Origin of the sequence: Pseudomonas sp. HMSC067G02 (genome assembly GCF_001813485.1) — a bacterium.
Lineage (GTDB): Bacteria > Pseudomonadota > Gammaproteobacteria > Pseudomonadales > Pseudomonadaceae > Pseudomonas > Pseudomonas aeruginosa.
Window position 1 is genome coordinate 1 of the sequence record NZ_KV812637.1, and the last position, 57,671, is coordinate 57,671.

The 57,671-nt window shown below is 65.8% G+C and carries 44 protein-coding genes and 2 pseudogenes (1 of these 46 running past the window's edge); 17 read left to right on the forward strand and 29 right to left on the reverse strand.

All coding sequences use genetic code 11. The annotated features are described in order from the left end of the window. Window positions 1-156 precede the first annotated feature (156 nt). The 18 genes from HMPREF2914_RS06700 to HMPREF2914_RS06785 all read right to left on the reverse strand — a co-directional run bounded on the left by HMPREF2914_RS06700 (window position 157) and on the right by HMPREF2914_RS06785 (window position 20,424). A complete protein-coding gene (locus tag HMPREF2914_RS06700; RefSeq protein WP_023091920.1) occupies window positions 157-684 on the reverse strand; it encodes an HIT family protein in 528 nt (175 codons plus the stop codon). Between the two features lie 42 nt (window positions 685-726). Next, window positions 727-2,367, reverse strand: a complete 1,641-nt coding sequence (locus HMPREF2914_RS06705) for an alpha/beta hydrolase (RefSeq protein ID WP_009315573.1) — start codon at window positions 2,365-2,367, stop codon at window positions 727-729. Further along, complete coding sequence (locus tag HMPREF2914_RS06710; RefSeq protein WP_010794069.1) at window positions 2,364-3,575, reverse strand: MFS transporter; 1,212 nt, start codon at window positions 3,573-3,575, stop codon at window positions 2,364-2,366. The genes HMPREF2914_RS06705 and HMPREF2914_RS06710 overlap by 4 nt, the downstream gene beginning before the upstream one ends. A 1-nt stretch (window position 3,576) precedes the next feature. Continuing rightward, the gene (locus HMPREF2914_RS06715; protein ID WP_003088166.1) at window positions 3,577-3,765 is read right to left on the reverse strand and encodes a hypothetical protein; all 189 of its coding nucleotides are present in this window, start codon (window positions 3,763-3,765) and stop codon (window positions 3,577-3,579) included. After that, window positions 3,762-4,913 carry a PepSY-associated TM helix domain-containing protein gene (locus HMPREF2914_RS06720; protein ID WP_003132702.1) on the reverse strand — a complete coding sequence of 384 codons (1,152 nt, stop codon included), beginning with the start codon at window positions 4,911-4,913 and terminating at the stop codon, window positions 3,762-3,764. Before HMPREF2914_RS06720 ends, HMPREF2914_RS06715 begins: the two co-directional genes overlap by 4 nt. Window positions 4,914-4,953: 40 nt before the next feature. Continuing rightward, the gene (locus tag HMPREF2914_RS06725) at window positions 4,954-7,368 is read right to left on the reverse strand and encodes a TonB-dependent receptor (protein ID WP_009315576.1); all 2,415 of its coding nucleotides are present in this window, start codon (window positions 7,366-7,368) and stop codon (window positions 4,954-4,956) included. Between the two features lie 207 nt (window positions 7,369-7,575). After that, on the reverse strand, window positions 7,576-8,526 hold the full coding sequence (locus HMPREF2914_RS06730) for a FecR domain-containing protein (RefSeq protein WP_003139826.1): 951 nt from the start codon (window positions 8,524-8,526) through the stop codon (window positions 7,576-7,578). Then, entirely contained in the window at window positions 8,523-9,029 is a 507-nt protein-coding gene (locus HMPREF2914_RS06735) for a sigma-70 family RNA polymerase sigma factor (RefSeq protein WP_003088185.1), read from the reverse strand. The genes HMPREF2914_RS06730 and HMPREF2914_RS06735 overlap by 4 nt, the downstream gene beginning before the upstream one ends. Before the next feature lie 91 nt (window positions 9,030-9,120). Then, window positions 9,121-9,801 carry a hypothetical protein gene (locus tag HMPREF2914_RS06740; RefSeq protein ID WP_003088189.1) on the reverse strand — a complete coding sequence of 227 codons (681 nt, stop codon included), beginning with the start codon at window positions 9,799-9,801 and terminating at the stop codon, window positions 9,121-9,123. 106 nt (window positions 9,802-9,907) lie between these two features. Then, window positions 9,908-11,134 (reverse strand): DUF2599 domain-containing protein, encoded by a 1,227-nt coding sequence (locus HMPREF2914_RS06745; protein ID WP_003112111.1) that lies wholly within the window; start codon window positions 11,132-11,134, stop codon window positions 9,908-9,910. Between the two features lie 568 nt (window positions 11,135-11,702). Continuing rightward, on the reverse strand, window positions 11,703-13,250 hold the full coding sequence (locus HMPREF2914_RS06750; RefSeq protein ID WP_003111564.1) for a PucR family transcriptional regulator: 1,548 nt from the start codon (window positions 13,248-13,250) through the stop codon (window positions 11,703-11,705). 63 nt (window positions 13,251-13,313) lie between these two features. After that, complete coding sequence (locus HMPREF2914_RS06755; protein WP_003139822.1) at window positions 13,314-14,546, reverse strand: aromatic amino acid transport family protein; 1,233 nt, start codon at window positions 14,544-14,546, stop codon at window positions 13,314-13,316. Between the two features lie 44 nt (window positions 14,547-14,590). Further along, window positions 14,591-14,938 (reverse strand): cupin domain-containing protein, encoded by a 348-nt coding sequence (locus HMPREF2914_RS06760; protein ID WP_003088200.1) that lies wholly within the window; start codon window positions 14,936-14,938, stop codon window positions 14,591-14,593. A 12-nt stretch (window positions 14,939-14,950) separates the two neighbouring features. Then, window positions 14,951-16,351 carry an NAD(P)/FAD-dependent oxidoreductase gene (locus HMPREF2914_RS06765; RefSeq protein ID WP_023091919.1) on the reverse strand — a complete coding sequence of 467 codons (1,401 nt, stop codon included), beginning with the start codon at window positions 16,349-16,351 and terminating at the stop codon, window positions 14,951-14,953. Window positions 16,352-16,544: 193 nt separating this feature from the next. Further along, window positions 16,545-17,243: an anaerobic ribonucleoside-triphosphate reductase activating protein gene (locus HMPREF2914_RS06770; protein WP_015503073.1), complete on the reverse strand. Its 699-nt coding sequence runs from the start codon at window positions 17,241-17,243 to the stop codon at window positions 16,545-16,547. After that, complete coding sequence (gene nrdD, locus HMPREF2914_RS06775) at window positions 17,240-17,386, reverse strand: anaerobic ribonucleoside-triphosphate reductase (protein WP_003088212.1); 147 nt, start codon at window positions 17,384-17,386, stop codon at window positions 17,240-17,242. The genes HMPREF2914_RS06770 and nrdD overlap by 4 nt, the downstream gene beginning before the upstream one ends. A 43-nt stretch (window positions 17,387-17,429) precedes the next feature. Beyond that, on the reverse strand, window positions 17,430-19,457 hold the full coding sequence (locus HMPREF2914_RS06780; RefSeq protein WP_023091918.1) for a ribonucleoside triphosphate reductase: 2,028 nt from the start codon (window positions 19,455-19,457) through the stop codon (window positions 17,430-17,432). Between the two features lie 157 nt (window positions 19,458-19,614). Continuing rightward, a complete protein-coding gene (locus tag HMPREF2914_RS06785; protein ID WP_023091917.1) occupies window positions 19,615-20,424 on the reverse strand; it encodes a class I SAM-dependent methyltransferase in 810 nt (269 codons plus the stop codon). 167 nt (window positions 20,425-20,591) lie between these two features. Between HMPREF2914_RS06785 and HMPREF2914_RS06790 the strand changes: the two genes are divergently transcribed. The 6 genes from HMPREF2914_RS06790 (at window position 20,592) to metE (ending at window position 31,981) form a co-directional block, all read left to right on the forward strand. Beyond that, the gene (locus tag HMPREF2914_RS06790; protein ID WP_023091916.1) at window positions 20,592-22,553 is read left to right on the forward strand and encodes a TonB-dependent receptor domain-containing protein; all 1,962 of its coding nucleotides are present in this window, start codon (window positions 20,592-20,594) and stop codon (window positions 22,551-22,553) included. Continuing rightward, window positions 22,553-26,398, forward strand: a complete 3,846-nt coding sequence (gene cobN / locus HMPREF2914_RS06795) for a cobaltochelatase subunit CobN (protein WP_023091915.1) — start codon at window positions 22,553-22,555, stop codon at window positions 26,396-26,398. Before HMPREF2914_RS06790 ends, cobN begins: the two co-directional genes overlap by 1 nt. After that, the gene (locus HMPREF2914_RS06800) at window positions 26,395-26,871 is read left to right on the forward strand and encodes a MotA/TolQ/ExbB proton channel family protein (protein ID WP_023091914.1); all 477 of its coding nucleotides are present in this window, start codon (window positions 26,395-26,397) and stop codon (window positions 26,869-26,871) included. The genes cobN and HMPREF2914_RS06800 overlap by 4 nt, the downstream gene beginning before the upstream one ends. Further along, window positions 26,871-27,197 carry a DUF2149 domain-containing protein gene (locus HMPREF2914_RS06805; RefSeq protein ID WP_003088238.1) on the forward strand — a complete coding sequence of 109 codons (327 nt, stop codon included), beginning with the start codon at window positions 26,871-26,873 and terminating at the stop codon, window positions 27,195-27,197. The genes HMPREF2914_RS06800 and HMPREF2914_RS06805 overlap by 1 nt, the downstream gene beginning before the upstream one ends. A gap of 80 nt (window positions 27,198-27,277) precedes the next feature. After that, entirely contained in the window at window positions 27,278-29,548 is a 2,271-nt protein-coding gene (locus tag HMPREF2914_RS06810; RefSeq protein ID WP_031687608.1) for an OsmC domain/YcaO domain-containing protein, read from the forward strand. Window positions 29,549-29,680: 132 nt separating this feature from the next. Continuing rightward, complete coding sequence (metE, locus tag HMPREF2914_RS06815) at window positions 29,681-31,981, forward strand: 5-methyltetrahydropteroyltriglutamate--homocysteine S-methyltransferase (RefSeq protein WP_003139809.1); 2,301 nt, start codon at window positions 29,681-29,683, stop codon at window positions 31,979-31,981. A 61-nt stretch (window positions 31,982-32,042) separates the two neighbouring features. Here metE and HMPREF2914_RS06820 read toward each other — a convergent pair whose 3' ends face one another. Further along, entirely contained in the window at window positions 32,043-32,612 is a 570-nt protein-coding gene (locus HMPREF2914_RS06820; protein WP_073668196.1) for a GNAT family N-acetyltransferase, read from the reverse strand. A 46-nt stretch (window positions 32,613-32,658) separates the two neighbouring features. Continuing rightward, window positions 32,659-32,955, reverse strand: coding sequence for a DUF7660 family protein (locus HMPREF2914_RS06825; RefSeq protein WP_003088248.1), 297 nt, complete (start codon window positions 32,953-32,955; stop codon window positions 32,659-32,661). Between the two features lie 318 nt (window positions 32,956-33,273). Between HMPREF2914_RS06825 and HMPREF2914_RS33115 the strand changes: the two are divergent. From HMPREF2914_RS33115 to HMPREF2914_RS06840, 4 genes and pseudogenes are all read left to right on the forward strand, one after another. Then, window positions 33,274-34,041, forward strand: a pseudogene (locus tag HMPREF2914_RS33115) (PAS domain-containing protein); the annotation flags it as partial. A 183-nt stretch (window positions 34,042-34,224) separates the two neighbouring features. Continuing rightward, window positions 34,225-34,569 (forward strand): annotated as a pseudogene (locus HMPREF2914_RS33120) (methyl-accepting chemotaxis protein); the annotation flags it as partial. 417 nt (window positions 34,570-34,986) lie between these two features. Beyond that, on the forward strand, window positions 34,987-35,367 hold the full coding sequence (locus HMPREF2914_RS06835) for a DUF4354 family protein (RefSeq protein WP_003114920.1): 381 nt from the start codon (window positions 34,987-34,989) through the stop codon (window positions 35,365-35,367). A 702-nt stretch (window positions 35,368-36,069) separates the two neighbouring features. Next, window positions 36,070-36,945, forward strand: coding sequence for a M48 family metalloprotease (locus HMPREF2914_RS06840; protein ID WP_023980447.1), 876 nt, complete (start codon window positions 36,070-36,072; stop codon window positions 36,943-36,945). A gap of 364 nt (window positions 36,946-37,309) precedes the next feature. Here HMPREF2914_RS06840 and HMPREF2914_RS06845 read toward each other — a convergent pair whose 3' ends face one another. The 7 genes from HMPREF2914_RS06845 to HMPREF2914_RS06870 all read right to left on the reverse strand — a co-directional run bounded on the left by HMPREF2914_RS06845 (window position 37,310) and on the right by HMPREF2914_RS06870 (window position 47,267). Beyond that, entirely contained in the window at window positions 37,310-39,688 is a 2,379-nt protein-coding gene (locus tag HMPREF2914_RS06845) for an AAA family ATPase (RefSeq protein ID WP_023091910.1), read from the reverse strand. Then, window positions 39,685-40,398, reverse strand: coding sequence for an ABC-three component system middle component 1 (locus tag HMPREF2914_RS06850; protein WP_023091909.1), 714 nt, complete (start codon window positions 40,396-40,398; stop codon window positions 39,685-39,687). The genes HMPREF2914_RS06845 and HMPREF2914_RS06850 overlap by 4 nt, the downstream gene beginning before the upstream one ends. Further along, entirely contained in the window at window positions 40,398-41,831 is a 1,434-nt protein-coding gene (locus HMPREF2914_RS06855; RefSeq protein WP_023091908.1) for an ABC-three component system protein, read from the reverse strand. Before HMPREF2914_RS06855 ends, HMPREF2914_RS06850 begins: the two co-directional genes overlap by 1 nt. A 522-nt stretch (window positions 41,832-42,353) precedes the next feature. Further along, complete coding sequence (locus HMPREF2914_RS06860; protein WP_015503056.1) at window positions 42,354-43,493, reverse strand: catalase family protein; 1,140 nt, start codon at window positions 43,491-43,493, stop codon at window positions 42,354-42,356. Window positions 43,494-43,671: 178 nt separating this feature from the next. After that, window positions 43,672-45,567 (reverse strand): di-heme-cytochrome C peroxidase, encoded by a 1,896-nt coding sequence (locus HMPREF2914_RS06865; RefSeq protein WP_023091907.1) that lies wholly within the window; start codon window positions 45,565-45,567, stop codon window positions 43,672-43,674. Between the two features lie 310 nt (window positions 45,568-45,877). After that, window positions 45,878-46,012, reverse strand: a complete 135-nt coding sequence (locus tag HMPREF2914_RS32915) for a hypothetical protein (protein WP_003088290.1) — start codon at window positions 46,010-46,012, stop codon at window positions 45,878-45,880. Window positions 46,013-46,169: 157 nt separating this feature from the next. Further along, window positions 46,170-47,267 (reverse strand): GNAT family N-acetyltransferase/peptidase C39 family protein, encoded by a 1,098-nt coding sequence (locus tag HMPREF2914_RS06870; protein ID WP_003088292.1) that lies wholly within the window; start codon window positions 47,265-47,267, stop codon window positions 46,170-46,172. A gap of 190 nt (window positions 47,268-47,457) precedes the next feature. Here HMPREF2914_RS06870 and HMPREF2914_RS06875 point away from each other — a divergent pair, with 190 nt between their 5' ends. The 7 genes from HMPREF2914_RS06875 to rbsK all read left to right on the forward strand — a co-directional run bounded on the left by HMPREF2914_RS06875 (window position 47,458) and on the right by rbsK (window position 56,160). Next, on the forward strand, window positions 47,458-48,945 hold the full coding sequence (locus tag HMPREF2914_RS06875; RefSeq protein ID WP_023091906.1) for a RimK family protein: 1,488 nt from the start codon (window positions 47,458-47,460) through the stop codon (window positions 48,943-48,945). Window positions 48,946-49,080: 135 nt separating this feature from the next. Beyond that, on the forward strand, window positions 49,081-50,409 hold the full coding sequence (locus HMPREF2914_RS06880; RefSeq protein ID WP_003111270.1) for a sigma-54 dependent transcriptional regulator: 1,329 nt from the start codon (window positions 49,081-49,083) through the stop codon (window positions 50,407-50,409). A 218-nt stretch (window positions 50,410-50,627) separates the two neighbouring features. Then, window positions 50,628-51,587: a sugar ABC transporter substrate-binding protein gene (locus tag HMPREF2914_RS06885; RefSeq protein WP_003088297.1), complete on the forward strand. Its 960-nt coding sequence runs from the start codon at window positions 50,628-50,630 to the stop codon at window positions 51,585-51,587. A 21-nt stretch (window positions 51,588-51,608) separates the two neighbouring features. Continuing rightward, entirely contained in the window at window positions 51,609-53,141 is a 1,533-nt protein-coding gene (locus HMPREF2914_RS06890) for a sugar ABC transporter ATP-binding protein (RefSeq protein ID WP_023091905.1), read from the forward strand. A gap of 23 nt (window positions 53,142-53,164) precedes the next feature. Then, complete coding sequence (locus tag HMPREF2914_RS06895) at window positions 53,165-54,163, forward strand: ABC transporter permease (RefSeq protein WP_003088303.1); 999 nt, start codon at window positions 53,165-53,167, stop codon at window positions 54,161-54,163. A gap of 3 nt (window positions 54,164-54,166) precedes the next feature. After that, complete coding sequence (locus HMPREF2914_RS06900; RefSeq protein WP_003119158.1) at window positions 54,167-55,180, forward strand: LacI family DNA-binding transcriptional regulator; 1,014 nt, start codon at window positions 54,167-54,169, stop codon at window positions 55,178-55,180. Window positions 55,181-55,233: 53 nt separating this feature from the next. Next, window positions 55,234-56,160 (forward strand): ribokinase, encoded by a 927-nt coding sequence (rbsK, locus tag HMPREF2914_RS06905; protein WP_003088307.1) that lies wholly within the window; start codon window positions 55,234-55,236, stop codon window positions 56,158-56,160. Window positions 56,161-56,293: 133 nt separating this feature from the next. Here the strand turns inward: rbsK and HMPREF2914_RS06910 are convergent, their stop codons facing one another. Then, window positions 56,294-57,559 carry a transporter gene (locus HMPREF2914_RS06910; protein ID WP_023091904.1) on the reverse strand — a complete coding sequence of 422 codons (1,266 nt, stop codon included), beginning with the start codon at window positions 57,557-57,559 and terminating at the stop codon, window positions 56,294-56,296. A 60-nt stretch (window positions 57,560-57,619) separates the two neighbouring features. Then, on the reverse strand, window positions 57,620-57,671 hold the 3' end of the coding sequence (locus tag HMPREF2914_RS06915; RefSeq protein WP_023091903.1) for a hypothetical protein. It continues 701 nt past the right edge of the window; only the last 52 of its 753 coding nucleotides appear in the window; its start codon lies beyond the right edge, outside the window — the gene reads right to left on this strand; the stop codon is at window positions 57,620-57,622.

Here is a 57,671-nt window from a genome sequence, read left to right on the forward strand (position 1 = left end):
ACGACACCGCTGCGCCGACGTTTCATGGCGGATAACCGCAAGCGGTTATTCGCCCTACGCGGCCTCGAAGCCCACCCGTTTCATGGCGGGTATTCATCCCTCACGGCCTTGGAACCCATCCGTTTCACGGTGGATAACCGCATGCGGTCATGCGCCCTACGCGGGCTCGGAGTCCGGCCCAGGCGATGTTCGGGGTTGGACGCCGTAGCCGAATGCCCGGCGCAATCCGGCGATCGCCTGTTGCCGATCCATGCCGCGCACGGCCGGCGGATCGGCGCGTTCGCAGAATTCGCGCCAGACGAACAGGGTCAGCTCGGCGCCATCGGTAAGGGGTTCGGCGGTCGGCACGCCGAACTGCTGGAGCGTCCGGTAGCGCGTGTCCTCCCAGAACAGTTCCTCGACCCAGTCGTACAGTGGAATCAGGTGGAAATGCACCGGCAGGCCGGGCATGTGGCCGTAGCGGCCGACATAGATGCGTCGCGGCCGCAGCAGCGCGTCCATTTCGCGCTCGACCCTGGCCAGCAGCGGCCCGAATTCGGCGAGGGCTTGTTCCGGCAATTGGTGGAAGGCCGTCGCCGGTTGCCGCGAGCCGAGCATGCAGTAGCCGGGCAGGGCCGAGTCGATCCGCTGGTTCAGCGTCCAGTGGCGGGTCTGGTGGATGATCAGCTCGGGCGGGATATGCATGGGGCGGCGCTCCGCAGATGGGGCGCCCACTGTAACCCGTCGTCAGGGAAGATCCAGCCCGGTCTTGCGCCGTTTCATTTCGTCGATGCGTTGTCGCAGCGCCAGGCGCTGGGCTTCCGGCTTGGCCAGCCACCAGTCGCGCACCGCCGAGTTGTCGTAGCGCGTCAGCCAGGCGGGGAAGCGCGCCATCTGCGCTTGCGGAAAGTCGTTGGCGCGGCCGCGCAGGTAGTGATCGAAGAAACCCAGCACCAGGGCATTGGGAGCCTGGATGAGGACTTCCGTCGGTGCCGAGCCGAGCAGCCCGTCGCGCAGCGGCCGGCGGATGAACAGCGGATTGTCGGTAAGCCCGGCATGGGCCGAATCGCGCAGTACCAGGCGATGAATGTCCTGGCGCTGGCCGGCGTGCTCGAAGCGTTCGTAGGAAAAGTCGTTGAAGCTTCTCGGGCGGGCCGGCGGTTCGATGCCGAACAGCCGGTAGAAGTTGCCAAGGTCAGCGTGCAGCATCAGCAGCGGCGCCGGGAAATCGCTATCGAAGGGCGCGAAGTCGAAGTCGCCGCCGTCGAGGTTGACGGCCGCCGCGCAGCGTCGGTCGACCATGCAGACCGCGCCGGTGGTCGAGCCGCCGAAGGACATGCCCATCTCGCCGGTGTGCGCGAAGTCGCTGGCGGCCACCAGGTCGGCGACCCTGTCCGGGACCTCGCCGGCCTGCAGGCGGTCATGGACGAACAGGCGGTCGGCCAGCCATACCGGCGCGCTGAGGTTGACGGCGCGGTTGGCCGGGGCGGGCAGGTCGAGGGCGGTGTGCAACTGGCCGTCGAGGCGCTGGTCGAGATCGTCGCTGACATAGCCCTGGCGCATGGCCTGCGGCAAGCCGTCGTGGGCGGCCCGGCGCAGGTGTTCGACCAGCCCGGGGTCCATGGGCAGCAGCGTGCCATCGGGCAGGCGGGTCGGCGACGCGTCGCCGCTGTGCTGGATGGCGTAGACCGCGTAGCCGTGGCTGGCCAGTTCTTCCATCAGGGTCCAGTTGCCGCCGGCGAAGGCGCTGTAGCCATGGCTGTAGAACACCACCGGCAGGCGAGCGGAATCGTCGCGCAGCGGGGCGTCCGGATAGGAATTGGTGCGCAGGTGCTTGAGGTAGGTGAGCAACGGCGGAAAGCCGAGTATTTCACCGAAGCCTCGCGCGGTGCTGCGCGCCTCGCCTGGGTCGAAATAGTGACGCGGCGCGGCGCCGGCGATCGGGCGTGCCGGGTACCAGGCGCGTACCAGCAGGCGCCGCGGTTGTCCGGCCGGGGCGCCGAGCAGGCCGGGTCGGCTGGGGTCGTCCAGTTCGAAATCGCGCACGCCGACCGCATAGGGGCCGCTCGGCGCCGGCAGCGGCGCGACCGGGAACAGGTACAGCGCGGCGATTGCCAGCAGCACCAGCAGGCCGTATAGCGAACCGGTCCGGAACGGCAGGCCGCGCACGGGCTTCCGGCGCAGGCAGGCGCCGAGCAGCAGGGAGAAACCGGCGAAGGCGCCGACGCCGGCTTGCCAGCGGTCGTCCCATGCAGCGTACAGGCCGGCGCCGAGCGCCAGCGTCGAGGCGAGCGCCAGCAGGCCACGGCGGCCGGGCAGGGCGGGTATCCACCAGGCGAGCAGGGCCGCCAGCAGGGTCGCGACCAGCAGCAGGTCGACAGCGGTCATGGTGCTTCGCTCCTCGTTTCCACGGGGCGCGTCGGTTGGCTCGGCCAGAACGCCGCCAGCGCCAGCAGCAGACCGACCAGCGCGTAGGGGGCGCGGCTGTCCAATTGGTGGAGCAGCGTGCCGAGCAGCGGCCCGCTGATCAGGCCGAAGCCATGTACGGCCACCAGGGTGCCGGCGGCGGCACCCTGTTCCTCGGCGCGCACGGCATTGGCGTTGAGCGCCGAGACTGCCGGGAACACCCAACCCATGCCCGCCGCGGCGACGAAGAAGGCCAGCCAGAGCAGCGGCGGCGAGTCGGCGAAGCACACGGCGGCGAAGCCGATGGCGGCGACCAGCCCGCCGACCCGGATCAGTCGCGGCGGTGGCCAGTCCAGGCGGCGCACCAGGAGCTGGGCCAGGATCAGCGCGACGCCCACGGCGGTCAGGGCGATGCCGGCCACCCGCGCGGCGTCGGCGGAATCCAGGCGCAGCCGGTCGAGGGCGAAGAAGCCCACGGTGATCTGCGCCACGGTGACGCTGAACATCGCCACGAAGCCCACCGCCAGCGGCCGCCGCAGGCGGCGGTCGCCGATCGCCAGGGCGGCGCCGCGGTTCGGCTGGCGACGCTCCTCGCGCGGCAGCCAGCGCCAGAGCGCCAGCAGGGCGACCAGGGGCAGCGCGCCGGTGACCAGCAACGGCAGGACCAGCCCGTGAGTCGCCAGCAGTCCGGCCAGCCCCGGCCCGATCACCATGCCTATCGCGCTGGCTGCGCCGAGTCCGGCCAGCGCCGCGGCGCGTCGTTGCGCCTCGACGTGATCGGCCACCAGTGCCGCCGTGCAGGCCGGCACCGCGGCGTAGAAACCGCCGGCGAGGCCGCGCAGGAGAACGATACCGGCGAAGGCGAGCAGGGTCGGCAACGTCCAGTGCAAGGCGAGCACGATGAACAGGCAGAGCGAGGCGTAGGAGAGGGCGAAGCCGGCCAGCCCGCCGAGCAGTATCCTCCGTCGCCCATGCCGGTCGCTGGCGATGCCCCAGGGCCGCGCCGCTAGCATCCAGGCGATGCCGCCGACGGTCACCGCGGCGCCGGCCTGCCAGGGCGCCAGGCCGAGCTTGCGGGCGAGCGGGCCGACCAGGGCGACGAAGGACATCACCGCGAGGGTGCAGACGAAGGTCTCGAACATCAGCGGACGCAGGTCCAGGGTGTTGGCGGAGGGCGGCGGGGTGGTCATCTCAGGGATTCCTTCGGGTTCGCGGCAGGCGCAGCCAGACCCAGCCGACCAGCACCAGCGGAGTGCCCAGGGCGAGCCAGGAGAGCAGGTCGTAGAGGCCGTCGCCGAGCAGCGCCGAGAGCAGCCCGAAGAGGCCGAGCAGGGCCAGCAGCAGGGGCCAGCGGAAGATCATCCAGAGACCGCGCCTCATGCCTTGCCCTCCGTCGCCAGGCTGCCGCCCGGCAGTTCCGCCAGGCGCTTCTCCAATGGCGTCTTGCGTCGGCCGAGCCAGAGGTAGAGACCGCTGGCGAGGATGACGATGCTGACGAGGTCGAGCAGCGCCCAGACGATCTTCAGCGGCATGCCACCGTAGTCGCCGAAGTGCAGCGGCTGCGACAGCAGGAGCGTCTTCACGTACAGCGGCATCTCGCGCATGTCGGTGAGTTCGCCGCTCTGCGCGTCGATCAGTGCCGGCTTCAGCAGGCGCTCGGTGAGCGGTGTGTTGCCGCGCATGAACACCGCATAGTGATGCTGGCTGCTGAACTGGGTGCCGGGGAAGCCGACGAAGCTGACCTCCATGTCCGGCGCCGCCCGGCGTGCCGTGGCCAGGGCCGCGTCGAGCGAGCCGAGGCGCTGTAGCGGCGGCGCGTCCTTGTAGGGCGCGGTCATTTCCGCCAACTGCCCGCCTTGCCAGAGCATCAGGATCGGCAGGGCCAGGGTGTTGATCACCCCGGTCACGCCGACCACCAGTACCCAGGACAGGGTGACGATGCCCAGCAGGTTGTGCAGGTCCAGCCACTTCAGACGACGGCTGCGTTCGGCGCGTACCGTGGCGAAGTCCAGCTTGCGCATGAACGGCGTGTATACCACCACCCCGGACACCAGCGAGGCCACCAGCAGCAGGCCCATCAGGCCGAGGAACAGGTAGCCGGGCAGGCCGAGGAACAGGTCGGTGTGCAGCTTCAGCATCAGGTACATGAAGCCGCCCGGCGGCGGCAGCGCGTCGAAGAATTCCCCGGTACGCGCGTCGAACGGCTGCATGTGGCCGTTCTCCGGCGGCGGTACCAGGCTCGGCGCGCTGATCACCAGGCCCAGCGGGTCGTCCTTTTCGAATACCAGGAAGCGCACCACTTCGCCCGGCCGGGCGGCCAGGGCGCGGGCGATCACGTCGTCGTAGTCGATGCGCGGTGACTCGGCGGTGAGCGGCTCGAGCTGCGGATGCGGCTCGAAGTAGTGCTCGATCTCCTCGTGGAAGATCAGCGGCAACCCGGTGAGGCAAAGCATCAGCAGGAAGATCGTGGAGATCAGGCTGGTCCATTTGTGCACCAGGTACCAGGTGCGCAGGGTTTTCGCGGTCATAGGCTGGTCATCGGCGGTTTCTGGTTATGGTGGGGCGGACTCAGAAGTCCGCCGTGAGGGAAAGGGAAAGGGTGCGCGGCGAGCTGATCGACAGGTAGCCGTTGGCTGCGGTCCAGTAGTCCTTGCCCAGCGCGTTCTCCAGGTTGGCGCGCGCCACCAGCGGCTTGCCGGCGACCTGGAAGGCGTAGGCGGCGCCGAGGTCGACGCGGTTCCAGTGCGGCACGGCGAGGGCGTTGGCGCTGTCCACATAGGCCGAGCCGGTGTAGATCCAGCGGCTGTCGAGGGTCAGTCCGTCGACGAACGGGGTGTCCCAACTGACCCCCAGGTTGGCCTGGCGGCGGGCCACGCCGGGCGCGTCCTTGCCTTCGCTGGCAGGGTCGCCGGTCTTGTTCTGCTCGGGCTTGATGTAGGTGGCGCCGGCCATCACCCGCACGCCGTCCAGCGGTTCGCCATAGAGGCTCAGCTCCACGCCGCGGTTGCGTTGCTCGCCGTCGGCGCGGAAGACGTTGCTGGCGTCGGTATAGGCGTTCGGTTTCCTGATCTCGAACAGCGCCAGGGTGGTGGTGAAGCCGCCCAGGTCGTACTTGGCGCCGATCTCGTATTGCTCGGCCTTGTACGGTGCCAGCACCTGGCCGGCGTTAGCCGCGGTCATCGGCGCCGCCTCGCCCTGGCTGAGGCCCTGGATGTAGTTGGCGTACAGCGACAGGTCCTGCAGCGGCTTGACCAGCACGCTGGCCATCGGCGTCCACACGTGCCGCTTGTCGTGGCTGGTGCGCGCGCCGCTGGTCTGGTCGTAGTTGCGCGACTCGATCTGCTGGCGGCGCACGCCCAGGGTGACCTGCACGCGATCCTCGAGGAACGACAGCCTGTCGGCCAGCGCCACGCCGCCGAGGTCGGTTTCATTGGTCTTCGGAATGCTCCCGTCGAGGCTGGAGAAGTCCGGCAGCGGCGTGTGCGGCGAGGTCTGGTAGAGGTTGCCCGGCTGCATCCCGGTGAAGGCGTAGACCATGCCCAGCCGTTCGTGCAGGCGGTTGGCGCTGAGCGTCCAGTCGTGGCGGAGCGGGCCGGTGTCGAAGTTGCCGCGCAGGCCGACCTCGGCGGAATAGGTGCGGCGGTCGCCGCGCTGGCGTGCCAGGCTGTTGACGATATCGCCCTGGTTGCCGATGAGGATGCTGTTGGCGGCGATGGTTTCGTAGTTGCTCTGGCGACCGCCGATGCTGGCGAACGCCGTCAGGTTGTCGGCGAGGTCGTACTCGCCGCGGTTGACCATGGAGTAATCCTCCTGGTCCAGGTAGGAATCGCGCAGGCCGAAGCGTGTCTTCGAGTCCGGGGCGTGGGGGATGTGAGTGGTTCCCGGGCCGGTCAGCAGCGGGCGCACCACGCCTTCCAGGCTTTCCTTCTGGTACAGCAGGTCGCTGGACAGGCGCAGGCGCTCGCCACGGAAGTCCAGGCCCAGGGAGAGCATGGGAAACTCGCGGCTCTGATGGTCGACGGCGGTATCGCCGTTGCGGTAGACGCCGTTGAAGCGCACGCCGAAGGCGTTGTTCTCGCCGAAGCGTCGGCCGATGTCGAGGTGAGTGCCGAGCTGGCCGCGCTGGGTCCAATCGACGCTGACGCGGGTCAGCGGCTGGTCGTCGGCGCGCTTGGGCACCAGGTTGATGGTGCCGCCGACGCTGCCGCCGGGGGAAATCCCGCCGAGCAGGGCGTTCGGTCCCTTGAGCACTTCCACGCGCTCGGCGAATTCGATCGGTACCCGCCAGAACGGCAGCAGGCCATAGAGGCCGTTGAAGGCGACGTCGGCGTTCTGCACGCTGAAGCCGCGAATCGTGTAGCTGTCCACCAGGTCGCCGCGCCCGCCGACCACCCGCACCGACGGATCGTTGGCCTGTAGCAGGTCGGCGACGCTGCGCGCCTGCTGCTGCTCGATGGTCCTGGCGGTGTAGCTGGTGATGCTGAATGGCGCGTCCATCACGTCGGCGTTGCCCAGCATGCCCAGGCGCGCGCCACGGGCTACCTGGCCGCCGGCGTACTCGGCGGGCAGGGTCTCGGCACCGGCGGCCTGGGCGGTGATCAGCGAGGATTGCAGTTCCAGCGCGCCATCGGTGGCTGCCGGCACCAGGGTGTAGCTGCCGTCGCTGCGCTGCTGCAACTCCAGGCCGCTGCCCAGCAGCAGGCGGTGCAGCGCCTCGACCGGCGCGTAGCGGCCGCGCAGGGCGGCGCTGCGGCGACCCTCGGCGAGGACCGGGTCGAACGCCAGGGATACCCCGTTGTCGCTGGCGAAGGCCGACAGGGTGCGACCGAGCGGGCCGGGGGCGATGTCATAGCTGCGCGCCGAGCTGGCGGCGGGCGCCTCGGCGGCAAGCAGGTCGGGGGCCGCGCCGGCGAGGGCGAGGGTCATGGCGGCGGCGTGGATGGCCAGGGACAGCGAACGGGGGCGAAGCGTGCGTACGGGCATGTACAGGGTTCCTCGTGGTCTCTGCGGACCTTGGGTCGGGGCGGATTCCTCTACTTGCCAGCCGAGAAGGAAAAAGGTCTCAGGTCGAGGCGGTTATTTTTCTGCGGAGCACGGTATGTCGATGGCAACGCCTGTTCCGGCGCAACGGCGGACGGCCTGCCGGGGTGGACGCGAGGGGCGCTTGCCACGGGGATGGCGGCCGCGCCGTCACGCCGGTACCAGGCTGATCCAGTAGTCGGTCACCCCGCGCACCTTCAGCGGATAGGTGGCCTGCAGCATGCCCAGCGTGCGCCGCAGGTCCAGCAGCGGATAGGCGCCCGACACCGCCAGCCTGGCCAGTTGCGGGTCGCAGCGCAGTAAGCCGCGACGATAGCGGGCGAGTTCGGCGAGCACCTCGGCCAGCGGCATCCGGTCGGCCATCAGCATGCCGCGGGTCCAGGCGTCCGGCAGGCCGTCGAAGGCCAGCCGGCGCGCTTCGCCGTCGGCGCCCAGGCGCACCGACTCGCCGCTTTCCAGCCAGCGCCCGCGTCCGTGGAGCGGGCTCAGTTCGACCCGCCCGGCGAGTACCGCGACCCGGGTCGCGGCCATCTCCTGGCGTACGTTGAAGCGGGCGGCACCGGCATGCAGCCGCGCTTCGGCGGTGGCGACGCGGAACGGACGCGGGTCGGCGCGGCTATCGACGAAGATCTCGCCGCGCAGCAGGCGTACCAGCCGCTGGCTGGCGTCGAAGGCGAGGTCCACGGCGCTGTCGGTGTTCAGGGTCAGCAGGCTGCCGTCGGGCAGGGTCAGGCGGCGCTGTTCGCCGACGCCGGTGCGCTGGTCGGCCAGCCAGTCGCGCAACGGCTCGGCCTGCCAGGTGGCGAGCCCCAGCGAGGCTCCGCCGAGGACCAGGGCGAGGTGCTTGATCGCGCGCCGCCGGTCCAGCCCGCGCTCGCGGCCGAGGGTCGGCAGGGCCAGCGCCGGCGGCAGTCGGCCGAGGCATTGCAGCAGGCGCTCGGCGCGCTCCCAGGCATGGGCGTGCTGTGGGCTGCGCTGCCGCCACTGGGCGCACGCCTGGCGCGTGTCGTCGGTGCAGCCGCTGTCCTGCAGGCGCACCAGCCACTCGGCGGCCTCGTCGAGGATCGGCGAGGGAATCCGGCCTTCGCCCGCGGAATTCATTCCATCAGCTCCAGGCACTGGCGGAAGGCCTGCTGCATGTAGCGCTTGACCGAGCCCAGGGACACGCCCAGGCGCTCGGCGATGGCTTCGTACTTCAGGCCTTCGATCTGCGCCAGGAGAAACGCCTGGCGGACCCTGTCCGGCAGGCTGCCGAGCAGGGCGTCTACTTCATGCAGGGTTTCCAGCACCATCAACCGCTGTTCCGGCGGCGGCGCGAGGTCTTCCGGGAGGTTGGCCAGGGCATCGAGGTAGGCGCGCTCCAGCGACTGGCGCTGGAACCAGTTGATCATCAGTCCCTTGGCGACGGTGGTCAGGTAGGCGCGCGGTTCGCGCGCATCCAGTACCCGGCGCGAGGCGAGCAGGCGGGCGAAGGTGTCCTGGGCCAGGTCGGCGGCGTTTTCCGCGCAGCCCAGGCGTCGCCGCAACCAGCCTTGCAGCCAGCCATGGTGGTCCTGGTAGAGATGGCTCACAGCGTCGTGCAGGGAGGCGTCGGCCGGCGGCATGGAGGGGATCGCTGTTGTAATTGAGAATGAGTCTCATACTACTTACAGCGAGGGCATGCCTACAAGTCCCCCGGATCGGCGGCGCAGCGCCTCAGGCGTTTTCCAGGCCGTACTGGAAGAAAGCCATGTCGGCCAGGCGCCCGGTGGGGTAGAGGAGCCCCTTGCGGGCGGTCTCCAGGCGCGGGAACGACAGCCTTTCTTCGCCGATCAGGCGGTGCAGCGCGGTGAGGGTGCCGCCGTTGACGCTCGTCAGGCCCCGGCGTGGATACAGCGCGCGACAGGCGGCCAGGTAGTGGCGGTCGAGGGCGGGAAACTCGCCCCAGACGCCGAGCAGGATCTTGCTCTTCAGGGTGTCGGTCCAGCTCACCCGGCTGCTGAGGGCATCCATCGACCCGAGCACCGTTTCCAGCAGCTTGCGGTTGTGCGCCAGGCGCGCGCCGTTGCCGGCGAAATCCACCAGGGACAGCTCGAAGAGTTCCGCTCCGGCACCGCTGAAGAGCTGCCGGGCCAGCGCTTTCATCAGGTCCAGGTTGCTGTTCTGCAGCAGTCCCGAGGAGCCACGGAACATGCCCCAGTTGGCCAGGTAGAAACCCAGGTGCAGGGCGGTGGTGTCGAGCTGTTCGGGGGCGGTCAGGTCGTCCCAGCTGCGACTGGGGTCCCAGACATACTCCCAGAGGTACTCCCAGGCCCTCAGGCGCGGGTATTCGTTGCCCGGGGCGGGCGCCAGGCTGGCGTAGTAGCGGTGGACATAGCGGGCGGCATCGAAAGCCATGCGTTCGTTCCCTGGCGGCTTGGAAAGACGGCATGGTAGAGCGTGTGATATCAAAAGGCCATATCGCTGTTCGCAGGGGGCGCCGTAGCGCCCCCGCGGAGCGGCCTCAGGTGTTATTGCAGCCCTTGGCGATGGAGTCCTCGTTGGAGGTGTACGGCCGCGAGGGTTCCAGGTTCCACTCGGGCTTGTTGCGGGCGACGTTGAAGTGGCAGACCAGTTGTCGGCGCATGCTGCCGATATTGCTGTCGCGGTTGTCCGGGTTGTCCTTCCATTCGCTGTCCAGGTAGTGGTCGACCACCAGCTCGTTGAAGAAATTGTTGGTCTGGTTGTCCTGGATCTTGCGCCCGCAATCGGTCGGTACCACTTCCAGGGTCATGATCTTCTTCCTGAAGCCCGGATCGTCGCGCTCCACCCAGGTGGCGCTTTCCACATAGCGCTCGCAGGCATTCTTCTCGCTGGTCGGGTAGATCGCCTGCTTACGCCCGTCGTAGGCGAACTGCGCGTCCTGCTGGCGGGTCTGCGGCAGTCGCATGTTGATGATCGGGAGGAATGCCTGGACCGACTGGTACCACTGGATCTGGTTGAGCCGAGCGCCCTCCAGGCCGGCGTCCTCGGTGTAGAACGCGGCGAGGATCGACGGCGACTTCGGCGGGTTTTCCTCCCACTTGGCCAGGCGCAGTTCGTTCTGGGTGGTGAAGGATTCGTCGGCGATCTGCGCCATCGCCCGGATGCTCTGGTAGAAGGCCGGGCCGGCGGCGGTATTGCGCTCGTCGCGGACGTCGAAGGAGCACTGCCGCGAATGGTCGCCGCGGTTCTGCCGGTAGTTCGCCGCCCACTGCTCGGCGGTGCTGACGTTGATGTCCTGGCAGGACTTCTCGACGCTGTTCGGCGTGCGCCGCGAATCGGTGCAACCCTGCTGGGCGCGGTCGTCGGTGGCGGCGTCGATGGGGAAGGAACAGAGCACCGCATAGTCCTGGTGGTCCTTCGGATTACCGAAGATGGTGTCGAAGATGAAGCCACTCTTCAGGCCATAGGCGAGCTTGCGGTACTTGGCGTCCTTGCGCAGGTAGGAGGCGGAGACGCCGCCGCTTTTCTGGCTCTTCGGACTGATGCTGTAGAACATGTAGTCGGTCGAAGGCCAGGTGGCGCGGAACAGCACGCCGGAACAGAGGAATGCCGGCTTCGACGGTCCGCCGCAATCCTGGCGGGTGTCGTTGTACAACTGGTTGAGCCGGGCGACCACGTCGTTGCCCCGGTCGGCCTGGGCCGCGGGTGTCAGCGCCAGGCCGGCGGCGGCGAGAAGGTAGAGAAAGGTGGATCTGCTTCCGTTCATGGGATGGACTCCACGCAGGTTCGAAGGAGCGGGCCGGGGGCGGCCCGGTTGGTCCCGATGGGGACGAGCGCGACGGGCGGATCGCGGAGGGATGAAGCGCTTGCGACGGTATGGCCGTCGGCGTTGGGACGTCAGTGGGACGTGGTGGCGCCAGTCTGCAACCGGGCGCTGCCGGGAATGCCGGGCGACCCCGGCGGGCGCTGGGCGGCGGGGGCCTGCCGAGCGCGTGGGGGAAGTCGCTCGAGGGAGGCGGTGAAGACCGCCGGCGGAGATACGAACAGGGTGGGTAGCGGGGCGGATACAGCGTCGATTCCGTTACGCATCGCAGGCCTCCTTTGCGCCGCGCCGATGGGCTTCCGTCTTACCGTTCGAGCCTAGAAGCGCGGGCCGCGCCGCTCCAGCGGTGGGGTGGCTAGCTAGCAAGGGGGATTAATGCATTCGCAACGGCGCTCGCTGCGATGCACCGTGGTCCGGCATCCACAGGCCACGCCGCTGTCGGGCAACCGTTCCTGGCCGCGCCTGTTGGCGGCGGCGTCGCCCTGCAAGCGCCAAGTGTCGGGTTCCGCCGTCAGTCCATGTCGCCGCCATGGTGCGCGGACTGCTCCAGGAGGCTGCTCTTCGCCGTCCTGCCCCTCGCTTCCGGCGACAGCCGGGTTGCCTGCAAGGCGAACCAGAGGGTCGCCACATCGGCGGTGCTGTCCAGCGAGCGACCGCTGATTTCCTCGATGCGGCGTATCCGGTAGACCAGGCTCTGCTTGTGTATGTGTAGCCGCTGCGCGGCGTTCAACCAGGACCTGTTTTCCTCGAGAAAGACCTGCAGCGTGTATAGCAGTGCAGAGCCATTGGCCGCGTCATAGTCGTGGAGGGCGCCGAGGACCAGGCGGAACGCCCGCTCGGCCTCGGCGAGGCTTCTGGGTAGCCAGGGCGCCTCGTCGTCCAGTTCCGCGTAGCGACACAACGGCCGCCGGGAATGGCTGTGGGCCAGGGCCAGGCGCGCTTCGCGCAAGGCCTCGGCGCAACGTTCGGCACGACGGAGCGGAGCGCTCATTCCCAGCGAGCTGTCCAGGGCTTCCTGCAGTGTCGAGGCGAGGCCGGCCTGGTGCAGCAGAATGATTTCCTGGCCTTGCGCGCGAACCAGCAGGCGTGAGTCGTGGCCCCGGAAAAGACCGATAGGGTCGGTCGCGAGCCCCTCGGAACTTGCCACGGAAACGACTGCATCGTCGAGATCGAGCCCGGGCAGCAGTTCCTCCAGCCGCTCCTCGGCTTGTTCCCGGTATAGCCGTCGTTGCAGCAGGTCGTCGAGCAATTCCGAACCCAGGCGCAGGTGGCGTTCGCTTTCGACGCGCAGCCGTTCGATCTCTATGCCGAGCACTGCCGTCAGGTGGTGCAGGAGACTGTAGTCCGGCAGCCGCTCGCCCAGGGCTATCAGCAGGCAGTTCCGGTCGGAAGGAATGCCGATGCTGAGCGCTTCGCCTTCTGCGAGTGGATGGCGAAGGACCATTGGCTGCGGCTCCGCCTGCTCGCGACGGCGGTTGCGCAGCGCGTCGGCCAACTCCGCGGGCAGCCCTGGCAGGCCTGGCTGCCAGGCCGCCAGGGTGTCGGGAACGATGAGGTAGAGGCTGCTCCGCACGTCCTTGCCGAGGCGTTGCAGCAGCGCCGGCAGGCCCAGTCCCTGCATGCTCAATCGGGCGCTTTCGTATATCCGGGCCAGGGCGTTGCGGCGCTCGTATTCGTCTTTCTGCCCCGCATCGACGATGGCCCGGGTCACGGCGGCGAAAGGGACGCCGTAGTGGGTGAGAATCAACGGGAAGCCCAGGGCCTCGGCCGTCTCGCGCAGGGCATCGAGGTCGCTCGGGGCTTCCATGTTCTCGCCGATCATCATGCCTGCCAGGCCGGCCTCGGCCAGTCTTCGGACGTAACGCCGTTGCCGCTCGGCCTCGCTCGGTATGCCCAGCCCGGTGGTCATCAGCAGGTCACCCTCGCCGAGCCATTCGGTGGGGTCGTCGAGTTCGCAGACATGCGCCCAGCGAACCGGGCGGTCGAGGCCGCCGGCTCCGCTCAGCAGGCGTGAACGGAGTTCGGGGAGGGCGATCAGGTGGCGGATGCTCTGCGGCATGTCCAGGAAACTCCAGGCATGGGCCTTCAGTGTAATCGCCCCGGGCGCAGGCAGCGCGCCCTGTCACCAACTGGCGGGCAGCATCCCCAGTGCCGAGGCGATCGCGTAGACCCCGCTGGAGGCGAACACCAGGACGATCAGCCCCTGTATCAGCGGATGGGCATACCAGCCGCAGCTGAATGCCGGCAGTTGGTCGCCGTGGCGCCGCGCCGCGTTGAGCAGGAGGATGGGGATGATGCCCATCAGTACGCCGCCGAAGGTACCGGCGAAGTACAGCGCGTTCACGAAGCCGCCGAGCCCCGCATAGGCCAGCAGGAACGGCGGGACCGAGACCGCGGCGAGCACCGCCAGGCGTTTGCGCCGGTTGGTTTCGCTGCCCAGGCGGAAGTGGTCGAAGATATTGGTGAACAGGCACCCACCGAGTCCCCAGTAGGAGGTCAGCATCGCCAGCAAGGCGAAGGTGTTCGCCACGTAGTAGGCCCATTGGCCGAGGGAGCGTCCCCAGCTCAAGGTCGCCACCTCGCTGAGGTTGTCGGGGCCGACCAGGGCGATGACCGAGGCAGGAATGGCCGCCACCAGCAGGAAGGTCAGCAGCATGCCGACCACGATCAGGCGCGGCACGCGCGCGGGGGTTGCCAGGTTGCCGCGCACCAGCTCCGGAACCAGGAACTGCGCGCCGAACACGAAGACCGCCAGGTTGAACACTGGAACCACGTATTGCCACTGGCTCTGCCAAAGGTGGGCGAGACGGGCGTCGTCGTGCATCAGGGTCGCGCCGATGAGGATGCAGACGATGGCCACCATGCCGGCGCTGATCAGCTTCTCGCCCACGCCGAGCGCCTTCAGGCCCAGGTAGAGCACCAGCGCCGAGGGGACGAAGAAGATCAGGCTGCCGACCTCGCGCGTGAGGCCGTACTGGCCGAAGAACTCGAGCATGATGTTGCCGCTGCCGGTCATGTAGGCGACCAGGGCCCCGTAGCTGTTGGCCGCCACCGCGATGAAGATCAGCCAGCCGCCGAGCGGGCCCAGGTAACGCCGGGAGAGGCCGCTGAGCTGGTTGTTGCCGCGGGTTCTCAGGCAGGCTTCGGTCACGTAGAGCATGGTGACGATGCAGAAGAGGCAGGTCAGGGCCAGGCATACCAGCAACGGCACGTAGCCGACCTTGCGGGCGGCGTAGGCCATGCTCAGCACGCCGGCGCCGATGTTGGTGCCGATGATGATCGCGATCGTCTCGAGCGAGCCCAGGGGATGGGCCTTGAGGCCCGATGCGTTGTCGTTCGCTTCTCGCATACCCATTTCTTGTTTCCTCTGTCAGGGCGGTGGAGTTCGGTTCTTCGGGGTCAGTCGAAGATCAGGTAGGTCTTGCGCACGGTCTGGCGGATGTCCCAGGTGCCCTGGGTGGCAGCGGCGAAATAGAGCGCGTCGCCGGCGCGAAACTCCACGGCCTGGCCTTCGTCCGGGGTGAAGCGACCTTCACCGCTGACGATGTAGCTGTACTCGGCCTGCTCGACCTGTCGGCGGAAGCGCCCCGGGGTGCATTCCCAGATGCCGGTCACGCCGTTGCCGTCGGCGAGCGGGCGGTGGGCCGCGGTACGGGTCAGGGCTACCGGTTCGCCCAGGGGCTGGCCGACGGGCGTGGGCGAGGTGAAAGGACTTTCGTCGTCGAGACGGATGAGCGAAGGGTTCATGCCATGGGCTCCTCAGGATTTGTCTTCAAGGCCGGCGGGGGCGAAGCGCGCGAGAAAGCGGTCGGTGGCCGAGGGCGCGGTACCGGCGAGTTCCGCGCGTTCCTTGCGCAGGACGGCGTTGCGCACCAGGGAGCCACCCAGGTAGCGCAGCGGCTCGGGGGGGAAGCTCCGGCAGCGGCGTTCTACCAGCGGACAACGGCTCCACGGGTCGTCGCGGCCGAGGGCGAGGCTGGCGAGGATCCGCCCGCCCAGGCGGCTCGGTCCCACGCCGTTGCCGCTCCAGCCGATGCCGTAGTGGATGTTCTCGTGCAGGTGGCCGAAGACCGGCAGGCTGTCGTAGGTACGGTCGATGGGGCCGGACCAGCCGTCGACCAGCGGGACGTCGCCTAGCGAGGGATAGGTGCGGCGGAAGTCGGCCTCGGTCAGGGCCAGGCTCTCCCGGTCGACGTCGAATACCCGGCCGATGCGCGAGCCGTAGCTGATGGCGCCGGTGCCCTTGCCGAAGGCGATGCGCCCGTCGCGGGTGGTGCGGTAGTAGTCCACCATCAGTTGGGAATCGGTGATGGCTTCCCCGCCGGTCCAGCCGATTCGCTCCAGCCGTTGCGGTATCGCCTCGGTAACCGCGATGGAACTGTTCACCGGCACGATCAGCCTGGAGAGCCTGGGCAGGGCGGCCGACCAGGCGTTGGTCGCGAGAACCACCGCCTTGGCCTGGACCCGGGCCCCGGCGCTCAGCAGCTGTGCCGGCTGGCCGGGAACGATCTGGCTGACGCCACAGCGCTCGTGGATTTCCACGCCGAGGGCCAGCGCCACGCGGCGCATGCCTTGCACCAGCAAGGCTGGTTGCACGGTGGCATTGCTGCGCTCGAAGACCCCGGCGAGATGCACCGGCGAACCGGTCCGGCGTGCCACTTCGCTGGCGTCGAGGCGTTCGAAGGGACTGACGCCGAGCCGTTCGCAGGCGGCGAGGGTATCGTTCCAGGCGTCGAGGTGGCGCGCCGTGGTGGCGGTCCACAGCCAGCCCTTCTGCTGGAAGTGCGCATCGATGTCATGCCGCGCGCAGAACTCCCCGAGTTCCTGGATCGCCCGCTCCGCGCTTTCGCCAAGGAAGCGCGCCTGCGCCTCGTTGCAGAAGCCCAGCAAGGTGCCGATCTTCGGCCACCAGGACATCACGAAACCACCGTTCCTGCCGGAAGCGCCGCCGCCGCAGACGTCCTGCTCCAGTAGCAGGACCCGTGCGTCCGGCTCCAGTTGCTTGAGGGTGATGGCGGTCCAGAGCCCGACGAAACCGCCGCCGACTATCGCCACGTCCGCCGAGTGGGTGCCGACGAGGGGGGCGCAGGCGGCGTCGGCCAGGTCGGTCGAGCGCATCCAGTGGCTGGGGGTCAGGGGAGGGGTGAGCGTGAGTTTCATGGCGCGGGTCCGGGGTCGCTGAATCTGGAGCAAGGGTGGCGAGCGGCGCCGTCCGCGACAATTGGACGCAACTAGGAATCGAGAAGGTGCTCTCGTACGATCGTATGAGTCTTGTGAAGGGCAGGTCTGGTCGGGACTGCCCGCCCTGTCCGAGCGAGCTGGCAGGCCCGAGCGGCGCCGCTGAACCGGAGGCTCAGGCGTCGCGCAGTTCGAAGGCGGGAAACAGCTCTTCCAGTTCTCGCCATAGCTGCGCAGCGCCCTGCGGCGCGGGCTTCGCGAGAAGCTGCGGATCGAGCTGGCGGGCCGGGCGCGCCAGTTGTACGGCGAAGCGCTCCACGCCCATCTCGCGCAGGCGCGTCGCCAGGCGCCAGAGGCGTTCGCTATCGAACAAGCGCCAGTGCACCGTGGTCCGGCATTCGTAGGCCACGCCGCTGTCCAGCAGGTATTCCAGGCTGCGCCAGTTGGCCGCGCCGCTGCCGTCCACGCCGGTAATGGCGGCGACGTCCTCGGCCGGCGCCTTGACGTCGAAGCCCACCCAGTCGCTCTGCGCCAGCACCCGGGCGAAGGCGCGGGGGTTGATGCCGGCGCTGTGCAGGCCGACGCGGAAGCCCAGTTCGCGGACCGTGCGCATGGCGTCGCCGAGGGCCGCCTGCAGGGTCGCCTCGCCGCCGCTGAAGACCACCGCCTGCAACAGGCCCTGGCGTCGGCGGAGGAAGTCGAGCAGGCGTGGCCAGGGGATTTCCTCCGCGCCGCGCGGCGCGATCAGTTCCGGGTTGTGGCAGTAGCGGCAGCGCCAGGCGCAGCCCTGGCAGAACAGCACGCAGGCGAGCAGGCCGGGGTAGTCGAGGGTGGTCAGGGGCACCAGGCCCCCGACCCTGAGCGTGGCGCTCATCGCGTCTCGCGGAAATGGCGGCGTTCGCGATGCTCGGACTGCTTGCCGGCATTGAACGCTGCCACGGGACGGTGGTAGCCCATCACGCGGGTCCAGACTTCGCAGCGCTGGCGCTGGCCTTCGGGCAACTGGTTGGGGTTCATCGGTGGTACTCCTTGCTGGTGGATGAAAGGAACGACAGGCGACTCAACCGCCGCAGCCGCCGCAACAGCTCTTGGGCGTGGAGCGTTGCAGCAGCTCCTCGTCGCACTTCGGGCAGAACTCGTGCTCGCCGGCCAGGTAGCCGTGCCGTGGGCAGATCGAGAAGGTGGGGGTGACGGTCAGGTACGGCAGGCGGAAGCGACCGAGGGCGGTGCGCACCAGGGTCTTGCAGGCTTCGGCGGAGGAAATCCGCTCGGCCATGTAGAGATGCAGCACGGTGCCGCCGGTGTACTTGCATTGCAGGGCGTCCTGCAGCTCCAGCGCCTCGAACGGGTCGTCGGTGAAGCCCACCGGCAGTTGCGAGGAGTTGGTGTAGTAGGGCGCCTCCGGCGTGCCGGCCTGGAGGATGCGCGGATAGCGCTTGCGGTCCTCGCGGGCGAAGCGATAGGTGGTGCCCTCGGCGGGCGTGGCTTCCAGGTTGTAGAGGTGCCCGCTGTTCTCCTGGAAACCCACCAGCCGCGCGCGCACGTGATCGAGCAGGGCCAGGGCCATCTCGCGCCCGGCTTCGCTGTGCAGTCCCTCGCGGTCGTCGCTGAAGTTGCGCACCATCTCGTGCAGGCCGTTCACGCCGATGGTGGAGAAATGGTTGCGCAGGGTACCCAGGTAGCGTCGGGTGTAGGGATAGAGGCCGGCATCCATGTGCTGCTGGATCACCTTGCGCTTCAGCTCCAGGCTGGCGAAGGCGAGTTCGAGCAGGTGGTCGAGCTGGCGGTAGAGGCCGGCGGCGTCGCCACGGTGGCGATAGCCCAGGCGCGCGCAGTTGATCGTCACCACGCCCAGCGAGCCGGTCTGCTCCGCCGAGCCGAACAGGCCGTTGCCGCGTTTGAGCAGTTCGCGCACGTCCAGTTGCAGGCGGCAGCACATCGAGCGCACCTGGTTGGGCTGCATGTCCGAGTTGAGGAAGTTCTGGAAGTAGGGCAGGCCGTAGCGCGCGGTCATCTCGAACAGGCGCGTGGCGTTGTCGCTGTCCCAGGGGAAGTCGTGGGTGATGTTGTAGGTCGGGATCGGGAAGGTGAACACCCGGCCATGGGCGTCGCCGGCCTGCATCACCTCGATGTAGGCGCGGTTGATCAGGTCCATCTCGGCCTGCAGCTCGCCGTAGGCGAAGGGCATCTCCTCGCCGCCGATGCGCGGCACCTGGTCGCGCAGGTCGTCCGGGCAGACCCAGTCGAAGGTCAGGTTGGTGAAGGGCGTCTGGGTGCCCCAGCGCGACGGCACGTTGAGGTTGTAGATGAACTCCTGGAGGGCCTGGCGCACGCTGGCGTAGTCGAGGCGGTCCTTGCGCACGTAGGGCGCCAGGTAGGTATCGAAGGAGCTGAAGGCCTGGGCCCCGGCCCACTCGTTCTGCAGGGTGCCGAGGAAGTTGACCATCTGCCCCAGGGCGCTGCCCAGGTGCTTCGGCGGACCGGCCTCGACCCGCCCCGGCACGCCGTTCAGGCCTTCGTTCAGCAAGGTGCGCAGCGACCAGCCGGCGCAATAGCCGGCGAGCATGTCGAGGTCGTGGATATGCAGGTCGGCGTCGCGGTGGGCGGCGGCGATGTCGGCATCGTAGACCTCGTCCAGCCAGTAGTTCGCGGTGACCTTGCCGGATACGTTGAGGATCAGCCCGCCGAGGGAATAGCCCTGGTTGGCGTTGGCGCGCACCCGCCAATCCTCGCGGGAAAGGTATTCGTTCATCGACGCGGCGACGTCTACCAGGGTCTTGCGCTCGCGGCGCAGCCGGCCGTGGCGTTCGCGGTAGACCACGTAGGCGCGCGCCGTGGGGTAGTGGCCGGCCTCCATCAGCACCCGTTCGACCAGGTCCTGGACCCGTTCGATATCCAGGCAGGCGCGTTCCGGCAGGCGTTCCACCACGCGTTCGGCGAGCGCCTGCGCCTGCTGCGGGTCGAACTCGCCGGTGGCCTGGCCGGCGGCGGCGATGGCGCGTTCGATCTTGCCGGGATCGAAGGGGACTTCACGTCCGTTGCGCTTGAGCAGGGTGGCCGGCCAGGTAGCCTTTCGGGGCTGGGTCATTTCAATCTCTCCACAACATGATGTGTTTTGATTTTGCAAAACAACAAGATGTTGTGGATTCTGGCGAGCGACGCCGAGCCGGCGTTGATCTGCGTCAACGTCCGGCGGATTGCCCGGGTTCCATTGGAGGTATTCCCCGCGCCCGGGTGACGGCGTATCAGGCCTGGGCGAGGCGGGCGAAGACCACGTAGTTGTCCAACTGCTGCCAGACCGTGGCGGCCTCGGCGAAGCCCGCCTGGCGCAGGGCGGCGAGATGGAAATCGAGCGAGCAGTCTTCGTCTTCGCTGGCGCGCCTGAGCGGGCGCCGCGCGAAATGGGCGTCGCGCTGCGCCTTCAGCGGGGCCAGCCGGGGGATCTGCGCGGCGCGTTGCCACCAGTCTTCCCAACTGTCCGCGCCGCTGGCCACGGACGCCTCGAGGACCCGCTCGCGGTGCTTCCGGGACAATTCCGCGAGTCCCGGCCAGCGTCGGTCGTAGCGCATGTGGTCGGCGTTCAGCAGCACGCCGCCGGGGGCGAGCAGCTCGCCGGCCTGGGCGTAGAACCCGGCGAGTTCGGCGGGCGACAGCCAGTGCAACGCGGTGGAAGAGAGCAGCGCCGCGGGCCGTTCGCCGGCGAGGGACTCGCGCGCTTCGGCGACCCGTTCGGTCCAGCCTGGATCGGTGAGGTCGCACTCCACCACGCGGACCCGCTCGGCGAAACCGGCCAGCGCCGTACGCGCGATCTCCAGCAGCATGACGTCGGCGTCCAGCGCCACCACCCGCGCTGCCGGGAAGCGTTCGAGCAGGCGCCGGCCGAGGGAGCCCGGGCCGCAGGCGGCGTCGATGGCGGTGAAGCGCCCGTCGCGGCCGAAGAGGTCTTCGAGCAACTGGAACATCGCCTCGTAGCGCTCCTCGCGCTGGCGGATGTAGCCCTCCTGCTGGCGGTCCCAGCGTTCGAGGAGCGCCATGATCTGCTCGGTTGCGGTCATCTTTCCTCCTGGGGGGCATGCCCGGTTGAGAGTGGGGTCCTGTGCTTCGAGGGATACGGCGAGCGAGACGTTCCCTGGCCTCGATGAAGAAGAAACGGCGGGCATTCTTCATTCGACTAAATGTTATGTTATAACTTATAAATATTCATAATTCATACCTGCCGACCATGACCCCCCATTCCTCCCCGCACCGTCTTCCTCCGCTGCGGCTGGCCCGCGCCGTGCCGTTCCTCTACCTGCTTCCCTGCCTGGCGCTGGCCGCGCCGGTCGACCTGGAGCCGACGGTGGTCAGCGCCACCACTACCGAGCGCAAGCTGCGCGACGCCCCGGCCAGCGTTTCGCTGATCGCCGCCGAGGACCTGCGGCGGCGCCCGGTGCGCGACCTGCAGGAAGCCCTGCGCGGTTCGGAAAGCCTGCAGTTCAACGGCGTCGGCATGTCCCGGCGGGGCATCAGCGTTCGCGGCATGTCCAGCGAGCACACCCTGGTGCTGGTGGACGGCCAGCGGATCTCCACCTCGTCCGGGGCCATCGCCCATTCCGACTTCGACCTCGGCTGGGTGCCGGTGGAGAGCATCGAGCGCATCGAGGTGGTACGCGGACCGATGTCCTCGCTCTACGGTTCGGAAGCCCTCGGCGGAGTGGTGAACGTGATCACCCGGCGCGCCACCGATACCTGGACGGGCAGCGGCCTGCTCGATGGCGGCGTGCGCGAGGACGGCCTCGGCGGGCAGAGCCACCAGCTCGGCGCCTATCTCGCCGGGCCGCTGGTCCCCGGCAAGCTGGGCCTCGCCCTGAACGGCGAGAGCCGCCGCCAGCAGGAAACCCCGGACGCCGACGAGCGCCGGCTCTCCGAGCTGGAAGGCGGCAACGCCGACAGCGGCGGGCTGAACCTCAGCTGGACCCCGGACGACGCCCAGCGCATCGACCTCGGCCACCAGCGCGGGCGCGAACGACGCTGGCGCAACAGCGAGACCGGGGGGCCGCGCTCGCGCTACTACGAGTCGCGCGACGTGATCGAACGCGAGCGCTGGTCGCTCGCCCACAATGGCCAGTGGGACTGGGGCAGCAGCCAGCTGCGCACCTACCGCAACCGCCTGGAGCGGCACAACGCGCGTTCCGACGGACAACCGCCGAGCAACCCGCAGCGCCTTACCGACAGCGTGGTCGACGGCCACCTCAGCATGCCGGCCTTCGAGCGGCATCTCTTCACCCTCGGCGGCGAATGGCGCAAGGAAGAACTGGAGGATCGCTCGGTGAATACCGCCGGCGACGCCAGCGCGCGACACAAGGCGTTGTTCCTGCAGGACGAGATCGCCTTCGGCCCGGACTGGTCGCTGACCCTCGGCAGCCGCTTCGACAAGCACGAGGCGTTCGGCTGGGAAAGCAGTCCGCGCCTGTACCTGCTGCACCACCTTTCCGATGCGCTGACCCTGCGCGCCGGCGTCGGCCGCGGCTACAAGGCGCCGAGCCTGAAGCAGCTATCGCCGGAGTATGCGGCGGTCGGCGGCGGCGGGCGCTTCACCATCTACGGCAATCCCGACCTGAAGCCGGAGACCAATACGTCCTACGAACTGGGCGCCGACTACCAGGGCGACGGCTGGTCGCTGAAGGGCACGGTGTTCGAGAACGATGTCCGCGACCTGATCCAGACCGTCTGCGTAGCGCGCTGCGGGGTGCGCGGCGGCGAGGTGCGCAACTACGAGAACGTCGACAGGGCACGGATCCGCGGCCTCGAGCTGGGCGGCGGCGTGGACCTGCCGGCGGACCTGCGCTGGGAACTCAACTACACCTACCTCGACGCGCGCAACCGCACCGCCGGCAAGCGCCTCGGCGACCGCTCCCGGCACCTCGCCAACAGCCAATTGCGCTGGAGCCCCAATGCGCGCTTCAGCGCCCAGTTGCGTACCGAATACGTCGGCAGCCAGGTGGCCTACAGCAGCAACGTCGGCTACGCCTTGCCGGCCTACAGCCTGTGGCACCTGGAGCTGAGCCAGAAACTCAGCGAGAACCTGACGCTGCGCGGCGGCATCGAGAACCTTGGCGACCAGCGCCTGGCCGACGACGACACGCACTTCACCTATGCCGAACCTGGGCGGACCTTCCATCTCGGTCTGGTGGCGAGCTTCTGATGCGCCGTTCGCTACTCTTCTGCGGCGCGCTGCTGGCCAGTCTCTGTGCCTGGGCGGAGCCGGCCCAGGTGCGTCTGCTCAGCAGCGACTTCGTCCTTCCGGGCAAGCACCAGCGCCTAGCCGGTTGGGCGCGCGAGGCCGGTGTCGAGTTGCGCGGCCTGCGCCTCGGCATCGGCGATGCGCCGCCCGGCGACTGGCTGGACGGCGGCGACCTGCTGATCCTCGACACGCCGCGGCCGACCGATCGCGCCCAGGTCGAGCGGGCGCTGGGCGAGCGCTTGCAAGGCGGGACGCAACCCTGGATCCGCGTCGGCGGCGGTCCGCCGGGTTTCGGCAACCTGCCGGCGGCGCTGGGCGGGCGCCTGGTCGGCTACTACGCGAACGGCGGCGAAGCCAACCTGCGCCGGCTGTTCGAGGCGGTCCGACGCTGGCATGCCGGCCTGACCGTCGACGCGTTGCCGGCGCCGCAGCCCCTGGCGCAGGCCGGCTTCTATCATCCCGACGCACCGGCGCCGTTCGCCGGCCTCGCCGACTACCTGGCCTGGGGCGCCTCGCGCTGGGCCAGCGATGCCCCGCGCATCGCCTTCCTGATCCCGCGCGGCGCCATCGCCGATGCCCAGACCGGCGCCATCGACGAACTGTTGCGGCGTAGCGAGCGGCACGGCCAGGCGCCGCTGGCGGTGTGGTTCGACGACAGCGATCCGGAAGCGTTGAGGAAGTCCTTCGCTGGCGCCGATGTCCAGGCGCTGGTCAACCTGCAGCACCTGCAGAACGGCCCGGCGCGCCGTGCCGAGTTCCTCGCGCTGGACGTGCCGGTATTGCAGACCCTCGGCTACCGCGACGGCAACGAGGCCGACTGGCTGGCCGCCGCCAGCGGGGTGGCGCCGCGTACCGCGGCGGCCTTCCTCGGCATGCCGGAAACCTGGGGAATGAGCGATCCGCTGGTGATCAGCGCCTTGGAGAACGGCGAGCCGAAGCTGATGGCCGGGCAGGCCGAGGCCCTGCTGGACAAGCTCGACCGGCTGCTGCGCCTGCGTCGCCTGCCGGCGGCGGACAAGCACCTGGCGCTGATGTTCTGGAACCACCCGGAGGGCGAGAAGAACGTCGCCGCCTCGCATCTCAATGTACCGGCCAGCCTGGCCCGTCTCGGCGAAGCGCTGCGGGCGGCCGGCTACCGGGTTGCGACGAGCGACGAAAGCGCGCTGATCGATACTGCCCAGCGCCTGCTCGGCGGCTACTACCGACCGCAGACCCTGGACGCGCTGTATCGCGACGGCCTCGCCGCGAGCCTGCCGCTGGACGCCTACCTGCACTGGTTCGAGGCGCTGCCGGCGGATCTGCGCGAGGAGATGCGCGCGCGCTGGGGCGACCCGCGTCGACATTGGGCCTTGCGCGATATCGACGGCCAGCGACGCTTCGTGTTCCCGGCGGCGCGCCTGGGTAATCTGCTGCTGTTGCCGCAGCCGCCGCGCGCCGGCCGTCCGGGCGAGGCCTACCACGACAGCGCGGTGCCGCCGGACCATCTCTACCTGGCGGTCTACCAGTTCGTCCGCGAGGGTTTCGGCGCCGACGCGCTGATCCATTTCGGCACCCATGGCACCCAGGAATGGCTACCCGGCAAGGACCGCGGGCTGGCGGTGGGCGACTACCCGCTGCGGGCGCTCGGCGACCTGCCGGTGTTCTACCCGTACATCCAGGACAACGTTGGCGAGGCGATCCAGGCGCGCCGGCGCGGGCGCGCGGTCACCGTCAGCCACCAGACGCCGTCGTTCGCCCCGGCCGGGCTGTACGACGAACTGCGCGACCTGCACCAGTTGATCCACGAATACCAGCAACTGGACGAGGGCGCGGTGCGCGAACGCAGCGCCGAGCAGATCCGCGCGGCGGTGCGGGCGGCGCACATGAACGACGACCTGGGCTGGAGCGAGGCAGCGATGCGCGAGGATTTCCCGGCGTTCCTCGGCGTGCTCCACGACCACCTGCACCGACTGGCCGGCTCGGCGATGCCGCTGGGGCTGCACACCTTCGGTGTCGCCGCCTCGCCGGAGCTGCGCCTGGGCACCGTCATGCAGCAGCTCGGCGAGCCCTACTACCGCGCGCTCGGTCTCGACCCCGACGAACTGTTCGCCGCCGATTTCAGGGCGCTGCGGGAAGGTCGTGCCTACCGCACGCTGCAACGCTACCTGCGCGACGGCGGCGAGATCGCCAAGGTGGCCGATCCGCGCCTGCGCGAGCAGTTGCTGCGCGCCCGCGAACTGGACCGCCAGCTCGCCGACACCGGCGAACTGGAGGCGCTGCTCGCCGGCCTCGCCGGGCGCTTCGTCGCGCCCGGGCCGGGCGGCGATCCGATCCGCAATCCGCAGGTACCCAGCGGGCGCAACCTGTTCGCCTTCGAGGCCGACAAGGTACCGACCCGCGCCGCCTACGAAGCCGGCGCCGAGGCCTTCGGCCAACTGCTGGAAAGCTACCGCGCCGAGCACCAGGGCAGGGCGCCGGAAAAGCTCGCCTTCAGCCTCTGGTCGTCGGAAACCATGCGCCACCTGGGCATCGTCGAAAGCCAGGCGCTGCACGCCCTCGGCCTGCGCCCGCGCTGGGACGCCGGTGGCCGCCTGCTGGCGCTGGACATCGTGCCGGCGGCGGAACTGGGGCGTCCACGGGTGGACGTGGTGCTACAGGTGACCAGTGTCTACCGCGACCAGTTCGACGGCTTCATGCGCCTGCTCGCCGAGGCCATCGAGCGCCTCGCCGCGCTGGACGAGCCGGGCAACCCGCTGGCGCGCAACAGCCAGGCGCTGGAGCGGCGCCTGCGCGAACGCGGCGTCGAAGCGCCACTGGCGCAGCGCCTGTCGCGCCTGCGGCTGTTCGGCAATGCGCCGGGCGACTACGGCACCGGGGTCACGCAACTGACCCTCGACTCCACCCGCTGGGACGACGACTCGGCGCTCGCCGAGCAGTTCCTCGGGCGCTTGCAATACGCCTATGGCAGTCGCGACTGGGGCGTGAAGCTGGATGGCGGCAACCTGTTCGCCGAACAGTTGAAGGGCGTACAGGCGGCGATCCTCTCGCGCTCCTCGACGCTCAACGGCGTGCTCTCCACCGACCACCCGTTCGAGTACCTCGGCGGCCTGTCACTGGCGGTACGCCACCTCGACGGCGCCAGCCCGGCGCTGTACATCGCCGACCTGCGCCAGCGCCAGCCGCGCACCACGGCCGCCGCGCAGTTCCTCGCCAGCGAGCTGCGCGGGCGCTACCTCAGCCCGCAGTGGATCGCCGCGATGCAGCGCGAGGGCTACGCCGGCAGCCTGGAAATGCTCGACCTGGCCAACAACCTGTGGGGCTGGCAGGCGGCGGATCGCACCATGGTCCGCGCCGACCAGTGGCAGGCGTTGCACGACACCTTCGTCATGGACCGCCGCGAGCTGGGTCTCGCCGAGTGGTTCGAAACGCACAATCCGACCGCCCAGGCGCAGATCATCGCGCGCATGGCCGAGGCCATCCGCAAGGGCTACTGGGACGCCAGCGAGCAGACCCGCCGCGAACTGGCCGAGCGCTGGCGGCAACTGGCGGCCGCCGGCGCCGGCGAGGTCGGCGCGGCGACCACCCGTGAATTCATCGAACGGATGGCCGGCGGTTTCGGCGAGGCCGCGGCGCAGGCAGAGGGCGCGGCCGCGTCCGGTGCCGGCGAAACGGTCAGCGGCCGCGTCCTCGAAGAAGTCGCGCCGCCGCCGTCCGGCGAGCCGCAGCCGTGGCTCCGGCTGGCCGCCGCCGTGCTGCTCGCGCTGTTCGCCGCCGGCGCCGTCCGGCAATCCGTAGTCAATCGTCGTCCGATGGAAAATCGCTCATGAATGGTCTGGAAACCAGCCTCTACGAACTCACCCGCCTGTTCCTGCTGCCGGTGCTGCTGTTGATCCTCGCCGCGCTGGCCTACGCCTTCGTCGCCCTCGGCGGCTTCGCCATGGAAGCCTGGCAGCGCCGTCGCGGGCGCTACCGCTCGCGCCTGGCGGCCTGGCAGGCGCTGCATGGCGGCAACAGCGACGACCTCGAACTGTGGATCATGCAGCGCCTGGAATGGCTGCGGATCACCTCGCGCAGCGCGCCGATGCTCGGCCTGGTGGCGACCATGATCCCCATGGGACCGGCACTGCTGGCGCTGACCCGCAACGACGCCCAGGGGATCGGCGAGAACCTGGTGGTGGCGTTTTCCGCGGTGATCCTGGCCCTGGTCGCCGCCAGCATCACCTTCTTCATCCTTACCTTGCGTCGCCGCTGGCTGCTCCAGGAACTGCGCGCCGTCGAACGTGCGCGGGAGGCCGGCTGATGCGCTTCCTCGAACACGACGAGGCGGACGACCCGATCCTCTCGATGGTCAACCTGATCGACCTGTTCCTGGTGGTGATCGGCATCCTCCTGATCGTCATCGTGCAGAACCCGCTCAACCCGTTCAGCCAGGACAAGGTGGTGGTGGTCGAGAATCCCGGCGAGGCGGACATGCGCATGCTGGTCAAGGATGGCAAGGAGCTGAAGCGCTACCAGGCCAGCGGCGAGATCGGCGAAGGGCAGGGCAGCCGCGCCGGGGTGACCTACCGCTTGGCCGACGGACGGATGATCTACGTGCCGGAGAGCGGCGGGGAGGCCGGCAAGTAGCGACGCGTACGGCGGAGAGCTGGGACTTTTGCCCGGAGTTCCCGGATAATGGCCGGTTTCCGTTTCTCTTGGTGCTCGCCGTGGAAGTAAAGGTCAATTTTCTCGATAACCTTCGACTGGAAGCCAGGTTCGATGATTTCACGGTGATCGCCGACCAGCCGATTCGCTACAAGGGCGACGGCTCCGCGCCGGGGCCGTTCGACTACTTCCTGGCGTCGTCGGCGCTGTGTGCCGCCTACTTCGTCAAGCTGTACTGCCAGACGCGCAACATCCCCACCGACAACATACGTCTGTCGCAGAACAACATCGTCGACCCGGAGAACCGCTACCGGCAGATCTTCAAGATCCAGGTGGAACTGCCGGCCGACATCTCGGAGAAGGACCGCCAGGGCATCCTCCGCTCCATCGACCGCTGCACGGTGAAGAAGGTGGTGCAGACCGGGCCCGAGTTCGTCATCGAGGAGGTCGACAACCTCGATGCCGACGCCCAGGCGCTGCTGATGCCCGGCACCGATGCCGCCGGCTGCACGCGCATCCCGGGCAAGGACCTGCCGCTGGAGCAGACCATCGCCAACCTGTCGGCCATCCTCGCCGGCCTCGGCATGAAGATCGAGATCGCCTCCTGGCGCAACATCGTGCCCAACGTCTGGTCGCTGCACATCCGCGATGCGCAGTCGCCGATGTGCTTCACCAACGGCAAGGGCGCGAGCAAGGAAAGCGCGCTGGCCTCGGCGCTGGGCGAATTCATCGAGCGGCTGAACTGCAACTTCTTCTACAACGACCAGTACTGGGGAGAAGAGATCGCCAATGCGGCGTTCGTCCATTACCCGGACGAACGCTGGTTCAAGCCCGGCCGCGACGATGCGCTGCCGCTGGGACTGCTCGACGGCCATTGCCTGGCGATCTACGACCCCGACGGCGAGCTGCGCGGCTCGCACCTGTACGACACCAACTCGGGCAATGTGCAGCGCGGTATCTGCGCCTTGCCCTTCGTGCGCCAGTCCGACGGCCAGGTGGTGTATTTCCCCTCCAACCTGATCGAGAACCTCTACCTCAGCAACGGCATGAGCGCCGGTAATACCCTGGCCGAAGCGCAGGTGCAGTGCCTGTCGGAGATCTTCGAGCGTGCGGTCAAGCGGCAAATCCTCGAAGGCGAACTGGCGCTGCCGGACGTGCCGCCGGAGGTGCTGGCCAAGTACCCGGGCATCCTCGCCGGGATCCGCGGCCTGGAAGAGCAGGGCTTCCCGGTACTGGTCAAGGACGCCTCGCTGGGCGGCGAATTCCCGGTGATGTGCGTGACCCTGATGAATCCGCGCACCGGCGGCGTGTTCGCTTCCTTCGGCGCCCACCCGAGCTTCGAGGTGGCCCTGGAGCGCAGCCTGACCGAACTGCTCCAGGGGCGCAGCTTCGAAGGCCTGAACGACCTGCCCCAGCCGACCTTCGAAAGCCATGCGCTGACCGAGCCGAACAACTTCGTCGAGCATTTCATCGATTCCAGCGGCGTGGTGTCCTGGCGCTTCTTCAGCGCCAAGGCCGATTTCCCGTTCGTCGAGTGGGACTTCACCCGGCAGGGCGAGGCTGCCAACGCCGAGGAAGCCGCGACCCTGTTCGGCATCCTCGAAACCATGGGCAAGCAGGTCTACATGGCGGTGTACGAGCACCTCGGCGCTACGGCCTGCCGGATCCTGGTGCCGGGCTACTCGGAAATCTATCCGGTGGAAGACCTGATCTGGGACAACACCAACAAGGCCCTGGCGTTCCGCGAGGACATCCTCAACCTGCACCGCCTCGACGACGCAGCGCTCGGGGCGTTGCTGGAGCGCCTGGAAGACTGCGAGGTGGACGACTACACCGACATCACCACGCTGATCGGCGTCGAGTTCGACGACAACACGGTCTGGGGCCAACTGACCATCCTCGAGCTGAAAGTGCTCATCGGCCTCGCCCTGAAGCGCTTCGAAGACGCCAAGGAAGGCGTGGAGGCGTTCCTCCAGTACAACGACAACAGCGTCGAGCGCGGCCTGTTCTACCAGGCGCTGAACGTGGTGCTGGAGGTCGTCCTCGACGACGAGCTGGAGATCGCCGACTACGAGGCCAATTTTCGCCGCATGTTCGGCGACGCGCGGATGGACGCCGCGCTGGGCTCGGTGGACGGCAGCGTGCGCTTCTTCGGCCTGACGCCGACCAGCATGAAGCTGGAAGGGCTCGACCGGCACCTGCGGCTGATCGACAGCTACAAGAAGCTGCACGCGGCGCGAGCCAGGATGCAGCCCGTGGTCGACGGCGAGGCCGGCGCTGCCGCGGCTGGCGGCCTCAAGCCTCGGCGCATGGCGATCCGCAAGCGCAAGTGAGGAGGGCGCCGAGGTCAGGGTGCGAGGATGATCATGAGGGAAACTTGATTTCATCACGAAGAAATTGAGTTTGTCTCATGGCATGAGTCTCCCGAGAATCCCTCCATCGACCTTTCGACTGGAGGAACACCCATGGCCCTGGCCCACACTCTCGGCTTCCCACGCATCGGACGCGATCGCGAACTGAAAAAAGCCCAGGAAGCGTTCTGGAAGGGCGAGCTGGACGAGGCCGGCCTGCGGGCCGTCGGCCGGCAGCTGCGCGCCGCCCACTGGCAGGTACAGAAGGACGCCGGCATCCAGTTGCTGCCGGTCGGCGATTTCGCCTGGTATGACCAGGTGCTGACCCATTCGCTGACCTTCGGCGTGATCCCCGAGCGCTTCCGGGCGCACGGCGAGGCCGGGCCGACCCTGCATACCCTGTTCGGCATGGCCCGTGGCGTCAGCGACGACAGTTGTTGCGGCGGTGCCCATGCCCAGGAAATGACCAAGTGGTTCGACACCAACTATCACTACCTGGTCCCCGAGTTCAGCGCCGACCAGCAGTTCCAGCTGAGCTGGGAACAACTGTTCGAGGAGGTCGACGAGGCCAGGGCCCTCGGCCACCAGGTGAAGCCGGTGCTGATCGGTCCGCTGACCTACCTGTGGCTGGGCAAGGCCAAGGGCGCCGAGTTCGACAGGCTCGACCTGCTGGACCGCCTGCTGCCGCTCTACGGCCAGATCTTGCGTCGTCTCGCCGGCCAGGGCGTGGAGTGGGTGCAGATTGACGAGCCGATCCTGGTCCTCGACCTGCCGCAGGCATGGAAGAATGCCTTCGAGCGCGCCTACAATCTGCTACAGAGCGAGCCGCTGAAGAAGCTGGTCGCCACCTACTTCGGCGGCCTGGAAGACAACCTGGGCCTGGCCGCCAACCTCCCGGTGGACGGCCTGCACATCGACCTGGTGCGAGCGCCGGAACAGTATCCGAGCATCCTCGACCGCCTGCCGGCCTACAAGGTCGTCTCGCTGGGCCTGGTCAACGGGCGCAACGTCTGGCGCTGCGACCTGGAAAAAGCCCTGGAGGTGGTGCGCCATGCCCGGGAGCGCCTGGGCGAGCGGCTGTGGGTCGCGCCGTCCTGCTCGCTGCTGCACAGCCCGGTGGACCTGGAACGCGAAGACGGGCTGGACGCCGAGCTGAAGAGCTGGCTGGCCTTCGCCGTGCAGAAGTGCCGCGAAGTCGCGGTGCTGGCCCGTGCCGCCACTGAGCCGGAAGCCGCCGAGGTGCTTGCCGCCCTGGAAGAGAGCCGTGCGGTCCAGGCCAGCCGCGCTTCCTCGCCGCGAATCCACAAGCCGGCCGTGCAGGCGCGCCTGGCCGCGATCAAGGCAAGCGACGCCCAGCGCCGCTCGCCGTTCGCCGAACGCATCGCCAGGCAGCGTGCCGGGCTCGACCTGCCGGCGTTCCCGACCACCACCATCGGCTCCTTCCCGCAGACCTCGTCGATCCGCCTGGCCCGCCAGTCGTTCAAGCAGGGCAAGCTGAGCGAGGCCGAGTACATCGAGGCGATGCACAGCGAGATCCGCCATGCGGTGCAGATCCAGGAACAACTGGGGCTGGACGTGCTGGTGCACGGCGAAGCCGAGCGCAACGACATGGTCGAGTACTTCGCCGAGCAACTGGACGGCTACGTCTTCACCCGCTTTGGCTGGGTGCAGAGCTACGGCTCGCGCTGCGTGAAGCCGGCGGTGATCTATGGCGACCTGAGCCGTCCGCGGGCCATGACCGTGGAGTGGATCAGGTACGCCCAGAGCCTTACCGACAAGGTGATGAAGGGCATGCTGACCGGCCCGGTGACCATGCTGATGTGGTCCTTCCCGCGCGAGGACGTGTCTCGCGAGGTGCAGGCGCGCCAGTTGGCCCTGGCGATCCGCGACGAAGTGGTCGACCTGGAGGCGGCCGGCATCAGGATCGTGCAGATCGACGAGGCGGCTTTCCGCGAAGGCCTGCCGCTGCGCCGCAACGCCTGGCCGCACTACCTGGAGTGGGCCACCGAGGCCTTCCGCCTGTGCGCCTCCGGAGTCCGCGACGAAACCCAGATCCATACGCACATGTGCTACAGCGAGTTCAACGATGTGATCGAGTCCATCGCCGCCATGGACGCCGACGTGATCACCATCGAGACCTCGCGTTCGGACATGGAGCTGCTGGAGGCCTTCGAGCAGTTCGACTACCCGAACGAGATCGGTCCGGGCGTCTACGACATCCATTCGCCGCGCGTGCCGAGCCGGGAAGAGATCGTCGCGCTGCTGCGCAAGGCAGCCCGGCGGATACCCGCCGAGCGGCTCTGGGTCAACCCGGACTGCGGCCTGAAGACCCGCGCCTGGCCGGAAACCGAGGCAGCGCTGGTGAACATGGTCGCCGCCGCCCGCGAACTGCGTGGCGACCTCGCCCGCGGCTGACCGGTAGGCCTGGTGAGCGGAACGGGACGCCTGGCGTCCCGTTCCGCGTTTGCACGTCGGTTCAGCGCGGAGCGTCCACCAGCGCCCGTAGCACATGGTCTTCCCAGACCCCGGCGATCTTCAGGTAGGCGCGGGCGTAGCCCTCCCTCTCGAAGCCGAGGCTTTCCAGCAGGCGCTCGCTGCGTGCGTTGCGCGGCAGGTGGCTGGCCATGATCCGGTGCAGGCTGAGCTGCTCGAAGCAATACCGGTTGGCTACCCGCAGGGCACGCGCCATCAGGCCGCGGCCCTGAGCCGCAGCGGCCAGGGAAAAGCCCAGGTGGCAGGCCTGGAATACCCCGCGGACGATGTTGGTGTAGCTGCAGCGCCCCAGCACCTCGCCGTCGTCGGGATCGAGCAACAGCAGGAGAAGCGCCTCGCCTTCGTCCATGCTCGCCACCTGTAGCAGGGTGCGGGCGCGGGCGTTGTCCACGGAAAAATACCCCGGGTCGCGCAGCGGCTCCCACGGCGCCAGGTGCTCGCGGTTGGCGTTCTCGTAGCGGCTGGTCCGGACGAAATCGTCGGGTTGCAGCGCGCGCAGGAGGAAGTCTGCGTCGCGATGCAGTATCGGCACCTGCCGCCGGTTGCCCGGCAAGCCCCTCGGGTAGCCGGGCGGGAAGGGCGCCAGGGCGGACTTGAAGTCATTCATAGAACTTGCCCGCCAGCATCAGTTGCGCCGCGCGCCGCCAGGCATTCTCCGGCCTGGAATAGCCCGGCAGGCCGTCGCGGGAGTCCTCGCCCCAGGTCGCGGCGGCATCGAGGAAGCCACCGATGCTGCCGTTCTCCCAACCCAGCGGGCTGGGGCCGAACGGTTTCGGCGGGTTGGCGGCGGCGAGGCGGCGGTCTTCCTCCCAGTCCGCCGCCAGCGCGGCGAGGAAGCGCAGGTAACCCGCTTCGTCCTCGACCTGTTCGGCCAGCGCGTAGAGATCGGTTGCCATGTGCTTCCTCCTGGAGGTGGGGGTCGGGGGACGACGGCGCGAGGTCGAAGCGCGGTCAGGCCGGGCGCCTCTGGCCAATGCCGGCCTTGGCCACCGCGATCGGCAGGGCGTAGCGATCATAGCGCGGGCCGGCGCTTGCGTGGCTCGCGCCTGGCTGATGGCGCGGGCGCGGGGCCCCGCCCGGCAGGGGACGGACGGTGCCGCGAGCGCCGAGGAAAGTTGCCGGGCCCGATCTACACTGGCGTATAGCGGCAGGACGACTATCTCCGGTTCTCCACTCCCTCGCGATGGACAGGTGCCATCAAGGAGTCGTGCGCGATGCTCTTCGGCAGAAAAAGCAGGGCGGTCGAAAGCGCCGCCAAGGATGAAGATGTAGCGTGGCGACTCGAGGCCATCGGGCAGAACGTCGCCACCATCCGATTCACTCCCGATGGCCAGATACTGTCCGCCAACCCGCTGTTCCTCGCGGCGGTCGGCTATTCGGCGGACGAACTGGTCGGCAAGCACCACCGGATCTTCTGCGAAGAGGACTACCAGGCCTCTGCCGCCTACGTGCGCTTCTGGAAGGAACTGGCCAGCGGCACGCCCCAGCGCGGTGTGTTCAAGCGCCTGCGACGCGACGGGTCGCCGATCTGGCTGGAGGCCACCTATTTCCCGGTGAAGAATGCCGAAGGGGCGGTCGTCGAGGTGCTGAAGATCGCCGCCGACGTGACCCGCAACCATTCCGAACTGCTCCTGCTCAACGCGATCAACGACTCCATACGCCAGTCCATGGCCGTCATCGAGTTCACCCCGGACGGCGAGATACTCGATGCCAACGAAAACTTCCTGCGTCTCTTCGGCTACAGCCTCAAGTCGCTCAAGGGCCAGCACCACCGCATGCTCTGCTTCGACGAGTTCTATCGGGAGAACCCGGATTTCTGGGCCCGGTTGCGGCACGGCGAATTCTCCCGCGGGCATTTCGAGCGCCGCACAGCCGCCGGTGAGCGGGTACATATCGAAGCCACCTACAACCCGGTCAAGGACGGTTCGGGGCGGATAATCAAGGTCATCAAGTTCGCCATCGACGTTACCGAACAGGTCAATCGCAACGAGGAAGTACGGCGCGCCGCCGAGCTGTCGTTCTCCACCGCGGAAGAGACCGCGCAGATTTCCACCCGCGGCATCGACTCCCTCGACCAGTCCGTCGCCCTGTCGGCCAAGACCCTGTCGATGGTCAACACCGCCGTCGGCCTGATTTCCCAGCTCACCCACCAGACCAAGGACATCGAGAACATCGTCACCACCATCCAGAGTGTCGCCGAACAGACCAACCTGCTGGCCCTCAACGCCGCCATCGAGGCGGCTCGCGCCGGCGACATGGGGCGCGGCTTCGCGGTGGTCGCCGACGAGGTGCGGCAACTGGCGGCGCGCACCAGCGGCGCCACGGTGGAGATCAAGAACGTGGTCACCGAGAACGTCAAGCTGACCCAGCAGATCAACCACAACATGCAGACCATCGAGTCCAGCGCCCAGGAGAACAACAACCAGATCACCACCGTGGCCGGCATCATGCAGGAGATCAGCAAGGGCGCCGAGCACGTGGCGCGGGTGGTGTCGAGCCTGTTCAAGTGAGGCGCAACCGGGACGGCGCCCGGTCGTGACTCTCCCACAAGGTGGCGAGCGCAGACTCCGCTCGCCACCCGCAGCGGAGTCGAACGCGACATGCCACCGAAGAACGTCCGCCTGATCCTCGGCCATCCCTCCGGCGACAGCTTCTGCGCCGCCAGCGCCTTGGCCGAGCGCCTGGCCTTCGGTTGCAAGCGTTCGAGGACAGCCTGGCGGGCGCGAGGATCGTGTGGGGCCGAAGACCGGCGCTCCGCGTAGCGAGCGGTTTTCGCCTGGAAGCACGGTTGCGGGAAAAGTTCCGCTGGAAACCCTCCGACTTGCAGAACACGAGGCGCCCCGCATTCCTTGGCACTGCGCTTGATCGCGGCGAAAAGACCCACGGAAAATCACCGGGTCGTTCAGTCTTTGCCAAAGGAAATCAGTATGAAGAACGCAATGGCCCTGACCCTGGCCGGCCTGCTGGCCGCTCCTTCCCTCGGCTTCGCCGCCGCGCCGGACGCAGTGATGGTCTTCGCCCGCCAGGGCGACAAGGGCAGCGTATCCGTCGGCGACAAGCACTTCCGCACCCAGGCCTTCAAGGTCCGCCTGGTGAATGCGGCGAAGAGCGAGATCAGCCTGAAGAACAGCTGCCTGGTGGCGCAGTCCGCCGCCGGCCAGTCCTTCAGGCTGGATACCGTGGACGAGGAACTCACCGCCGATACCCTCAAGCCGGGCGCCTCCGTCGAAGGCGACGCGATCTTCGCTTCCGAAGACGACGCGGTGTACGGCGCATCGCTGGTCAGGCTGAGCGACCGGTGCAAGTAGGCGACTAGCCGTTGCGCAGCGAAAGCCGCAGGGCAGCCTCGGCGGCTGTCGGGTGCGAGGAAACGGCTTTCGAAGGTTTCGGCGCGAATCTGAAATCATTCAGGGCGCGTTTCCGGTGCTTCTGGTTGCCTGGGCTGGGGGCCGAATTCCAGATTCCCGGAGCTAGGGGAGGGTAGACATCGCTCCAGGCTGCGCCCGAGCGAGGCGCTCGACCCACAAGGCACGCCCGGCGCCCTTTCCCGCGTGCGGGAGAGGGTTGGGGCGAGGGCCAGCAGCACAATACCCGCCAACACCAGATTCCAAAAAACGAATCCGCACTACTCAAGCCGCAGCTATTGCGGTTAGCAGTGGGGGAGATTGTGGTTCTGCGGGTGGCAATAATAGATGTGCCGACCAGGTATGGGAGAGGCTATGGCTTGGGGAGGGAACGGCTGTATACGGCCAGAAGCGGACATCCACGCCAAAGTCATGGAGACAGCCCAAGCCTGATTGAATCTTGTGAGCAAGAAACGCCTCGCGCTCGCCATGGAGCGCCGCAACGTGGGTTGCAACTCCTCTGGGGAACCGCATTCATTTTAGCTGACTCGCAGTAATGATTCCGCCTAAGCAGACCCCCGCCAAGGAAGCATCTTCAAACCTCAACATGTACGGGAATCGATTTTGATACTATTAGATTGGGGAAATAAGTAATGGATCGAAGAAGTGCTAAAGGGAAGAGACGTAATTGACGCATTCAAGTCTGACATAGAGGGATTCTTCTACCCGACGGCAGGCTTTGTGATGAATATCTCTGTGCAAGGCACGCGCACAGCATATAGAGGCAGTGCAGACAGTGGACGCATCCTGATCAGCACTGACCTCGCGGAATGTGAGGTCGACAGCCTAGAGAGGATGATGTTCATACTCCTGGTTCTGGGCCACGAGACAGCACACCTACTCAACGTGCATGGCGGGTTTCGAGATGAGTCCAACCAAGACACCAAGGCTCTTGAAGTATGGGCAGACTTCTTCGGCACTAAGGTAGCCATGGTGGCAATGACGATTGGCGACAAGATACAAGACATGGTGACCGGGTTACCCGGCGGGAAGGAGACGGGTGCGCGCGTGGAGGCGATTGGCGCGGCAATCGGCCTATTAGGAAAGACGTATTTCGAGACCGGAAGTACCCGATATGAGCCCGCACCTGTTCGTGTGGCGACTTGTGTTGCGGGCGTCATGTCTGCACTGGACACGTTTTGGTCGTTGAATGGTATCCCCCGCAACGTAGGGCGTTCGATGTCGCTGCAACTGCGGCTGTATCAGTCGCCCGCAATGCGCTTGGTGCTCAGCAAAGTGGGAGAAGTGGAAGGCGCGGGCGTTCCTGAGCGCGGTCAGTTCTCGACCATTCGACGAATTCATCAGCACATCCAGAGCGACAGAGCCTCCATAACAGTGGGCATGCTTCCTATCCCATCGGCTTGGCTGCACACTAACTATGAGGGAAGCGAGCAGGAGCGCATGGCGGAAGCAGAACGGCAGCGGGATAAGCTGAAGGAAGAGCTCGCAAAGCTTGGGCTGGCTCTGCCTGAGGGCTGGTAAGAACGCTACTGGTCGAAAGCCTTGATTTATCGTATAGAGGACTATCCTTTTGATGCCGTTCGACATTAGCGCCGCAGGATCCAGTCAGTAGGTCAACGTATAGCCAGATCGCGCGGTCGCGTCAGAGACCGGCACACATTCCAGCCGACACGCATGTGGATAACCGCTTTGGGTCGGGGCTGACAGTCGTGAAAGGCTGGAGTCGACCCAAAGCGACCGGTTGCGAGAAGCAAGAAAGCTAAAAGCGGACGCTCTGTGCCATTATTAGACCGAACGTGGCCGATAGAAATCGCACCGAAAGTGCCGATCAAATAGAATAGAAGCTTAAGCAACTTGATCGCCTAACCACTCTGTCGGGCGGGAATTAGCTGGCGCTTTCCGATCTGTAGAGATATTTGTTGCTTGGAACGTACTCTTTCCTTTGCATAAGGTTGATGATTTTGACGTTCTCGCTGTGCTTCAAATACTTGTAGGTGAAGTACCTAGCTACTTTGTCCTCATGCGTGGACAGGATGATCTGCTTCTCGCTGAAGTCGTTACGCAGCACCTCGACCAGAGAGGCCATGTTAATGTCGTCCATAGTCTGGACAGGGTCATCGATGAGAATGCTAGAAAACTTAGTAGAGTAGACCCGATGCAGTGCCAGAGTCAAAGCGATGACTACAGCGGAAATCTGCCCGGAGCTCATGGTGTTGAGAATATCGTGGTCGCTTTCCCAGTTGGAAACGAGGCGCACGTTCTTCAGCTCATCTTCACCCGTTGGGTCTTTGATGAATATGCCATGGCCAAGCCCAGCCTGATGGGTCTGGAGGATCTTACCGGAGTAAATGTAGAAGGGAATCTCGATGTCGGTGATCAGCTTTTTCCGGTACTGCCGGATCTGAGTCCGAACTATTGTTATGAGCTCACCCACGTCTGATGCAGCACGCTCTAAATTTTCATACTGTTTCAGCAGCTTGGCGAGCTCTTCGGATATCTCCTTCAGCGAGTTGAAATAGAGGCTCTTGATGTAGATCTCTTTCTTATCTAGCAGGTCGATGCTCACCAGAGCCAACTTGTCCTGTTCGCCGTTGAAATAATCCCTATAAATTCTTTCAAATACATTGGCGCCGTTGGCTTCGTAATAGCCCTCTGGTGCTGCACCGATTGCCGAGCGTATCCGCTCACATAAGTTTCCGGTCGCCTCGGCAATGTAGTTATATCCGCCTTGAACCGGAAACGTCGTTGCAAGCAAGTCATCATGCTCAATGCGTTCCGACAGTAGCCATTTTCTGAGCTTCTCAAAGCGCTCTTTTGCAGCTAGCGCTTTAGATAGTGCGAGTAAGTCCTCTTGGGTGGAAGCCGCCGTCCGCTCGAGATAAGTGGCACAGGTCTGGAGCAAGGGAGAGAGATGAATCGTGTTGAAAGAATCCCTCGCCGCCACCAGTTGCCGATCCTGCCCTGAGAGTTGTGAGCGAATTAGATGGCCATGCTGAGCAATGGCGTGAGCCAGCGCATCATGAGTCTTATAGTCGTGCCCGCAAAGCAAGCAGGCAGCCTCGTTTGGCACCTTCTGAAGTCCGGCAGACATGGCATCGTGGTGATTGAGGAGCTCGGAGTAAATGGAGCTCAAACCACTCGCTTTGTTCTCCTCTTCGATGAGTGTTTGGAGGGCAGTTTCAAATGCGGCGCTGCTTCCGAGGGTCAAGGCTTGGAAGATGGTCTCAAAGCTATTAATGGTGCGAATTAGTTTCGAGTCACCACTTTTAAGCGTCGTATAGGACTGCCGGATTAATTGATACGTGCTGCTCCTAGTGATGTGCAGATCATGATCATTTATCGAATTATAGTAACCAATATAGAGTTCAAGCACCTCTCGCTGGAGAGCGGCATTTTCAAATCGGCGGCTTCTTACGAAAAAGTGCTGATGCGCAAGAAGACTCTTAGTGTAGTTGATCTCTACCAAGGAGCTGTTAAGTTTCTCCTGATTTAACTCCGAAATCGTAATTGCGTCCCAGAAGGGACTCTTATTGGCCTTGGCTAGCCATGGGAAAGCATAAACGTGTGGCTCGATGTCTCCGGCTGCGATGCTGGTATTATCATCGATTTTATACAGATATTTAATGCTCTCGATCCGCGACGTGACGCTTCTTTTGGAAGCTGCAACCTTGCGAGAAATATCTGCTAGCTTACTAAGTCGCTCATCTGCTTCCCGCGTATTGCCAAACAGTTGTGCAAGCTCTTCAGCCCTTTGGGTTTCGTTGTTCGTCTTCAGGAACCTAGCGGTTTCTTCTTGCTGCACGTAATGAAATAGCAAGAAGTCTCGCGGGAAGTTCTGGCTATCAAAGTATTGCTCCAGTGCATTCTGGTGCGTTGGGAAGGATTTCCCATCTATGATTTCGTTGAGCTCCCAAAGCTCTGCGAATCTAGAGATTCTCTTGGATATATTGGGAATTTGAGTCTTTAGTTTTCTTTGAAATATTTTTAGCTTAGAGTCTTTATTTTTGAATTCCAGAATGATCTCAACGTTTTCTGCGCCGTTATGCGCAACAACTATGTCGGCTGGGTTTTGACGGTTCTCAAGAGAAATAAGACGAGTGATATTTCCTGTAAGGCCTAGCTCAATAGCATCGAAGACTGATGTCTTTCCATATCCATTTGGCCCATCAAGCAGAACGAGATTGCTGTCCTCAAAGCTGATGGTGTATGGCTCGCCACCAAATATTTTGAAGTTCTTGAGTGTGATTTTGTTGAGGTGGATCATGCCAAGCCTCCCCAAATTTTCGCGACTTGATGATGGATATTATCATCAGTCCATTCTGCCTCAGATTCCATCAATTGACTGTAGATCGAAGATTGATGTGGGCTGAGAGAGTTCTCGATCTCGCTACTCAAGTTGGTGAGTTGCTGTTCCTGCGGGCTGTAAGTAATAAATGGCAACTTGAGTGCAGTCTTTAGTGTGAGCGAATAGTAGCCTTTACTGTTCGGGTGATTGCCCTTAAATGCCAGAAAGTTTCTTCCGCCTTCTGAATTGATTATCTCATTTATGGCGTCATTGGTTATTTTCTTTATCCCGCCCTCTGAGAGGTGGGCTTTTAGAGTTGCGAGGTCCCCTGGGGTGTAGGTGATAACGTTCTTCTTAAAATTATACTGATCTTCTTCGAGGGCAAGTATTGTTTGCCTGCTGATCCCTTCCTCTTCGTGGCAGATAAGCATGGTGCAGTTCTTCTCGAAGGGCCGGTCTACTTTTCCCGAGTTGCTGATTGCCTCGAATAGCTCTTGCGCTTTCTCTTCTAGTATCTTCTGTGCCGCTGCGTCGGATTGCGTTTGGAGCTGTATAGTGACGAAGTACTCTTCCCGCTTGCTTCTCTCGGATGGGCAGAAAAGGTAGATGGAGTCATTATCGAGAGAAGTCTCCATGTCGACCTGTTTATAACCATTGCTGGATAAGATGTTATTGATGATACTTATCATTATGCCAATTCATCCTTCGCAGTCGCTATAGGGACTAGGGTTATAAAATTCAAGACTTCGTCTCTTTTAGAGCGGGGGTCTGCGTTTTCTGGTTTCGGAGCCTCTGTATGCACCATCAATGTGGGCGAGAATGAGTGAGATTCCAAACCGCCGTATATAAGATTTTCAACTTCGAATAGTATCTCGCTCATGCTCGGATTGTCTATGATTTTTCTTTTTGTCTGGCTAACCCGTGCTGCATTTGTAATGGTGGTTGGTAGGTAATGCTGATGCGGCGGCGTTGTTGTGCGATACGTAAACTTATACTTGACCTCGTTATGCGAGGCGCGCTGAAAGTTGATGGCGTGTAGAGCTTTTATAAGCACATGTCGAATGCCTTCTAGGTTTGTTGCAAAGGCATTTTCCGTGTTGTTAGTATGATCAAGATAAATTTGAGGCGAGAAGCCTCGATAGTGCGACCATAGATCCGTGGCGCTTAAGCCTAGTAGAAGTTTTTTTGCTTCTTTTAGATTGCACTGTTCGCCTTGGCCTGGATCTGCATAGTCGTCTTGGTCGCCCATGTATTCATCGATCAAATAGGCAAATTTTTCTTTAAATTTACAGGCTAGGTATTCTTTGCCAATATCTTCATGGTCGACGTCAAGGGCTCGAACTATCTCCTCAAAGGTTATTGGGATTTTCGTGCCTTGCTGTTTGGTCTTGTGCCGATGGATGATGTATTGGTCGATCATCCCTAGGAAACAGTGGAAGATTTTTTCCAGATGCTCAGATGTGACAATGGTCTCTCTGATAGTCAGTGCGTTAGAGATTTCCGACTTTATCTTGGTGTTGATGTTGTCTAGGCTGCAGAACCTGTTGCCATCGTCATATTGATAAGAATCAAGTCTGGCTAGAGCGTTATTTTTGCCATTCAGGATCGAGTCTAAATGCGCGTATAACTGATCTGCGGTCTTACCCTTGAAGGCGGCCCTTAATCTGGCTGCTTGCTTAGGAATACTTGTTTCATTGGAAACGGCCTTTTCGAGCACCGTACTCCCAATCTTGGGATTTGTATTTTGGTACTGAGCGAGAATGGTGTTCAGGTCATCTCTTATCGATGTTGTCAGGTTCTGAAAGCCAGGCTTGGGGTTTATTAACTTCCAAGTGTGGATTAGCCCGGTAACGCCTGGTTGCTTGCATAGTTCCAGGATAATCCCGAACAGAGCATCGGAGTAGTCACTGTAAGTGCTAGAGTTATATGCTTTGACTTGATGGAAAGAGACGGGATCTCCATCGTGCTGGATCTCGAAGTCCTCAGTGGACTCAAGCATCAAGCTGTAACTCGACAGATCTGCGCCTACAGGCTTTGCGTTTATCAGCCTTAGGGCGTAGTAGAGAGCGACCTTACCTTGGTAATTGAAGCCGCTCCAAGAAGGAGACGCATCGAAAGCCATCAGAAAACTCCAGCACTACATTGCAACGAAATGCGCGTACGGGAAGAACGACAGCGAGGTCTCGCCCTCTCTGTTACGCACTTACCAATACTAGACGAAATCACATGGCAGAGTGCCATTTTTCATAAGGTTTGTTTCGTTCGCTACGTGCGTTTAGGTGCTTGCCGGTTCTAGTTGCAGTTCGGGCTGTGCGCATCCAAGCTTTCCAACAGGTTGTTGCAGTCTTTTAGATGGCCAGTAAACAGGTGTCTCGCCCCGGGCTAATCTTCAGGCCTCCTCTTCAGCAGCAGCTTCGAACTTCACAGCGCTGGCCTGTACTGTTCGGGCGGAGCGCTGATGTCCAGAGATAATCCCGGCGAGAGTTGCCCCCGCTTTAAACCCTTAATGACGGCTTCAGATCTGGAGCAACCATAGGCGAGCGACAGCTACTGGCCGTTTTCTGCCAGTCCAGATTGACGAAATCAATACCCATGATAGACACCCATGAGAGACGCCATACGCAGCTACCTTCCACCCAACCCCTCACCCATTCCTCCCCAACCTATACCCACTGACCGCCTCGTAAACCGCCTTCCGCAACCGGTTGATCCCGCCGATCGGCCGATGCTCCGGCAGCGCGTGCCAGGGGTTGAACGAGAGGTTGTCACAGAACAGGTTCTGTTCCCGGCTATCGAAATCCTGAGCTGGCACAATGATGTCGGCTATGGTAGCGAAGGGCGCGTCCGACTCCTTCCATTCGACGCTGGTGTCTTCGATGGGCATGTACTTGCCCGGGTCCTGGCGCTGCACCTGGAAGGCGTAGCAGGCGGGGGTGCGGTCGATGGACAGTTGCTGGTACAGGGCGGCGCGGAGGAAGTTGGGCAGGTCCTGGTTCTGCTTCGGTAGCTGGTAGGCCGGGCACTTCTCCGGGGCGGGGACGACGCGGAACTTGATGTTGTGTTCGCCCAGCTTGTACGGCGAGATGCCGTTGTAGCCGGCGTGCAGCGGGCTGTCCGGGGCGGGGGCGAGGGTGCGCAGGGCGATCAGCAGGTGGCGCAGTTCCCAACTGGTGGGGTTCCAGTTGGGGAAGAAGGCCAGGGCTTTCTTGCCGTCGGCCTGGGCGGCGAAGTTCTGCCGGTATTCGGCGATGTCGCGGATGAAGAACACCGGCTGGTTGAACATGACGAAGTCCTGCTCGCCGTCATGGCCGCGGCCGGGCAGGAGTTTTTCGCCGGGCACGTCGAGCAGCTTGATGGCCATGCCGCGCGCGTCGTTCTTGCTGTCGAACTGCGGGTAGGCGTTGCCGTTGGAGAAGCGTACCCAGGCGTTCCAGCTCTTGCCCGCTTCGGCGAACACGCCGCGACGCAGGGTCGGGTCGAGGTCGGCGCGTACCTTGAACTCGGCCTTCACGCAGCCGTGGGCCTTGGCGTGGGCATCGCGCAGGACGCGGGTGTTGTCGCGGTGCTGTTCGACCACGCGGATGGCGTCCTGGATGATCGCCTGGGTGATGCGGGCTTCGTCCGGGGCGATCTGCTCTTCCGCGGACACCGGGCCGGAGAATTTCCAGGCGTAGTAGAGGCTGCCGATGGCCCAGCCGCCGAGGCCGACGGCCAGCAGCAGGAGGAGCAGGCGGCCGAGCCATTTGCCGAGGAACAGCCAGGCGTGGGTGAGGAGTGCGCGCATGGAGTGGGTGTCCTTGGTGGTGTGCGTTGGCTGTGGGCTTTTATTCTTCTTGGGCGGGGAGTGCGCCACGATTGCTTCTCCCCGTCCTCTGGCTAGGCGTCCCCCCTGAAGGGAGAGGGGCTGCTCGGGGTGGAGAGGGGCGGCGGCGCCATGCCTCGCGCTTCTCCATTTCCCAGGTTCAGCGTTGCGCGGTCCGTTGCTCCGGCGCCGGGCATTTCGGGCCGGGCGTCCAGGGTGGGGTCTGGGCCGGGACCAGGCGGCGCTCGAATTCGGGGTTGCCGAGCACCTTCAGGTATTCCACCAGCGCCCAGCGTTCTTCCGGGCTGAGGGCGCGGCCGATCACGCCGTTCTGCCGGCAGCCGTCGCGGAATTCGTGGCCGCTGTTGCGGTTGCCGGTGAGACGGGTGTCGAGGAGGAAGCCGCCGGGGAATTTCTCGGTGCGGAATCCAACGAATTTCGGATCGAATTCGAAGGTGCCGACGTAGAACTGCGGCGAGCGTTCGGCGGCCGGGGAGAGCAGTTGGAACAGGTTGGGCACCGAGCCGTTGTGCAGGAACGGCGGGGTCGCCCAGACGCCGTCCAGCGGGCGGGCCTTGTAGGCGCGCAGTTCCTGTACGCCGATCGGTAGGTCGAAGCCGTTCATGGTCTTCTGCTGTTCCGGCGGGATGCCGGCGTCCCGGTAGGCGCGCTGCTCGACGAAGGCGGTGATGTAGGCCAGGCCCTTGGCCGAGGACAGTTGCGAGAGGTCGAGTTGCTGCGGATCGGCGCCGATCAGCTGGACGTTCATCCGCGCCAGTTCGTCGACGCTCCAGCCGAGCTTGCGCAGGTCGTAGCGGTGGTCGGCGATGTTGTCGGCGGTGGTCGGGTCGGTGCCGATCACCTCGGTCGGCACCATGTGCATGCGCCACTCGGGATTGCGTCCGGGGGCGGTGTATTCCGCCGGTTGCACCTTGGGTGCATGGCAGAAGGCGCAGTTGGCTTCGAACAGGGCGCGGCCCTGGGAGGCGCGTTGCAGGTCGATGCGGCCGAAGAGGTCTTCCGGCCAGGTCGGCGGTTTCAGCTGTTGCAGGGTTTCTTCCAGGGCGTGCAGGTCGTGCAGGCGTACGCTGGAGGCGTAGCGCTGCTCGCCCCGCAGCGGCTGGCCGTGCTCGTCGAAGATCTGCAGGCGCGCGCCGACGCCGAGGGCCTCGCCGATGTTGCGCGCCATCGGCTGCATGGCCGAGCCGTTCCATTGCACCCAGTCGAATTTCCAGATGTCCCAGACCTGCGGATAGCTCACCGGGGCGTTGGCGACGCGGTAGTTGCTCGGGTCGATGGCATCGCCGAAGACGCTGTTGGCGATGCGCCCGAAAGCGTCGGTGCGGCCGGGGCCTTCCTCGGTGGGGTAGAGGTGGCGGCGGGTGTCGTTCCAGGCGGTGCGCAGGAGGGTGTCGAGTACGGCCTTGAAGTCGGCGCGCAGTTGCGACTTGTCCTGTTCGTAGCGTTCGCCGAGGACTTTCCTGGCGAAGCGGTTGAACTTGAACGGGTTGTAGTAGGTGGCGGCCATGCTCGCGCCGAGCGCCTGGCCGAAGGCGCCGCCGCGCAGGGTCGGCACGGTGGCGGCGATGGAGTGCATGGCGGCGCCGCCGTCGATGCGCAGCGACTTGCCCTGGTAGCGCAGTTCGCCGGTGTGGCAGGCGGCGCAGGTGATGTCCAGGTAGCGGGTGCCGGTCTTCTCGTCGCGGTGCTGGCTGAAGCCCACCGGCAGGTTGCCGGGGTTGAGGTCGCTGGCCTTCTGCTGCGGATCGACGAGGAAGCCGAAGCGGGCGAGGTATTCGGGGGCGGCGAAGGGTTCTTCGGAGAAGGGCAGTTCGAGGGCGGTGAACCAGTCGTAGTGCAGGCCTTTCACCAGGGTGCCCTGGGGCGTGTAGTAGAAGCGCTGGCGGGCCTCGTCCTTCCATTGCGGCAGGTAGCGTACCTCGCTCGGCGCCTGGTAGTGGGGCAGGTTGGGATTGGCGACGTAGTAGACCACCACCCCGACGACCGCCAGCACGATCACGCCGACAACCAGCAGAGCCTTTTTCACGGTGCGCATCAGGAACGTCCTTGTAGGCCTTTTTTTGGCACCGTTATGCCAAGGCGTTGGCATATTGGCAAGCTGCTATCAGCTTTTTTGACAAGGTTTTCTTGACAGCGAACGGGTGAAACGTTTGCGCAGGCCTCGCCTGGCGATGTTGGCGACGAAAGCTCGGTATTTCACCGGAGAAAGGTGGACGCCGGAGCGTCGTGGAACGGCAGGGCGAGGCGCCGGTGGCCTGCCGGTCAGAGACCGGAGAAGGCCAGCCAGGCGATGATTGCGGCGTAGAGCATCCAGGTGGGATCGGTACGGCGGTCGAGCAGGGCTTTCATTTCTTCGCCTCCGCGCTCCAGAAACCCTGGGCGTTGCGGAAGGGCTGGCGGGCCAGTTGTTCCAGGCGGGTGATGCCGTCGGCGCGCATGGCATTGATCAGGGCCGAGAAGGATTTGGCGGAGTAGCTCATGGTGTCGTCTCCAGTTCCGTTCTGGTTATTCGGGGATCTGGCGACTATGTAAACATCGGCGTTGGCGAATGAAAAATGGATAGTCTCACTAGCCACTATCGATGGAATTGATTGATAGGCGAGAACATCTCCCCGCCGCAGGGCGGGGCGATGCGGATCATTCCGGGTTGAACAGGATCACCGCCGCGCGCAGCTTGCTGCGGCCGAAGCGGCTCATCTTGTCGAACTCGGCGTGGCTTACCGGGATGTGCTGGCAGTCCAGCGGCTGGCGGTGCTGGCTGTGGTCGACGTCGGGATCGTGGAGGTAGACGAAGTCCTCGTCGTAGTGGGTGACCAGCACCCAGTGCGGGGCCTTGGAGCGGGTCAGGCGGTAGCTGCTGATCAGCACCAGCGGCTGGCCGCCCCTGGCCAGCTGGCGCGGGATGTCGAGCCTGGCCGAGCGCTTCTGCTCGACGCCCGAGGCGTCCAGTTCCTCGCAGAAGTCCTCGTGGACCAGGCGCATCACCGCCTTCTTGTCTTCGTTGCGTACGCCGTCGAGGAACAGCGGGCCGCTGGCGGACAGCACCAGCTTGACCCGGAAGCCGCGCCGCCAGGCGGCCAGCGCCAGGCCCTGGGGGCTACAGCCGCCGTGTCCGGCGGTCATGTAGATGGTGGTCGCCTCGCGCCACAGGCGCAGTTCCTCGCGGCGGGTCAACTGGCGCTCCGGTTGCAGCGCGCCCATGGCCATCAGCAGGCAGGCCGGACCGCAGGTGAAATCGGTGGTCTGCCGGTAGAAGGGCACGTGGCGGCGCTGGTCGTGGCCGGGGTTGCGGATGCGTTTCTCGAAGCGCAGCGCTTCGCTGTGGTCCTCGTAGTAGTCGCGCACGGTGGCGAAGGGACGGTAGCCGTTGCGCTCGTAGAGGGCGATGGCGCCACGGTTGTCCGGGCGCACTTCCAGGCGCATGTAGGCGCGGTCGTTGTCCCGCGCGGCCTGCTCGGCGGCTTCCAGCAGCTTCTGGCCGAGGCCGATGCCGCGGGCGCGCGGGTCGATGGCGATGGAGTAGAGGCGGGCCAGCGAGGTGCCTTCGTGGAACAGCACCAGGGCGTAGCCGAGCACGCCGCCGTCGCCCTCGGCTACCGTCAGGCTGGCGTGGGCGCGGGTGAGCATCCACTGGAAGTTGCGGCGGGACAGGCGATCATAGTCGAAGCAGCGGTTTTCCAGCTCGACCAGGGCGGACAGGTCGTCCGCGCCGGCCGGGCGGAGGGTCAGGTTCATAGCGGTCTCCACGGCTGCGGGCGGGAACTTCCGCGCGGGCGTGCTGTAATGGGTGCTGTACGCTTCGGTTTGCTGGCAGGCGCCATAGAGCGGTTTCGCAAGGGACTCCCGCCGAGTATTGGCCGGGATGCGTGCGCCGGCAAGCCGGTTCCGAATGCGCCGTGGTTTCGCTGTCCCCCCGGGAGGTGTCGTGAGCAAGCTGTTCATCATCGTGGAACGCCAGGAAGACTGGACGTCCTATTACCCCAGCGAGGATGTGGTCACTGCCCAGGAATACCTGGAATTGCCCATCGACGACGACACCGGCAAGCGGGTCCAGGTGATCAACCTGTGCCGGCACTACAAGTACCTGCGCCATGGCTACTACTGCTCGCTGCTCGCCGAGGCGCGCGGGCACAAGGTGATCCCCTCGGTGCGGACGATCAGCGAGCTGGCCAGGAAGTCGCTGTACAGCCTGGTCCTGGAAGACCTCGACCGCACCCTGGACAAGGCCTTGGCCGCGCACCCCTACGGCAGCACCGATGGTTTCACCCTGACCCTGTATTTCGGCCGTACCGACATCGAGCCGCTGCAGGACCTGGCGCGACAGTTGTTCGAGGCGTTTCCCTGCCCGTTGCTGCTGGTGGAGTTCAAGCGCAACCGCACCTGGCACATCGAGGGCATCAAGCCCGGCGCCATCCACAAGCTGCGCGAGGATCAGGAGGACCTCTTCGCCAACGCCCTGGACAGCTTCAGCCGGCAGATCTGGCGCAAGCCGCGTTCGCGCAAGCCGTTCCGCTACGACCTGGCGATCCTCCACGACCCCGGCGAGGCGTTCCCGCCGTCCGATGCCAAAGCGCTGAAGAACTTCGTGCGGGTCGGCCGCAGCCTCGGCATCGACGTCGACCTGATCGAGCGTAAGGACTATTCGCGGATCGCCGAGTACGACGCGCTGTTCATCCGCGAGACCACCAATGTCGCCGACCACACCTACCGTTTCGCCAAGAAGGCCGAGAGCGAAGGGTTGGTGGTGATGGACGACCCGGTGTCGATCCTGCGCTGCACCAACAAGGTGTACCTGGCCGATCTGCTGCGCAGCCACAAGCTGGGCATGCCGGCCACGGAGATTCTCTACAAGGAGAACCCCCAGGAACTGGAGAAGGTCGGCGAGCGCCTGGGCTTCCCGCTGGTGCTGAAGATTCCCGACGGCAGCTTCTCGCGCGGGGTGATCAAGGTGGAGGACCAGGAGCAGTTGCTGGCGGCCAGCGCCGAGCTGTTCGAGCGCTCGGTGCTGATCCTTGCCCAGGAGTTCTTCTATACCGAGTACGACTGGCGTATAGGCGTGCTCAACCGCAAGCCGATCTTCGCCTGCCAGTACTTCATGTCCAAGGGCCACTGGCAGATCTACGACCACAGCCCGGACGCCGAGGAGGTCAGCGGCGATTTCCGCACCATGCCCGTGCACGAGGCGCCGCGCAAGGTGGTGGAGCTGGCGGTGAAGACCGCCAACCTGATCGGCGACGGCCTCTACGGGGTAGACCTGAAGCAGGCCGGCGACAAGGTGGTGGTGATCGAGGTGAACGACAACCCGAACATCGACTGCGGGGTGGAGGATGTCTACCTCGGCGACGACCTCTACAAGCTGGTCCTGGAGGAGTTCGTCCGGCGCCTGGAAGTCAAGCGTCGCGGCTACGACTGATAAGACGATTTCGGCATTGGCGATATAAACAAAGATTCACTTTCGCGCGTCAAAAAATTGCTAGATTTTCCTTTCAGAGCGCCAACATGCCGTTTTTATGACGGTTCAAAGAATTGGCGCCGCAAAGGAGCACACATGTTAGATGCATCGAACCTCCGCCGTCTGCTGGTGGTGGACCCGTGCGACGATTGCCGGCGCCTGTTGCCGGGCCTTCGCGAGGCGGGTTGGGCAGTGGACAGCTGCGCGCTGGAAACGGCGCGCGAACGCGCTTGCGACGTCGGCCTGCTGCGCCTGCGGCCGTTCCACCTGGAGCGGCCGGAGACGGTGAAGGACCTGATCAGCCGCAGCGGCACCGAGTGGATCGCCGTGCTCAGCCCGGACACCTTGCCGCTGAATGGCGTCGGCGATTTCGTCTGCGAATGGTTCTTCGACTTCCATACCTTGCCGTTCGACATGGCGCGGGTGCAGGTGACCCTCGGCCGCGCCTTTGGCATGGCCCGCCTGCGCGGGCGCGGCACGGTGCCCGGCGATGCCGAGGGCGAGCACGAACTGCTCGGCGAGAGCCTGGCCGTACGCGACCTGCGCCGGCTGCTGGCGAAGCTGGCGCCGACCGACTCGCCGGTACTGATCCGTGGCGAGAGCGGCACCGGCAAGGAACTGGTCGCGCGTACCCTGCACCGGCAGTCGCGGCGCGCGGACAAGCCGTTCGTCGCGATCAACTGCGGGGCGATTCCCGAGCACCTGATCCAGTCCGAGCTGTTCGGCCACGAGAAGGGCGCCTTCACCGGCGCGCACCAGCGCAAGGTCGGACGGATCGAGGCGGCCGACGGCGGCACTCTGTTCCTCGACGAGATCGGCGACCTGCCGCTGGAGTTGCAGGCCAACCTGTTGCGCTTTCTCCAGGAACAGCAGATCGAGCGGGTCGGCGGTAACCGGCCGGTCGAGGTGGACGTGCGGGTGCTGGCGGCGACCCATGTCGACCTGGAGGCGGCGATCGACGCCGGGACCTTCCGCGAGGACCTCTACTACCGGCTCAATGTCCTGCAGGTCGGCACCGCGCCGTTGCGCGAACGGAGCGAGGACCTGCCGCTGCTGGCCAATCATTTCTCCCGGCTCTACAGCCTGGAGACCGGCCGCCGCCCGCGCCGCTTCAGCGAGGACGCGCTGGCGGCGATGGCGATGCACGCCTGGCCGGGCAACGTCCGCGAACTGGCCAACCGGGTGCGTCGCGGGTTGGTCCTGGCGGAGGGGCGGCAGATCGAGGCCCAGGACCTCGGCCTGGAATGCGCGCGCGGCGACGGCCCGCCGTTGTCCAGCCTGGAGGTCTACAAGCTCTGCGCCGAGCGCCAGGCGATGTGCGACGCGCTGGCCCGCTACGGCGACAACCTCAGCGTGGCCGCGCGGATGCTCGGGGTGTCGCGGCCGACCTTCTACCGCCTGTTGCACAAGCACCGGTTGCGCTGAGCGGGCGGCGGGAGATGTGCCGGCCAAGCAAAATATCCTGCGTTTCCCAGCCGTAGCGAACTAGAATCCAACCGATCCCGACCGGTTCGCGACAGTTGCTCATGGCGATTGACAGAATCTGTCAGATCGACGCATATTCACCTAACGCAAACGTTTGCGTCTGGATAATCTCCTGGAAAAGCCTCAATACAACGATAAGAAAAGCTGGAGGATACACCATGAAGCGGGTCGCTTCCCGGCGCCTGTTGGCTGCCGTTGTGCTGACTGCCTGTTCCTCGTTCCTGCCCCTGTCCGCCGTCCACGCGGAAACTCCCGAGAAGCCCAGGATCGCGCTGGTGATGAAGTCGCTGGCGAACGAGTTCTTCCTGACCATGGAGGACGGCGCCAAGGCCTACCAGAAGGAGCATGCCGACCGGTTCGAACTGGTTTCCAACGGCATCAAGGACGAGACCGATACCTCCAGCCAGATCCGCATCGTCGAGCAGATGATCGTTTCCGGGGTCGACGCACTGGTGATCGCGCCGGCCGATTCCAAGGCGCTGGTGCCGGTGGTGAAGAAAGCGCTGGACGCCGGCATCGTGGTGGTCAACATCGACAACCGCTTCGACCCGCAGGTGCTGCAGGCGAAGAAGATCGGCGTGCCCTTCGTCGGTCCCGACAACCGCAAGGGCGCGCGGCTGGTCGGCGAGTACCTGGCGAAGCGACTGAAGGCCGGCGACGAGGTCGGCATCATCGAAGGGGTCTCCACGACCACCAATGCCCAGCAGCGCACCGCCGGCTTCAGGGATGCGATGGACGCGGCGGGGATGAAGATCGTCTCCTTGCAGTCGGGCAACTGGGAAATCGAGAAGGGCAACGCGGTGGCTTCGGCGATGCTCAACGAGCATCCGGACCTCAAGGCGCTGCTCGCCGGCAACGACAGCATGGCCCTCGGCGCGGTATCGGCGGTGCGCGCGGCGGGCCGCGCCGGGCAGGTGAAGGTGGTCGGCTACGACAATATCCAGGCGATCAAGCCGATGCTCAAGGATGGCCGGGTGCTGGCCACTGCCGACCAGTTCGCCGCGAAGCAGGCGGTGTTCGGTATCCAGACCGCGCTCAAGCTGCTCGCCGGGCAAACCCCGGAACATGAGAAGGACGGCGTGGTCGAGACGCCTGTCGAGTTGGTGACCGCGCCCTGAGCCGTCAGATGGAGCCTTCCCATGTCTAGCGACGCATTGCCGCTGCTGAGCATCCGCGGGGTCGGCAAGACCTACGCGCAGCCGGTGCTGGCGGAGATCGACCTGCAACTGTTCGGCGGCGAGGTGCTGGCCCTGACCGGCGAGAACGGCGCCGGCAAGAGCACCCTGTCGAAGATCGTCGGCGGCCTGGAGCGTCCCGGCGTCGGCAGCCTGGAACTCCTCGGCCGGCCCTACGCCCCCGGCAGCCGCCGCGAGGCCGAGGCGCTGGGCGTGCGCATGGTGATGCAGGAACTGAACCTGCTGCCGACCCTGTCGGTGGCGGAGAACCTGTTCCTCCACGACCTGCCCCGGCGCGCCGGCTGGATCGACCGTCGGCGCCTGCGCGCGGCGGCCCGCGAGGCGATGGCCCAGGTCGGCCTGGAGGCGATCGATCCCGACACGCTGGTCGGCGACCTCGGCATCGGCCACCAGCAGATGGTCGAGATCGCCCGCAACCTGATCGGCGACTGCCGCTTGCTGATCCTCGACGAACCCACGGCGATGCTTACCGCGCGCGAAGTGGACATGCTCTTCGAGCAGGTCGAGCGGCTGCGCGAACGCGGCGTGGCGATCGTCTACATCTCCCATCGCCTGGAAGAGCTGGCGCGGATTTCGCAGCGCATCGCGGTGTTGCGCGATGGCCGCCTGGTCTGCGTCGAGCCGATCGAGCGCTACGACGCCGACCAACTGGTGACCCTGATGGTCGGCCGCGACCTGGGCGAGCGCTTCGACCTGGGCCCACGGCAGACCGGTGCGCCGCTGCTGCGGGTGGAGCGGCTGAGCCGGCGCGGCAAGGTGCATGAGGTGTCGTTCGAGGTGCGCGCGGGGGAGATCTTCGGCATTTCCGGACTGATCGGCTCCGGGCGCACCGAATTGTTGCGCCTGATCTACGGCGCCGACCGCGCCGACGGTGGGCAGGTCCTGCTCGGCGATCCGCCGCAGCGCCTGAGCCTGCGTTCGCCGGCCGACTCGGTGCGCCAGGGGGTGGCGCTGATCACCGAGGACCGCAAGGGCGAGGGCCTGCTGCTGGACCAGTCGATCAGCGCCAACCTGGCCCTGGGCAACCTGCCGGCGCTGGCGCGCCACGGGGTGATCGACCGGCGCCGCGAGGAGGCCCTGGCGCGGCGCCAGGTGGAGGCGCTGCGGGTGCGCTGCGCGGACACCGCGCAGGCGGTGGGCGAACTGTCCGGCGGCAACCAGCAGAAGGTGGTGATCGGCCGCTGGCTGGAACGCGACTGCCAGGTGCTGCTGTTCGACGAGCCGACCCGGGGCATCGACGTCGGCGCGAAGTTCGACATCTATGCCTTGCTCGCCGAACTGACCCGCCGGGGCAAGGCGCTGGTGGTGGTGTCCAGCGACCTGCGCGAGCTGATGCTGATCTGCGATCGCATCGGCGTGCTCTCGGCGGGACGTATGGTGGACACCTTCGAGCGCGATGCCTGGACCCAGGACGCGCTGCTGGCGGCGGCCTTCGCCGGTTACAAGAAACGCGACGCGCTGCTGGCGACGTCGTGAACACGCAACGCAAGGAACCAGAAATGAGCGACCCGACGTCTTCCGCTACCGCCGCCGCAGCGCCAACCCTGCGACGCGGCAACTATTTCGGCCTGGGCACCTACCTCGGCCTGGCCGGCGCGCTGCTGGCGATGATCGCGCTGTTCTCGGCGCTGAGCAGCCACTTCCTCAGCTATGGCACCTTCCTCGCCATCGCCAACCAGATCCCCGACCTGGTGGTGCTGGCGGTGGGCATGACCTTCATTCTGATCGTCGGCGGCATCGATCTCTCGGTAGGTTCGGTGCTGGCCCTGGCGGCCTCGGCGGTAAGCCTGGCGACGCTCGGCTGGGGCTGGGGCGTGCTGCCGGCGGCGATGCTCGGGATGGCCTGCGCGACCCTGGCCGGCTGCGTCACCGGCTCGATCACGGTGGCCTGGCGGATTCCCTCGTTCATCGTGTCCCTCGGGGTGCTGGAGATGGCCCGTGGGCTGGCCTACCAGATGACCGACTCGCGCACGGCCTATATCGGCGACGCCTATGCCTGGCTGTCCAATCCGCTGGCGTTCGGCATCTCGCCGGCCTTCGTGATCGCCCTGCTGGTGATGTTCGCCGCCCAGGCGGTGCTCACCCGCACGGTGTTCGGCCGCTACCTGATCGGCATCGGCACCAACGAAGAAGCGGTGCGATTGGCCGGTGTGAACCCGAAACCCTATAAGATTGCAGTATTCGCCCTGATGGGGCTGCTCGCCGGGTTGGCCGCGCTGTTCCAGATCTCGCGTCTGGAAGCGGCCGATCCCAACGCCGGGGTCGGCCTGGAACTCCAGGTCATCGCCGCGGTGGTGATCGGCGGCACCAGCCTGATGGGCGGGCGAGGTTCGGTGGTCAGCACCTTCTTCGGCGTGCTGATCATTTCCGTATTGGCGGCGGGGCTGGCGCAGATCGGTGCGTCGGAGCCGACCAAACGAATCATTACCGGGGCGGTGATCGTGGTAGCGGTGGTGCTGGATACCTACCGCAGCCATCGCGCCCGCAGACAGGGCTGAACGATGGCGACAATGAAGGACGTGGCGGCGATGGCGGGGGTTTCCTTCACCACCGTATCGCATGTGGTGAACAGGACGCGGCCGGTCAGCGACGCGGTGCGCAAGAAGGTCGAGGACGCCATCGCGCAGCTGCACTACGTGCCCAGCGCGGTGGCGCGCTCGCTGAAGGTGCGCACCACCTCGATCATCGGCCTGCTGGTGCCGAACAGTACCAACCCGTATTTCGCCGAGCTGTCGCGGGGCATCGAGGATTGCTGCGAGCGCAACGGCTACTGCGTGATCCTCTGCAACTCCGACGACAACCCGCAGAAGCAGGCCAACTACCTGCGCGTGCTCCAGGAGAAACGCATCGACGGCCTGGTCCTGGCGTCCGCCGGCGGCGACGGCGCGCTGGCCAAGGGACTGGCGAACATGCGCACGCCGACCGTGATCGTCGACCGCGAGGTGGAAGGCGTGGAAGCCGACCGGGTGCAGATCGACCATGAGATGGGCGCCTACCTGGCGACCCGCCACCTGCTCGAACTGGGCCATCGCGACATCGCCTGCATCGGCGGGCCGCTGTCGACCAAGGTCTCGACGCTGCGGGTCGAGGGCTACCGGCGGGCGATGGCCAAGGCCGGCCTGGAGGTGCGCCCGCAGTGGCTGCTGGAAAGCGAGTTCAGCAGCCCCGGCGGCTACCACGCGGCGCTCGGCCTGCTGGGCGGCGAGGGCGAGCGACCGACGGCGATCGTCGCCGGCAACGACATGATCGGCATCGGCGTGCTGCGCGCCGCGGCGGAGCTGAATATCAGGGTGCCGCACGAACTGTCGGTGATCGGCTTCGACGATATCGAGCTGAGCCGCTTCGTGTTTCCCGCCTTGACCACCGTGGGCCAGTCGATCCGCCTGCTTGGCGAGATCGCCGCGCAACTGCTGCTGCAACGCATCGCCGAGCGCGAGGAGCCGATGCAGCGGCGGGTGGTGGCGCCGGCGCTGGTCCTGCGCGAATCCACCGCGCCGCCGCTGGTGCGGGTCTGAACCGGGCGCCGGGGGCGCCCTCGCTAGAGAGAGGCTGGAACAAGGACGCAACGATGCAAGCGAAAGTACTGGTGGTGGGCAGCCTGAACATGGACCTGGTGGTGCGCGCGCCGCGCCTGCCACGGGGCGGCGAGACCCTCGCCGGGCAGTCCTTCACCACCATTCCCGGCGGCAAGGGCGCCAACCAGGCGGTCGCCGCGGCGCGTCTCGGCGCTGGGGTGGCGATGATCGGCTGCCTTGGCGACGATGCCTACGGCGACCAGTTGTACCGCGCGCTGCAGGCCGAGGGCATCGACTGCCAGGGCGTCGAGCGGGTGGCCGGGGAGTCCAGCGGGGTGGCGCTGATCGTGGTCGACGACAGCAGCCAGAACGCCATCGTCATCGTCGCCGGCGGCAACGGCCACCTGTCGCCGGCCGTGCTGGCGCGCCACGAACACTTGCTGGAGCAGGCGCAGGTGGTGGTCTGCCAGCTGGAAAGCCCGCTGGAGACGGTTGGCCATGTGCTGCGCCGGGCCCATGCGCTGGGCAAGACGGTGATCCTCAACCCGGCGCCGGCCACCCGCGACGTGCCGGCGGACTGGCTGCCGCTGGTGGACTACCTGGTCCCCAATGAGACCGAAAGCGAACTGCTCTGCCGCCTGCCGGTGGACTCCCTGGAGAGCGCCGGACGTGCCGCCGAGCGCCTGCGCGAAATGGGCGCCGGCAGGGTGATCGTCACCCTCGGCGCCCAGGGCGCCCTGCTGGTGGGCGAGGGGCGGGTCGAGCATTTCCCGGTGGCGCGGGTCAAGGCGCTGGATACCACGGCGGCCGGCGACACCTTCGTCGGCGGCTTCGCCGCGGCGCTTGCGCGCGGCCTCGACGAGGCGGCGGCGATCCGCTTCGGCCAGGCCGCCGCGGCGATCTCGGTGACCCGCCTCGGCGCGCAGACCTCGATCCCCTCGCGCGAGGAAGTCGAGCGGGCGCTCGCTGGCGAGGCTTGAGAGGGACGGTGCCGTTGCTACCGGCGGATAACGCCTGCGGCGTTATCCGCCCTGCGCAGCTAGGCGAGGATCGCTCCCAGGCTCACGCATCCCTTCGAGGGGTAAGGCATGCCCAGGCTCGAACGGTGGCCCCTCAGAAGTAGTAGGGGAATTTCACGCCGAAGGTGAAGTCCGGCGCGTCCGGAGTGATGCCGATGGACAGGCTGGGCACGATGCTGAACCTGTTGCTCACCGCATAGGTCATGCCCAGGCCGAAGTAGCCGGCGTTGGCGTCGCTGCCGCTGACGGTCTGCCAGCTTTGGCCGTCCTGCTTGACCTTGCTCTTCTGGCTGATCAGTTCGGAGAAGGAGAACGACATGCTCATCTTCTCGTTCAGCGCGAAGGCCACGCCGACGCCGAGTTGGAACCAGTTGCCGAGCTTGACCTTGCCGCCGGTCTTCACGCCTTGCTGCGGGTTGATGTCGTCGAACGACTCTTCGAAGTTGTAGGTATACGACAGGCTGCCGAACAGCACCGCCGGGTCCACCGTCTTCACCAGCGAGATGCCCGGGGTGATCGACCAGACGCCGTTGCCGGTGGGCAGGTCGTCGGGCACGTTGAGGTTGTTGTTGCCCGGTACCTGCTTCAGCTTGATGCCGTAGGGATCCTTGCCGGTGGGCGCCTTGACCCGCAGGCTGACCACCGCGTCCGGGGTGCTCTCGCTTTCGTCGAGGAACTTGTAGGCGACGCCGAAGCTGACGTCGCCCAGGCGTGGGTCGCCGGTCACCGATTTCTCGGTGATCTGCGAGGTCGAGCCGCCGGCGCCGGCGGACTGGTAGGTCGATTCGCGATAGACCACCGGGGCGTTGATATCCACCTGCCAGCGCTGGTTCCAGTTGTAGCGGCCGGTCAGGTCGAGGGTCCAGATGTCGGCATCGATCTGGTCCACGCCGATGTTGCCGAGGAAGATCGAGTCCAGCGCCAGGAAGCCGTTGAGGAACAACTGGCGGGTGTCGTAGTGGCTGTAGGTGAGGCCGGTCTCCAGGCTGAAGGTGCCGCCGCCGAAGAAGCCGCTGGCGTCCTGGTAGATGTTTTCCACGCTGGGCGCGGGCGCGCCATCGTCCTTGAGGCTGGCGCCGTAGGTGCCGGCGACCGCGTTGGCGTCGTTGCGCGCCTGCGCCGGCGGCTGGATCGACTTGACCAGGCGTTGCGGCTGCGGCGCCTGGGGTTGCGCCTCGACCTGGCGCACGCGCTGTTCGAGGACCATCAGGGCGTTCTGCTGGGCCTCGTAGCGTTGGCGCAGCTCCAGGAGTTCCTTCTTCAGCGCCTCGACCTCGGACTCCGTCGCGGCCTGCGCCAGGAGCGGGGAAACCAGGGTGGTGGCGCAGAGGACAGCTCGCAGCGAGAGTGTCTGGGTCATGTTTGCCGTTCCGTTTTTATGGCCTTCCGATAGCACAGTGATTTCAGACTAGATCAACTTTCAGTAGCCGCTGGGGCGCAGCGCGCGCAATTGCTCCCAGGCGCAATTCAGT

Bases quoted from the DNA above. Each gene is read 5' to 3' on its own strand.
- HMPREF2914_RS06700 (WP_023091920.1), bottom strand. From the start codon at position 684: ATGCATATCCCGCCCGAGCTGATCATCCACCAGACCCGCCACTGGACG.
- HMPREF2914_RS06705 (WP_009315573.1), bottom strand. From the start codon at position 2,367: ATGACCGCTGTCGACCTGCTGCTGGTCGCGACCCTGCTGGCGGCCCTG.
- HMPREF2914_RS06710 (WP_010794069.1), bottom strand. From the start codon at position 3,575: ATGACCACCCCGCCGCCCTCCGCCAACACCCTGGACCTGCGTCCGCTG.
- HMPREF2914_RS06715 (WP_003088166.1), bottom strand. From the start codon at position 3,765: ATGAGGCGCGGTCTCTGGATGATCTTCCGCTGGCCCCTGCTGCTGGCC.
- HMPREF2914_RS06720 (WP_003132702.1), bottom strand. From the start codon at position 4,913: ATGACCGCGAAAACCCTGCGCACCTGGTACCTGGTGCACAAATGGACC.
- HMPREF2914_RS06725 (WP_009315576.1), bottom strand. From the start codon at position 7,368: ATGCCCGTACGCACGCTTCGCCCCCGTTCGCTGTCCCTGGCCATCCAC.
- HMPREF2914_RS06730 (WP_003139826.1), bottom strand. From the start codon at position 8,526: ATGAATTCCGCGGGCGAAGGCCGGATTCCCTCGCCGATCCTCGACGAG.
- HMPREF2914_RS06735 (WP_003088185.1), bottom strand. From the start codon at position 9,029: ATGCCGCCGGCCGACGCCTCCCTGCACGACGCTGTGAGCCATCTCTAC.
- HMPREF2914_RS06740 (WP_003088189.1), bottom strand. From the start codon at position 9,801: ATGGCTTTCGATGCCGCCCGCTATGTCCACCGCTACTACGCCAGCCTG.
- HMPREF2914_RS06745 (WP_003112111.1), bottom strand. From the start codon at position 11,134: ATGAACGGAAGCAGATCCACCTTTCTCTACCTTCTCGCCGCCGCCGGC.
- HMPREF2914_RS06750 (WP_003111564.1), bottom strand. From the start codon at position 13,250: ATGCCGCAGAGCATCCGCCACCTGATCGCCCTCCCCGAACTCCGTTCA.
- HMPREF2914_RS06755 (WP_003139822.1), bottom strand. From the start codon at position 14,546: ATGGGTATGCGAGAAGCGAACGACAACGCATCGGGCCTCAAGGCCCAT.
- HMPREF2914_RS06760 (WP_003088200.1), bottom strand. From the start codon at position 14,938: ATGAACCCTTCGCTCATCCGTCTCGACGACGAAAGTCCTTTCACCTCG.
- HMPREF2914_RS06765 (WP_023091919.1), bottom strand. From the start codon at position 16,351: ATGAAACTCACGCTCACCCCTCCCCTGACCCCCAGCCACTGGATGCGC.
- HMPREF2914_RS06770 (WP_015503073.1), bottom strand. From the start codon at position 17,243: ATGAGCGCCACGCTCAGGGTCGGGGGCCTGGTGCCCCTGACCACCCTC.
- nrdD (WP_003088212.1), bottom strand. From the start codon at position 17,386: ATGAACCCCAACCAGTTGCCCGAAGGCCAGCGCCAGCGCTGCGAAGTC.
- HMPREF2914_RS06780 (WP_023091918.1), bottom strand. From the start codon at position 19,457: ATGACCCAGCCCCGAAAGGCTACCTGGCCGGCCACCCTGCTCAAGCGC.
- HMPREF2914_RS06785 (WP_023091917.1), bottom strand. From the start codon at position 20,424: ATGACCGCAACCGAGCAGATCATGGCGCTCCTCGAACGCTGGGACCGC.
- HMPREF2914_RS06790 (WP_023091916.1), top strand. From the start codon at position 20,592: ATGACCCCCCATTCCTCCCCGCACCGTCTTCCTCCGCTGCGGCTGGCC.
- cobN (WP_023091915.1), top strand. From the start codon at position 22,553: ATGCGCCGTTCGCTACTCTTCTGCGGCGCGCTGCTGGCCAGTCTCTGT.
- HMPREF2914_RS06800 (WP_023091914.1), top strand. From the start codon at position 26,395: ATGAATGGTCTGGAAACCAGCCTCTACGAACTCACCCGCCTGTTCCTG.
- HMPREF2914_RS06805 (WP_003088238.1), top strand. From the start codon at position 26,871: ATGCGCTTCCTCGAACACGACGAGGCGGACGACCCGATCCTCTCGATG.
- metE (WP_003139809.1), top strand. From the start codon at position 29,681: ATGGCCCTGGCCCACACTCTCGGCTTCCCACGCATCGGACGCGATCGC.
- HMPREF2914_RS06825 (WP_003088248.1), bottom strand. From the start codon at position 32,955: ATGGCAACCGATCTCTACGCGCTGGCCGAACAGGTCGAGGACGAAGCG.
- HMPREF2914_RS06835 (WP_003114920.1), top strand. From the start codon at position 34,987: ATGAAGAACGCAATGGCCCTGACCCTGGCCGGCCTGCTGGCCGCTCCT.
- HMPREF2914_RS06845 (WP_023091910.1), bottom strand. From the start codon at position 39,688: ATGATCCACCTCAACAAAATCACACTCAAGAACTTCAAAATATTTGGT.
- HMPREF2914_RS06850 (WP_023091909.1), bottom strand. From the start codon at position 40,398: ATGATAAGTATCATCAATAACATCTTATCCAGCAATGGTTATAAACAG.
- HMPREF2914_RS06855 (WP_023091908.1), bottom strand. From the start codon at position 41,831: ATGGCTTTCGATGCGTCTCCTTCTTGGAGCGGCTTCAATTACCAAGGT.
- HMPREF2914_RS06860 (WP_015503056.1), bottom strand. From the start codon at position 43,493: ATGCGCGCACTCCTCACCCACGCCTGGCTGTTCCTCGGCAAATGGCTC.
- HMPREF2914_RS06865 (WP_023091907.1), bottom strand. From the start codon at position 45,567: ATGCGCACCGTGAAAAAGGCTCTGCTGGTTGTCGGCGTGATCGTGCTG.
- HMPREF2914_RS32915 (WP_003088290.1), bottom strand. From the start codon at position 46,012: ATGAGCTACTCCGCCAAATCCTTCTCGGCCCTGATCAATGCCATGCGC.
- HMPREF2914_RS06870 (WP_003088292.1), bottom strand. From the start codon at position 47,267: ATGAACCTGACCCTCCGCCCGGCCGGCGCGGACGACCTGTCCGCCCTG.
- HMPREF2914_RS06880 (WP_003111270.1), top strand. From the start codon at position 49,081: ATGTTAGATGCATCGAACCTCCGCCGTCTGCTGGTGGTGGACCCGTGC.
- HMPREF2914_RS06885 (WP_003088297.1), top strand. From the start codon at position 50,628: ATGAAGCGGGTCGCTTCCCGGCGCCTGTTGGCTGCCGTTGTGCTGACT.
- HMPREF2914_RS06890 (WP_023091905.1), top strand. From the start codon at position 51,609: ATGTCTAGCGACGCATTGCCGCTGCTGAGCATCCGCGGGGTCGGCAAG.
- HMPREF2914_RS06895 (WP_003088303.1), top strand. From the start codon at position 53,165: ATGAGCGACCCGACGTCTTCCGCTACCGCCGCCGCAGCGCCAACCCTG.
- HMPREF2914_RS06900 (WP_003119158.1), top strand. From the start codon at position 54,167: ATGGCGACAATGAAGGACGTGGCGGCGATGGCGGGGGTTTCCTTCACC.
- rbsK (WP_003088307.1), top strand. From the start codon at position 55,234: ATGCAAGCGAAAGTACTGGTGGTGGGCAGCCTGAACATGGACCTGGTG.
- HMPREF2914_RS06910 (WP_023091904.1), bottom strand. From the start codon at position 57,559: ATGACCCAGACACTCTCGCTGCGAGCTGTCCTCTGCGCCACCACCCTG.